This is a genomic window from Acinetobacter sp. (genome assembly GCF_050285345.1).
Lineage (GTDB): Bacteria > Pseudomonadota > Gammaproteobacteria > Pseudomonadales > Moraxellaceae > Acinetobacter.
In genome coordinates this window covers 1-45,006 of sequence record NZ_JBLZXR010000072.1, presented here as the reverse complement: position 1 = coordinate 45,006, position 45,006 = coordinate 1, and the positions used below count along the sequence as shown (strand labels likewise).

39 protein-coding genes and 2 pseudogenes are annotated in these 45,006 nt (G+C 39.6%); 15 read left to right on the top strand and 26 right to left on the bottom strand.

The window, feature by feature from the left end; translation table 11 throughout:
* Positions 1 to 50: 50 nt before the first annotated feature.
* Positions 51 to 458: pseudogene (locus ACN6OV_RS06850) on the top strand (IS66 family transposase); the annotation flags it as partial.
* Positions 459 to 510: 52 nt separating this feature from the next.
* Here ACN6OV_RS06850 and ACN6OV_RS06845 read toward each other — a convergent pair.
* From ACN6OV_RS06845 to ACN6OV_RS06835, 3 genes and pseudogenes are all read right to left on the bottom strand, one after another.
* Entirely contained in the window at positions 511 to 1,245 is a 735-nt protein-coding gene (locus ACN6OV_RS06845; protein WP_427951156.1) for a peptidase, read from the bottom strand.
* 159 nt (positions 1,246 to 1,404) lie between these two features.
* Positions 1,405 to 2,007 (bottom strand): alpha-E domain-containing protein, encoded by a 603-nt coding sequence (locus ACN6OV_RS06840; RefSeq protein WP_427951153.1) that lies wholly within the window; start codon positions 2,005 to 2,007, stop codon positions 1,405 to 1,407.
* 21 nt (positions 2,008 to 2,028) lie between these two features.
* Positions 2,029 to 3,462 (bottom strand): annotated as a pseudogene (locus tag ACN6OV_RS06835) (circularly permuted type 2 ATP-grasp protein); the annotation flags it as partial.
* A gap of 365 nt (positions 3,463 to 3,827) precedes the next feature.
* On the opposite strand from ACN6OV_RS06835, the gene ACN6OV_RS06830 reads away from it, so the two are divergent.
* Positions 3,828 to 4,823 carry a helix-turn-helix transcriptional regulator gene (locus tag ACN6OV_RS06830; protein WP_427951150.1) on the top strand — a complete coding sequence of 332 codons (996 nt, stop codon included), beginning with the start codon at positions 3,828 to 3,830 and terminating at the stop codon, positions 4,821 to 4,823.
* Between the two features lie 549 nt (positions 4,824 to 5,372).
* Entirely contained in the window at positions 5,373 to 7,043 is a 1,671-nt protein-coding gene (locus ACN6OV_RS06825) for an FMN-binding glutamate synthase family protein (RefSeq protein WP_427951147.1), read from the top strand.
* Between the two features lie 73 nt (positions 7,044 to 7,116).
* Here ACN6OV_RS06825 and ACN6OV_RS06820 read toward each other — a convergent pair whose 3' ends face one another.
* Genes ACN6OV_RS06820 through ACN6OV_RS06805 form a run of 4 tightly spaced genes read right to left on the bottom strand, consistent with a single transcriptional unit; the run spans position 7,117 to position 10,877 of the window.
* Positions 7,117 to 8,160, bottom strand: a complete 1,044-nt coding sequence (locus ACN6OV_RS06820; RefSeq protein ID WP_427951144.1) for an alpha/beta hydrolase — start codon at positions 8,158 to 8,160, stop codon at positions 7,117 to 7,119.
* Complete coding sequence (locus ACN6OV_RS06815; protein ID WP_427951142.1) at positions 8,160 to 9,287, bottom strand: YdcF family protein; 1,128 nt, start codon at positions 9,285 to 9,287, stop codon at positions 8,160 to 8,162. Before ACN6OV_RS06815 ends, ACN6OV_RS06820 begins: the two co-directional genes overlap by 1 nt.
* 30 nt (positions 9,288 to 9,317) lie before the next feature.
* Positions 9,318 to 10,352, bottom strand: coding sequence for a UDP-N-acetylmuramate dehydrogenase (gene murB / locus ACN6OV_RS06810; protein WP_427951139.1), 1,035 nt, complete (start codon positions 10,350 to 10,352; stop codon positions 9,318 to 9,320).
* Between the two features lie 9 nt (positions 10,353 to 10,361).
* On the bottom strand, positions 10,362 to 10,877 hold the full coding sequence (locus ACN6OV_RS06805) for a low molecular weight protein-tyrosine-phosphatase (RefSeq protein WP_427951137.1): 516 nt from the start codon (positions 10,875 to 10,877) through the stop codon (positions 10,362 to 10,364).
* Positions 10,878 to 10,994: 117 nt separating this feature from the next.
* Here ACN6OV_RS06805 and ACN6OV_RS06800 point away from each other — a divergent pair, with 117 nt between their 5' ends.
* Together ACN6OV_RS06800 and ACN6OV_RS06795 are read left to right on the top strand one after the other, a co-directional pair.
* The gene (locus ACN6OV_RS06800; RefSeq protein WP_427951135.1) at positions 10,995 to 12,155 is read left to right on the top strand and encodes an iron-containing alcohol dehydrogenase; all 1,161 of its coding nucleotides are present in this window, start codon (positions 10,995 to 10,997) and stop codon (positions 12,153 to 12,155) included.
* Positions 12,156 to 12,384: 229 nt separating this feature from the next.
* A complete protein-coding gene (locus tag ACN6OV_RS06795; protein ID WP_427951160.1) occupies positions 12,385 to 12,828 on the top strand; it encodes an acyl-CoA thioesterase in 444 nt (147 codons plus the stop codon).
* Positions 12,829 to 12,873: 45 nt separating this feature from the next.
* Here ACN6OV_RS06795 and dnaX read toward each other — a convergent pair whose 3' ends face one another.
* From dnaX to ACN6OV_RS06770, 5 genes are all read right to left on the bottom strand, one after another.
* On the bottom strand, positions 12,874 to 15,048 hold the full coding sequence (dnaX, locus tag ACN6OV_RS06790) for a DNA polymerase III subunit gamma/tau (RefSeq protein ID WP_427951132.1): 2,175 nt from the start codon (positions 15,046 to 15,048) through the stop codon (positions 12,874 to 12,876).
* A 134-nt stretch (positions 15,049 to 15,182) separates the two neighbouring features.
* Positions 15,183 to 15,632: a copper resistance protein NlpE N-terminal domain-containing protein gene (locus ACN6OV_RS06785; protein ID WP_427951129.1), complete on the bottom strand. Its 450-nt coding sequence runs from the start codon at positions 15,630 to 15,632 to the stop codon at positions 15,183 to 15,185.
* A 109-nt stretch (positions 15,633 to 15,741) separates the two neighbouring features.
* On the bottom strand, positions 15,742 to 17,001 hold the full coding sequence (locus ACN6OV_RS06780; RefSeq protein ID WP_427951126.1) for a serine hydrolase domain-containing protein: 1,260 nt from the start codon (positions 16,999 to 17,001) through the stop codon (positions 15,742 to 15,744).
* A gap of 88 nt (positions 17,002 to 17,089) precedes the next feature.
* Positions 17,090 to 17,944 carry a MaoC family dehydratase gene (locus ACN6OV_RS06775; protein WP_427951123.1) on the bottom strand — a complete coding sequence of 285 codons (855 nt, stop codon included), beginning with the start codon at positions 17,942 to 17,944 and terminating at the stop codon, positions 17,090 to 17,092.
* Positions 17,945 to 18,119: 175 nt separating this feature from the next.
* Positions 18,120 to 19,511, bottom strand: coding sequence for a 3-oxoacyl-ACP reductase (locus tag ACN6OV_RS06770; RefSeq protein ID WP_427951121.1), 1,392 nt, complete (start codon positions 19,509 to 19,511; stop codon positions 18,120 to 18,122).
* A 241-nt stretch (positions 19,512 to 19,752) separates the two neighbouring features.
* On the opposite strand from ACN6OV_RS06770, the gene ACN6OV_RS06765 reads away from it, so the two are divergent.
* Positions 19,753 to 21,273 carry an acetyl-CoA C-acetyltransferase gene (locus tag ACN6OV_RS06765; protein WP_427951118.1) on the top strand — a complete coding sequence of 507 codons (1,521 nt, stop codon included), beginning with the start codon at positions 19,753 to 19,755 and terminating at the stop codon, positions 21,271 to 21,273.
* A gap of 219 nt (positions 21,274 to 21,492) precedes the next feature.
* Here ACN6OV_RS06765 and aceI read toward each other — a convergent pair whose 3' ends face one another.
* Positions 21,493 to 21,918, bottom strand: coding sequence for a chlorhexidine efflux PACE transporter AceI (aceI, locus tag ACN6OV_RS06760; protein ID WP_427951115.1), 426 nt, complete (start codon positions 21,916 to 21,918; stop codon positions 21,493 to 21,495).
* Positions 21,919 to 22,038: 120 nt separating this feature from the next.
* On the opposite strand from aceI, the gene ACN6OV_RS06755 reads away from it, so the two are divergent.
* From ACN6OV_RS06755 to ACN6OV_RS06740, 4 genes are all read left to right on the top strand, one after another.
* The gene (locus ACN6OV_RS06755) at positions 22,039 to 22,929 is read left to right on the top strand and encodes a LysR family transcriptional regulator (RefSeq protein ID WP_427951112.1); all 891 of its coding nucleotides are present in this window, start codon (positions 22,039 to 22,041) and stop codon (positions 22,927 to 22,929) included.
* Positions 22,930 to 23,018: 89 nt separating this feature from the next.
* Complete coding sequence (gene tal, locus ACN6OV_RS06750; RefSeq protein WP_427951109.1) at positions 23,019 to 24,008, top strand: transaldolase; 990 nt, start codon at positions 23,019 to 23,021, stop codon at positions 24,006 to 24,008.
* A gap of 76 nt (positions 24,009 to 24,084) precedes the next feature.
* Positions 24,085 to 24,735, top strand: a complete 651-nt coding sequence (leuE, locus tag ACN6OV_RS06745; RefSeq protein WP_427951106.1) for a leucine efflux protein LeuE — start codon at positions 24,085 to 24,087, stop codon at positions 24,733 to 24,735.
* 145 nt (positions 24,736 to 24,880) lie between these two features.
* Entirely contained in the window at positions 24,881 to 26,056 is a 1,176-nt protein-coding gene (locus ACN6OV_RS06740) for a benzoate/H(+) symporter BenE family transporter (RefSeq protein ID WP_427951103.1), read from the top strand.
* Here ACN6OV_RS06740 and ACN6OV_RS06735 read toward each other — a convergent pair.
* The 3 genes from ACN6OV_RS06735 to ACN6OV_RS06725 all read right to left on the bottom strand — a co-directional run bounded on the left by ACN6OV_RS06735 (position 26,053) and on the right by ACN6OV_RS06725 (position 28,056).
* The gene (locus tag ACN6OV_RS06735) at positions 26,053 to 26,622 is read right to left on the bottom strand and encodes a TetR/AcrR family transcriptional regulator (RefSeq protein ID WP_427951100.1); all 570 of its coding nucleotides are present in this window, start codon (positions 26,620 to 26,622) and stop codon (positions 26,053 to 26,055) included. The two genes, ACN6OV_RS06740 and ACN6OV_RS06735, sit on opposite strands and share 4 nt — an antisense overlap.
* A complete protein-coding gene (locus ACN6OV_RS06730) occupies positions 26,623 to 26,955 on the bottom strand; it encodes an SMR family transporter (protein WP_427951158.1) in 333 nt (110 codons plus the stop codon).
* 105 nt (positions 26,956 to 27,060) lie between these two features.
* Positions 27,061 to 28,056: an alpha/beta hydrolase gene (locus ACN6OV_RS06725; RefSeq protein WP_427951097.1), complete on the bottom strand. Its 996-nt coding sequence runs from the start codon at positions 28,054 to 28,056 to the stop codon at positions 27,061 to 27,063.
* Between the two features lie 321 nt (positions 28,057 to 28,377).
* Between ACN6OV_RS06725 and ACN6OV_RS06720 the strand changes: the two genes are divergently transcribed.
* Together ACN6OV_RS06720 and ACN6OV_RS06715 are read left to right on the top strand one after the other, a co-directional pair.
* Positions 28,378 to 28,821, top strand: a complete 444-nt coding sequence (locus ACN6OV_RS06720) for a universal stress protein (RefSeq protein WP_427951094.1) — start codon at positions 28,378 to 28,380, stop codon at positions 28,819 to 28,821.
* A gap of 129 nt (positions 28,822 to 28,950) precedes the next feature.
* Positions 28,951 to 29,397: a universal stress protein gene (locus ACN6OV_RS06715; RefSeq protein WP_427951091.1), complete on the top strand. Its 447-nt coding sequence runs from the start codon at positions 28,951 to 28,953 to the stop codon at positions 29,395 to 29,397.
* Positions 29,398 to 29,606: 209 nt separating this feature from the next.
* Here ACN6OV_RS06715 and ACN6OV_RS06710 read toward each other — a convergent pair whose 3' ends face one another.
* From ACN6OV_RS06710 to ACN6OV_RS06700, 3 genes are all read right to left on the bottom strand, one after another.
* Entirely contained in the window at positions 29,607 to 29,819 is a 213-nt protein-coding gene (locus ACN6OV_RS06710; RefSeq protein WP_427951089.1) for a hypothetical protein, read from the bottom strand.
* Positions 29,820 to 30,115: 296 nt separating this feature from the next.
* The gene (gene pepN, locus ACN6OV_RS06705) at positions 30,116 to 32,725 is read right to left on the bottom strand and encodes an aminopeptidase N (RefSeq protein ID WP_427951087.1); all 2,610 of its coding nucleotides are present in this window, start codon (positions 32,723 to 32,725) and stop codon (positions 30,116 to 30,118) included.
* A 314-nt stretch (positions 32,726 to 33,039) separates the two neighbouring features.
* Positions 33,040 to 33,318 carry a hypothetical protein gene (locus ACN6OV_RS06700; RefSeq protein WP_427951085.1) on the bottom strand — a complete coding sequence of 93 codons (279 nt, stop codon included), beginning with the start codon at positions 33,316 to 33,318 and terminating at the stop codon, positions 33,040 to 33,042.
* Between the two features lie 394 nt (positions 33,319 to 33,712).
* On the opposite strand from ACN6OV_RS06700, the gene ACN6OV_RS06695 reads away from it, so the two are divergent.
* Together ACN6OV_RS06695 and thiM are read left to right on the top strand one after the other, a co-directional pair.
* Complete coding sequence (locus tag ACN6OV_RS06695; protein ID WP_427951082.1) at positions 33,713 to 34,870, top strand: hypothetical protein; 1,158 nt, start codon at positions 33,713 to 33,715, stop codon at positions 34,868 to 34,870.
* Between the two features lie 11 nt (positions 34,871 to 34,881).
* Complete coding sequence (gene thiM, locus ACN6OV_RS06690) at positions 34,882 to 35,751, top strand: hydroxyethylthiazole kinase (protein WP_427951079.1); 870 nt, start codon at positions 34,882 to 34,884, stop codon at positions 35,749 to 35,751.
* An 81-nt stretch (positions 35,752 to 35,832) separates the two neighbouring features.
* On the opposite strand, the gene ACN6OV_RS06685 is transcribed toward thiM, so the two are convergent.
* The 3 genes from ACN6OV_RS06685 to ACN6OV_RS06675 form a co-directional block, all read right to left on the bottom strand.
* The gene (locus ACN6OV_RS06685) at positions 35,833 to 36,387 is read right to left on the bottom strand and encodes a hypothetical protein (protein ID WP_427951076.1); all 555 of its coding nucleotides are present in this window, start codon (positions 36,385 to 36,387) and stop codon (positions 35,833 to 35,835) included.
* Positions 36,388 to 36,419: 32 nt separating this feature from the next.
* Positions 36,420 to 37,148 carry a hypothetical protein gene (locus tag ACN6OV_RS06680; RefSeq protein WP_427951074.1) on the bottom strand — a complete coding sequence of 243 codons (729 nt, stop codon included), beginning with the start codon at positions 37,146 to 37,148 and terminating at the stop codon, positions 36,420 to 36,422.
* Positions 37,149 to 37,547: 399 nt separating this feature from the next.
* A complete protein-coding gene (locus ACN6OV_RS06675) occupies positions 37,548 to 39,068 on the bottom strand; it encodes a TerC family protein (RefSeq protein ID WP_427951072.1) in 1,521 nt (506 codons plus the stop codon).
* A 609-nt stretch (positions 39,069 to 39,677) separates the two neighbouring features.
* Here ACN6OV_RS06675 and ACN6OV_RS06670 point away from each other — a divergent pair.
* A complete protein-coding gene (locus ACN6OV_RS06670) occupies positions 39,678 to 40,142 on the top strand; it encodes a MarR family winged helix-turn-helix transcriptional regulator (RefSeq protein ID WP_427951070.1) in 465 nt (154 codons plus the stop codon).
* 17 nt (positions 40,143 to 40,159) lie between these two features.
* On the opposite strand, the gene ACN6OV_RS06665 is transcribed toward ACN6OV_RS06670, so the two are convergent.
* The 4 genes from ACN6OV_RS06665 to ACN6OV_RS06650 form a co-directional block, all read right to left on the bottom strand.
* Positions 40,160 to 40,819 (bottom strand): SOS response-associated peptidase family protein, encoded by a 660-nt coding sequence (locus tag ACN6OV_RS06665; RefSeq protein WP_427951067.1) that lies wholly within the window; start codon positions 40,817 to 40,819, stop codon positions 40,160 to 40,162.
* Positions 40,820 to 40,974: 155 nt separating this feature from the next.
* Positions 40,975 to 42,417: an aldehyde dehydrogenase family protein gene (locus ACN6OV_RS06660; RefSeq protein ID WP_427951065.1), complete on the bottom strand. Its 1,443-nt coding sequence runs from the start codon at positions 42,415 to 42,417 to the stop codon at positions 40,975 to 40,977.
* 105 nt (positions 42,418 to 42,522) lie between these two features.
* Complete coding sequence (locus tag ACN6OV_RS06655) at positions 42,523 to 43,005, bottom strand: hypothetical protein (RefSeq protein WP_427951062.1); 483 nt, start codon at positions 43,003 to 43,005, stop codon at positions 42,523 to 42,525.
* Positions 43,006 to 43,095: 90 nt separating this feature from the next.
* Positions 43,096 to 45,006, bottom strand: a 1,911-nt coding sequence (locus ACN6OV_RS06650) for a malate synthase G (RefSeq protein WP_427951059.1), incomplete at its 5' end; no start/stop codon positions are given.

Sequence of the window (45,006 nt, the reverse complement as noted above, 5' to 3'; positions counted from 1 at the left end):
CCCCACTTGTTTTTAAGTGGGGACTAAATTAAGGCTTATAGGATGAATTCATAAGGTGTGTTCAGCGGACGCTTACCATGCAACAACTATATGAATGGCTCAACCAACATCATCTGACGGTGCCATCGAGTTCTGCCACCGCCAAGGCCATCAATTACACTCTGAAGCGTTGGCCAGCTTTAAGTCGCTATTTGGATGATGGCAATCTACCGATTTGTAACAATTGGATCGAAAATCAAATGCGACCTTGGGCCTTAGGACGCAAGAACTGGCTATTTGCAGGTTCGCTGCGCAGTGGTCAGCGAGCTGCAAACATCATGACCCTGATTCAGTCAGCAAAGCTGAATGGACTAGATCCGTATGCCTATTTAAGTGATGTGCTGAAAAGGTTGCCGACACATAAAATGACCCAAATAAAAGAATTACTGCCACACCGCTGGAAATCCGACCAAAATTAAAAAATAGCTATGGGGTTCAGCGGACGCTTACATTTAAACGATAGAATCTGAACTATTGAAAATAGTCATCCGTTGGTTTTGCCAATTCAATGAGGCCCTGACGCAAGGCTTCCGACCAGCCTTTACTGATCATAGTAAAGTATGGGTCTTCCTCATAAATGCGCTTACCATGTGGCGTAATCAAACTGTCTTTTTTATACACCAATGCATCCAGTGGCATGCCGACAGAAACATTGGAGCGAATGGTCGAATCAAAGGAAATTAAACTACAGCGCATGGCTTCATCGAGCGGCATATCATAGCGTAAGGTGCGATCTAAAATTGGTTTGCCATATTTACTTTCACCAATTTGAAAATATGGCGTATCTGAAGTGGCACTAATAAAATTACCTTGCGGATAAATATTATACAGCTGCATTTGACCGCCCTGAATCTGACCACCGACCAACAAACTACAATAATAATTACTTTGCTCTAAAGTGTCTGTAGTGACATCGGCAATGACTTTTTTTAAGGTATGGCCAACCAATTCAGCTACCTCAAACATGGTATTCACACTATATAAATTGGGTTCTTGCTTCAGTTCTAACTGATTTTGTAAATGTCCAATGACTGCTTGTGTTGTGGCTAAATTTCCTGATGTTTGAATGGCAATGAAACGCTCGTTCGGCACACCAAAAGTATATAATTTACGAAATACAGAAATATGATCGACCCCAGCATTGGTCCGTGTATCACTAATAAAGACCATGCCATCCTGTAAACGTAATGCACAACAATAGGTCATATATATCCCTCTTATTTTTTGAATATCCTAATATCTGAACAATTAAGCTCATTGATGAACATTGTTCAAAGGTATTATTTTGATCTGTTAAATACTATTACTATTACTATTCACTAAATTTACTCTAAATATAATGCGTTTAATGATCGATCATCAACCTCATATATTCACCTCAAACATATTTTGAATATGATCACTGAAATGATAAAAATTTTGGTTGTTCGGTGAATGTTTCAGTTCTAGCCATGCCTCTTCAAGATTATTCCACCCCAATTGAACCAAAGCTGCAACAATGTGCTCAATTTTAGGCAAGGTGTTCGACAAGTTCTGTTGCATACGTAACTGTTGGTCAAATTGCTCTAAGCATTGCCCTAAGCTAAAAAATAAAAATATATCATCAGACTCTGACTCTAAAACCTCTTCACATTCTGCAACCACATCACAAATATAACTCGGGTTTTCACAGGCATTACGAAGCAAGTGATTGAGCTCAGCATAACTTTTTGCTGAAAGTACGCCACGTAAATCTTGAACATTATAGCGCGCATACTGAAATTGACTGCTAAAAGACGTAGGTTGTTCTTCATTTAGGATCAGTTCATTTAAAGAGTCTGCATCAAACGCAGGTAAACAAAAGGCATGTGCATAAGCCAAGGCAGACTCTGTATCTTGAAACGGAAATAAACTGCACAGGTATTGTGTACGCGTTAAATAGCGCCCTAACCAAAATATATGTTCAGCATTACTCTTTAATAAAATCATCTGCTGCACCTTCAATGGAATTTATGAGCGTAGATCATCGACCACCCAAGTATCTTTAATGCCACCGCCCTGCGATGAATTCACTACCAGAGAACCAGCTTGCATTGCCACACGGGTTAATCCACCCGGTACAATTTCAGTGCGATAAGGTGAACTGAGCACAAATGGCCGCAAGTCAATATGACGTTCAGAAATGTTACTTTCATTAAGTGTTGGGCTCACGGACAAATCTAAAGTCGGCTGAGCAATATACAAATGCGGTGCCGCAGCGACTTTTGCTCTAAAAGCCTTCAGTTCTTGAGTCGATGCTTGTGGGCCAATCAGCATGCCATATCCGCCAGAACCCCGTGCTTCCTTCACCACCAACTGTTCCATGTTGCTCAGCACATAATCCAAATCGTGCTGTTCACGACATTGATAGGTCGGTACATTTTTCAGAATCGCTTTTTCACCCAAATAAAAATCAATCATTTGATCAACATAAGGATAAATTGATTTATCATCTGCAACCCCTGTACCCAGTGCATTGGCAATCACCACATTATGTTGCTTATAGGCCGACATCAGACCTGCAACGCCTAAAGTACTATCGGGTTTGAAACAAAGTGGATCTAAAAAAGCATCATCCACACGACGATAAATTACATCAACCTGTTGGCGACCTTTAATAGTTTTCACATAAACCTTATCGTTTTTCACATAAAGGTCACGTGATGTCACCAAGGGCACATCCATTTCCCTTGCCAAAAAGGCATGTTCATAATAGGCACTGTTAAAACGCCCTGGTGTCAGCACCACAATAAATGGATGATCCATATCGGCATTTTCAGCCAATATTTCACCTAATAATTGTGGGTAGTGTTCAATGCCCATTATGTGGTTTTGCTGACACAACTCAGGCAGTAATTTTTGACTAAGCTTACGGCTTTCCAACATATAAGACACGCCAGAAGGTGTTCTTAAATTGTCTTCCAGCACATAAAATTCGCCTTGACCATCACGGATAATATCAATGCCGCTGATCTGACTATAAATTTTACCCTTGAGATGATGCTTATACATCTGTGGCAAATAAGCTTCGTGGGTCAATATGTATGATTCAGGAATAATGCCTGAGTTTAAAATATCTTGTTGATGATAAATATCGTGTAAAAATAAATTCAATGCTTGCACACGTTGTGCACAGCCAAGCGACAAACTATCCCATTCTTTACGTGCAATGACACGCGGAATTAAATCATAGGGAATTGTGCGCTCGATACCCTCATCTTCGCCATACACGGTAAAGGTAATTCCTTCATACAGGAAATGTTGTTTTGCAGCCTGATTTAACTGTTTTAATTCTTCAAGTGTATGCAAAGAAAGCCATTGCTCAATGCGCTGACATGCTTCTCGACCTGCAGATTTGTTATCACGCATTTCATTAAAAAAATGTGCCGACAATTGTTCAAACATTGCATGTCCAGTTGCTACAGGCCGAGTGATTAATGATGTCGTGAGAGCTGGCTTAACATCGTAAATATCAAGCCTATTGAAAGTTGTATCTCGATTTTCTTTCAACATAGCAACTCCATTTTTTTTGTGATCTATTGTAAATAAACCAAGTAATAAACATGCCTCGCATATCCACTTACCCTTCTGTTTATTTATGCATCAAAATCATCATGCGGTACAGCATCTAACGACTCAAGTTGTTTCTAAATACTTTAGGCAATCCACTTGGATTTTTTATTTTCAAGACTTGCGAAACCCATCGAGATTCCATATTGTGTCCAACAGCATCATTTTATTCATTTCCAATACTGTTCAAGCTCAAGATTATGTCTTCACAAGAAAAAGAAACGTCAAATAGCCTCTATCGCCAGTGGCAAATTCTTTCACGACTGTCTACAGGCAAGTGGATGGGTACGCGTGAATTACAAGAAATCCTGAACCGCGAAGGGATTGATATTAGCCTGCGAACGATTCAGCGCGATTTAAACCAGATTTCATTACGTTTTCCAATTGAAAGTAGTAAAACCACACCTCAAGGTTGGCGTTGGCGCTCTGATGCACCAATTCAAAGTTTGCCGCACATGACCAGTTCTCAAGCAGTCACCTTTATGATGGTGGAAGAACATTTAAAGCATTTGCTACCGCCAAGTTTAATTGACGAAATGAACCCTTGGTTTGACCTTGCACGACGCAGTCTGTCCTCTCAAAATAATGTACGCCAATGGATTAACCGTGTCCGCATTGTTCCTGCAACACAGCCTTTAATTCCACCCGTAGTTGATAAAGCCTCACAGCAAGCCATTTATGAAGGTCTGCTACAGGACAAACAACTTGAATGTAGCTATCAAGGTCGTGGGCAACAAAGCGAAGAAAAAACCTATATTTTGAATCCTTTGGCTTTGGTTCAAAAAGGGGCAATTATTTACTTGGTCTGCACTCGCCATGACAAAACCGATATTCAAACTTTTGCCCTGCATCGTTTTAAAACCGCACATGTTTTAAATTCACGTGCCCTACATCCTGTTGATTTTGATATTGATGCCTATATTGACTCTGGCGCACTCGGTTTCCGTGTCGATTTCAACAAAGCCACAGAAATGGTCGCGCTGAAACTGACCATGTCCGAAGCTGATGCGATTTATTTTGAAGAAAGTCAGCTCAGTAAAGACCAAGTAATCCATAAAAGTGAATCAGGACTGGCGGAAGTCAGTGCCACAGTACCCTTTACCTCTCAATTGATCTGGTGGTTACGCAGTTTTGGTAAAAAGATCCAAAAAATTGAACCTGAAGAAGTCGCTATTGAAGTTCAACAACAAGATTAATAATACAGGCTCGCATGATTTAACTTTATGTGAGCTTTTAAATTGTGTCACTTATAAAATGCAGCACATACAAATATTCTCGGCATAAAAAAGTCCCAATATTTGGGACTGAATAATTGCTTAGAATATTTTTGTCATTTTAATCTGTTGGGTTGAAAGGAATTACAGCGCTGCTCTCTGCTGACTATGCTGCTGTAACACAAAGAATGTCTTATACTTCAATTGAATCAATGCTGACATAGGCAAGCAAGTTCAGCCGTATTATATCGAATGGATTTTTTGGTCATCATGTTTAACTCCTTGAATAGAATTAAAGTTACTTTAACGACCTATAAATCCTCTGAGAAATAATAAGAATTGATCTCTTTTGCATATTTTTGCTTTAAGAGAATTTCTGATTTTCTTTACCTACTAAGGTTTAAACCTTAACTTTGGCTCAATCATCCCGTATTTTTAACAAAACTACACCGAATCAACAAATTAAGGCTTGAGCATTATGCCTAAACTCGGCAAATTAATAGCATATGAACTGTATATGATTCTTAAAATATGCCAAGTCCAGCACAATCGATTCGCCATAAACTTCTTAATACCTTTTTCTCACGCCATTCCATTTGGTTTGCCTGTATTATTATTGCCTTATTAATTACCAATTTCCATATCGGTTATTCGCCTCAATATATTCAATATTTTGTCCCTGAAAAATTACTCAACAGTATTTGGGTCATTACTATTTTACTGAGCTTCGTCGGGCTATATGATGTTTTACAAACCAAACATTCGATTTTAAAAAATTATCCTATCATGGGGCACTTTCGGTTCTTATTTGAAGATTTCCGCCCGGAAATTCGTCAATATTTTATTGAAGCCGATCAAGATGCGCTGCCCTTTTCACGCATGCAACGCAGTTTGGTCTATCAACGCGCCAAAAATAAAAACGCCGATAAACCCTTTGGTTCCATTGTCGATGTCTACCAAAATGACTACCGATTTATCAATCACTCATTAACCCCATGCATACCTGCCATTCCTGAAACGTTCCGTATTAGCATTGGTAATGAACAATGTTCACAGCCGTATAGCGCAGCTATTATGAATATTTCGGCAATGAGTTTTGGTAGTTTAAGTGCCAATGCCATTCGTGCGTTGAATTTAGGTGCTAAGATGGGCAACTTTTACCATGATACAGGTGAAGGCAGTATAAGTCCTTATCACCTTGAAAATGGTGGCGATATTGTATGGGAACTGGGCAGTGGCTATTTTGGCTGTCGTACCATTGATGGAAAATTTGACCCTGTACGCTTTGCCGAACAAGCCAAACTCCCTCAAGTGAAAATGATTGAGATCAAACTCTCTCAAGGCGCTAAACCCGGTCACGGCGGTATTTTACCTAAAGATAAAATTTCTGAAGAAATTGCACAGATTCGTGGTGTAAGCCGCGAGCATGATTGTATTTCACCTTCGAGCCATCCCGCGTTTAGTACCCCGATTGAAATGATGCAATTTATTCAACAATTACGTGACCTATCAGAAGGTAAACCTGTCGGCTTTAAACTCTGTATCGGACAACCATGGCAATTCATGAGCATTGTCAAAGCGATGCTACATACTGGCATCCTCCCTGACTTTATTGTAGTCGATGGCTCAGAAGGCGGCACTGGCGCTGCCCCAATTGAATTAATTGACAATATGGGCACACCACTACGTGAAGGCCTCCTCTTTGTGCATAACACACTCGTCGGTGCTGGGCTGCGTTCAAAAATCAAAGTCGGCGCCAGTGGTAAGATTATCAGTGCCTTTGATATTGCCAGCACCATGGCCATTGGTGCGGATTGGGTCAATTCAGCACGTGGTTTTATGTTTGCCGTTGGTTGTATACAAGCGCAAAGCTGCCATACCAACCTTTGTCCTGTTGGCGTAGCCACGCAAGATAAAGACCGCCAAAAGGCCCTGCATGTGCCGACTAAAGCCGAGCGGGTCTTCAACTTCCATAAAAATACCATGCTTGGACTAGCTGAGTTAATTGCCTCTGCTGGCCTAAAACACCCTTCGGATATTCGTCCGCATCATTTAGCACAGCGGATCAATAATCGTGAAATAAAAAACTATGCACAACTACACTTTTGGTTAAAGGATGGTGAGTTGCTACATTGTGAAAATAAAGATGATGAAAATTTCTATTTCCGTATGTGGAATATGGCGCATCTGGAAAAATTCTAAGTCATTTTCTAGACCATAAAAAAGAGGCAATATCGCCTCTTTTTACTTATTTTTAAACTAAAATTGTTTAAATTTAATAATAGGATTTATTGCTATTTTGCGCATGTAAGAAGGCTGGAATAAGGCCTGTTAAAGCCGCACGAATATCTGCACGTTCATTAATTAACTGATGTGAACCTTCTTCCAACATTAACAACGTCTGTAATCGAAACTTGCGACGAATAAACTCAATGTTATAGCGCCAGTCGACGGTTTGATCTTGCGCACCTTGCGCCAACCACACAGGAATACGACAAGCGGGACGCGCTTCCATTTCCTGCATCCATTTCGACATCGCCAATATCCAATCCATTCCCATCATACGCGGCTGTAAAGGGTCTTTTAAACGGACAAAGCGCAAAAACTCAGGATTATGATTATTACGACGGAAATGTCGAGGAACTTCACGTTTAATGCGACGAATGATGCCGAGCCCTACAGAATTATGCCACCATGCAGATTTTGCCGGACGGATTAGCGGTGATAATAATAATACCCGCTCCACATAGGGATTTTCACGGCGCTCTGCGAAATCCAGCAAATGGTGTAACCAAATAGCCCCACCGGTACTCTGTCCAATCCCCAACCACGGCATAGGCAATTGTGTCGCATGTTTCACATAACGATACACCGCTTCAAGCACTTGCTGATAATGATCAAAATTTTGAATACTTGCAGGTGAACCATTACTTAAACCATGCCCTGGTAAATCATAAGTTAAAACACTAAAGCCTTGATCAAGCAATTCACGAATAATCGGCTGATAAATACCACTGTGTTCCAAATAGCCATGTAGTAAAAATACCGTGCCTTTGATCTGATCTATCTCAGATTTCAGTCGTGGTTGAAAAACTTGCACATGCAATTTAAACAAAGGCATTTCAATAAAGCCCTGCCAATGCTCACAATCTAATGCATCCAAGCCATATAAACGTCGATAAGATTCAATCTCGACAGTTGGCTCAAATTTGCGGTTTAAGTTTAAAGGTTCAAGTAACTGCGGTGTTAGTTCACGGCTTGGAACTGGGAGATCTAATTGCTTCAGAATCGAAGGATTTAAAAATGGAATATCAGTCATTATGGAACCTCTCGACAGTCACTCGAGCCAAACCATACATCGCGTAAAGTGGCCAATAATTCATAATTTGCACGGCGGCTATGGTCATAATTTTTCTCGCTTGGGCGCCATGTGGTTAAGATGGTTGGCATCGGAGCAACGACTGGAATCGTTTCGATCCCATTGAGCGCAAATAAACGACGTGTACGTGGCATGTGATATTGATCGGTAATTAAAATTACTGTGGGCGCCCCCCCTTTCTTTTGCAACAGCAAAGAACTAAAACGCGAATTTTCACAGGTATTCATACTGCGATCTTCAAGTAATTTTGCATCAACATCATAATTTTTCAGCCAAGCTTGCATATAGGGTGCTTCCACACCACTCAATACAATCGGCAATTTATGTTCACGCTCAACCTCTAAAGTTTTTTCAAGGCGCAGTCGGGTGTAATCATTAACGATAATATCTTTATCATTTTTATCTAATGTTAATCCGCCACCTAAAACGACAATGGCATAGGGTTCAGCTGTCGGCGGTTTTACCGGCTTATCTTGCATTTTCGCTAAGTCATGATAGATTTCATTATCGACGGGTTCAGCTTCAGACGCCGCTTGTTCAATTTCATGCGTTTGCAAAAATTCAATGTATTGCGTCATTAAACCTTTATTTTCAGCGCTATTGAGTTCCAATAAATCCTTCATTTTCTGTGCGGGATTTTCAGCTTGTGCTTCTGAAGCAGATATTTCTTGCGTATTTAATAGAGGAACTTGTGGCTGATCTTTCTGATCATTTTCTTTTTGATGTTCTTCTTCAATGAGTTGTTGTAATGCCTTATAACGCGCTTGAATCACGGTTAAATCTTGAGGCTCATCCGACTGAATCGCTTGCTCCATCAACTTTAAGTACGCCTGACGCGCAATCCACAGATCAGAGCCGGGTTCAAAACTATCGTCATCACTCAGCGCACCCATTTTCTGACTTTGTGCTGCCTGTTGGTTGACTTCAACTGGTACAAAATAGTTCAGACTTTTCACAACCAGTTTAGAATAAAAAGGCGTATAAATGAAAACCATAAAACAGCCCAAAAGCACAAACAGCACAGCGATAATTTGTACTAATCGGACCATCCAATGTGTTTTATCCATGTATTGACAACCTATTTCCTATCTTTTGCCTTAATCCTGATGTGAGCGTATTAAACCATTTTCATCAAATAATACAGGTTCAGGGTGTAATACAATATTAAATTTTTCAAAAACATCATGTTGTACTGCTTTGTAAGTTGCACGTACATCGTGTAAGGTCGCGTGTTCATAATTAACCAAAACCAAGGCTTGTTTATGGAACATTCCCACCATACCCAAGGTCTTGCCTTTCCAGCCCGCTTGGTCAATTAACCACCCTGCTGCAAGCTTAACTTCATTATACGGTTGTGGGTAATGCGGTAAATTGGGAAATTGCACGACAATTTGGTCAAAAACCTGCTGACTAATCACAGGATTCTTAAAAAAACTTCCCACATTTGGATATTGTTTAGGATCGGGTAACTTGGTTTGACGAATATGAATCACTTGCTGTTGTAGGTTTTCAGCGGTTAATTCATCTCCAACCGCATTTTTTAAATCACCATAATTCAGCTTTAACTCAGCCTGTCTCAACAATTTAAACGTGACATGGGTAATGACAAAACGTTCAGGCCGATCTTTGAAAATACTATGGCGATATGAAAAATCACAATCTACAGCTGCTATGCTGCAATGCACCTTATTTTCACGGTCATACACTTGCACCGAATCAATAAACTCACCAACTTCGACGCCATAAGCTCCAATATTTTGTACCGGTGAAGCACCGACCAGGCCTGGAATTAAAGCTAAATTTTGTAAACCAAACAGTTGATGTGCCGTGGACCACAACACAAAATCATGCCAAACTTGCCCTGCGCCGACACGAACAGTTTGCGTCATTTCATCTTCAGATAAATATTCAATTCCTTGAATATCCATATGAATTACTAAAGCGTGAATCTGTTCCGGTAACAACATGTTGCTACCACCTGAAAGAATCAGCACATTTAAGTTTTCATCTTGCGCAAACTGTAATGCGGCTTCTAAATCTTCGACTGAATGAATACGGACATAATGCGATGCAGTTGCATCAAGGCTTAATGTATTGAATGGCTTAAGCTGAACCTGAGTTTGAATTTGCATTCTTAAACCTTAATGTTTGGGATGTACTTGAACCTGACTTTTTAAATAATTCACCCATGCTTGACTGCTCGACTCGCACTGATCAAGCACATGTTCAAATCCAGCATCACCGCCATAATACGGATCGGGAACTTCTTGCTGTGGAAATTGATGATCATGCTGGCTCATTAATGAAATTTGTGCACGAAGTTGCCCAAACTCTTGTTGTGCTTTAGCCATGAGTTGTTGAATATTATCTAAATTTTCATAGTCCATTGCCAAAATTAAATCAAACTCTACAAAATCTTGTACAGTTAACTGACGTGCACGCAGCGCAGATAAATTATAGCCACGTAATTGGGCATGTTTTTGACTACGATGATCAGGTGCCTTACCCGGGTGATAATTGCTCGTCCCCGCTGAATCGACCTGAATATTGAGTTGAGCTGCATCACAAAAATGTCTCAGAACCACTTCTGCCGTCGGTGAACGACAAATATTTCCTAAACAAACACACAACACCTTATATGGCGTGCTGGATGACATAACAACCTCAAGACTACTTTAATTTCAAGCGTCTTATGTTAAGTTATTTACCAGATGAATCCTATATCAAGACTCAAGAATAATGTTTATTTGGATATAAAAAATAAGGATAAGCCAATGAGTAGTTTTCAGTTTCAAACCGTCAGCAATATTATTTCTGGCTTAGGCTCAATCACACAGCTCAAAGAGGTATTACAAGATTTTCGCCCTAAACGACTACTTTTAGTCACCGATCCCGGTATGCTGCAACAACAACTGCATCTACCTATACTCGAAATCTTAGAAAGCATGCAGCAAGACTATGTAATTTACTCCAGCATTCAGTCTGACCCTGCTGAACATATTGTGCTCGATGCTGTACAGTTTGCCAAAAATGAAAAAATTGACTTGGTTTTGGGTTTTGGTGGCGGCAGTTCCATGGACGTTGCCAAAATCATTGCCATCCTTGCCCACCCAGAGCAGACTCAACAACTACAAGACCTCTATGGTGTAGGAAATGCCAAACGTCCTCGCTTACCGTTAATCCTTGTACCGACCACTGCGGGTACGGGCTCGGAAGTGACACCCATTTCAATCGTGACCACAGGTGAAACCACAAAAACTGGTATTGTTTGTCCTGCTTTATATGCAGATGTCGCAATCCTTGATGCCACTTTTACTCGTAATTTACCTGCGCAAATTACTGCAGCTACCGGTATAGATGCCATGGTGCATGCCATAGAAGCCTACACCTCTAAAATTAAAAAGAATCCTTATGCGGACATGCTCGCTAAACAAGCGTTAAGGTTACTCAATAAAAATCTCAAATTGGTGTTGCAAAATGGTCATAATCTAGAAGCACGTCAACACATGCTGGTGGGTTCAATGCTAGCAGGGCAAGCTTTTGCCAATGCGCCAGTAGCCGCAGTGCATGCACTTGCCTATCCTTTAGGTGGACATTTCCATTTGTCTCATGGACATACCAATGCCTTGGTTTTGACAGAAGTATTAAAATTTAATGCACCACAAGCCAAACAACTGTATGCTGAATTAATGACTTGGCTCGACCCATATAGTACAGGCTCTACCGACGGACTATGTGATCTCTTTATTGACCACATGCAAAATCATTTGGATCGCAGTGGCTTGGTTTTAAAGCTTAATCAGCTCCAAGTCCCAGAGCAGATGATTGATCAGCTTGCCGAAGATGCTTTATTGCAAACTCGTCTATTACAAAACAATCCGCGTGAGCTGCATTTAGACGATGCAAAAAATATTTATACGGCAATCTATGCTTAATTGTAAGAAAAGTCCCCCCTCCTTTGGAATGAAAAGCATTGCTCTGCAAGGAGACGAGGGCTTAAAAAGCTTGATTGTGATTACTTAGACTTAAATGATTTGCATCGACATTTCAACATGATTCGATAAAAAGGTCGATCCTGAAATCGAAATTATTTTGGCACTTGATCTTTTAGTTGAAGCTCAGTAAAACTGGTTGAACTTTAATACGGATATCAACTTGTATAAAATGAAACCTGAATTAAAACAACGCCAAGACTATGCTTTTTTATTGCCAATACAAACCCGCTGGGCTGACAATGATATGTATGGCCATGTAAACAATATCACCTATTACAGCTATTTTGACACAGCTGCTAATGTCTTATTACTACAACATGCAGGTTTAAACCCACAAACCTCCCCCATAATTGGCCTAGTGGTCGATTCAGCTTGTAGTTTCTTGGCAGAATTGTCTTATCCAGAAGTGATTGAAGTCGGTGTTGGCATTTCAAAAATTGGGAATTCATCACTCCGCTATGACCTTGCCATTTTTAAACAAGGTCAAACGACTGCTGCGGCACAAGGTCATTTTGTCCATGTCTTTGTTGATCGCCAAACACGAAAAAGCACCTCGATACCCCAAGATATGCGAGATGCTTTAGCGCCATTTATGCTTCATGATGCATCTTAGTTCTTCAAAAATTTGAATCAAGCACCTATTTTCCAACTTAAAGATTTATTTAAGTTGGATATTTTGTAATTCGCCATCAAAGTTTTTGAGCAGATCTTTGACCACAGGTTCGGCATGTAATAATTCATTTGCCCGCGCAAACGCTTTTTCCTTACGTACATGTTGCAAGGCATAAGGTGTGGTCTGTTCAACATCCTCAAAGCGAATATTGAAACGGCAGCTCGGCCATTGTTCATGAATCGCTTGCTCAAGTACATGCTGTAACTGAGTCACTAAGGCTTCATATTGCTTTGGAACATGAAAAACTGACTCACCATTAATTACACCACTCATCACACCATGCTGTGCTAATTCTTGAACAGCCGGCGAAAGTTGGCTATTTCTAAACCAATACTCCCACTTCTCGACATTCCACTCACCTTCTAATTCTTGAGGTTGGAGTGTCAAAATATCTTGTGGCATCAGTGTTGAGGATGACGCATTCGATGAAACTTTAACTTCTTTTTGCGTTACAGGTGCGGCTAAATCAAAGTCATTTGTCGTTTGAGAGTTTTCAAAATCGCTTGCGTTATCCTGTACAACTTGTGCTAAATCTTGCTGTGACTCAGGTGAATGAACTGTCGATAATTCAGATTCATCGACAGTTAATGGTGCAATATCTTCAAAATTAATATCCGCCACATTCACTTCGATTTCAGTACTTGGTGTTGGATCTAAATCAAATAAACCATCTTCAGCTGCTGCATCCATCACAATTGTAGTGCTTGTAGCAATTTCAGAAGTTGCGCTTAGAGGAACATTTGAAATATTTAAAGACTGTTCCACTTCTACAACATTTTCTGGTGCTACTTCAACCTCATCAACTTCATCTAAAAAATCATCCGAAGATGGTTCATCTGCCACAGATTGATTGAGTGCTAAATCATCTTCTTCATCATAATGCGAGTCGTCAAAATCATCGAAATCTGCTGATGCCGTATTTACAGGATTTTCCTGTGTCTCTACAGGCGGTGTTATTGGCTGATTTTGTTCAGTTGCAACGGCTTGAACAGGCTGTTCTAACTGTGGTTCAACGTGTGGTAATTCTGCAACTATTTCTTCTTGCTGAACTGCAGACACCAACATTTCATTCGGCTGTAATGGACGGAATGCCAGTAAACGCAGCACACACATCTCAAAACCTTGCTCTTGCGTGACCGCCAGTTGTAAATCTGCACGACCTTTACATGCCACTTGATAATACAATTGTAAATCTTGTGCAGAAATTAACTGCGACAATTGCATAATTTTTTGATTAATCTCAGCGCTATATTTCAAAGCCAAGTCTGGCAAATATTGCAACAAAGCCAATTCATGCAAGGTTGAAATTAATTGGTCTAAAACCAGTGAAACGTCCAATGCCTGTTGACGAAATTGCATCAACAACGCGCTGACACGTTCACGTTGATTTTGATGAATTGCTAAAATCAAATCATAGATAATGGTACGGTCAATCAAGCCTAACATGTCTTTAACATCTTGGTGCTGAATTTCACCTTGACCATAAGCAATCGCTTGGTCCGTTAAAGACAGCGCATCACGCAAAGAACCTTGTGCAGATTCAGCAATTTGCCAAATCGCATCCTGATCGGCATGGATCTGTTCTTTATTTAGAATATTGGTGAGATGTTCGGTAATTTCATCCACAGCGAGGGGACGCAACGTAAACTGCAAGCAGCGCGAAATAACCGTAATCGGCAATTTTTGTGGATCAGTGGTTGCAAAGAGGAACTTCACATGCTCAGGTGGTTCTTCCAAAGTCTTTAATAAGGCATTGAACGAGTGCGTAGATAACATGTGCACTTCGTCAATCAGGTAGACTTTAAAACGCCCCTGTGTCGGCGCATAAGGAACGTTATCGAGTAACTCACGGGTATCTTCAACTTTGGTTCGTGATGCCGCATCGATCTCGATCAGGTCGATAAAACGTCCTTCATTGACCGCTTTACAGGTTGGACATACTTCACATGGTGTTGACGTTACACCTGTTTCACAGTTTAGGCATTTCGCCAAAATACGTGCAATGGTGGTTTTCCCCACCCCACGAGTTCCCGTAAACAAATACGCATGATGTAACCGACCACGTTCTAGGGCACTGGTGAGTGCGCGTGACACATGGTTTTGTCCCACGAGTTCAATAAAATTTCGTGGACGGTATTTTCGTGCAAGTACTTGATACATGTATGCTCCTTTTTACAGGTGTAAGCATACTGTTTTTTTGCTCAATAGTGAAATAAATGGCGGAGTTTGGACAATAAAAACCCGATCATTGAATATCAAACAGATCGGGTAAATTTAATATAAATTTCGAAAGCTTAAACGGCCTTATTTAAAATAAAATCACTTTGTATTTGATAGCGTTTCGCAGTTTGATCTACTCTGATTTCAAGCAGTTGTTGTTCTAAATCCACATACAGCAAATTACGGGTTTTAACATCCATCAATTCAAGTTGTTGTTGTGCATCATCTTTAAAATGGATGATACCTTTGAGAACTTCAACCTCATTATGAGCACTTAAACTTTCACGAGTTAAAGTATAGGTTTGATCTTCATGTAACGCTAAGGCCACAGCCATACCCGGACAATCATCATAACGAGATAAACATCCCATACACGGTGTCGTGCCTTTAAAATTTCCAATCCAGGCCGCTTGTTGTTTTTCAGCTGTGACGGCTATGTCAGCATTAACTCTAGATTGCTGAGATTCCTGACAACCCAATAAAGCCGAGGTTGCCACCAAAGGAATCAAAATCACTTTTTTCATAACACAGCAGCAATCAAAATTGAGGCATTAAAATAGCACAAATAAGCAATAGCACAAATAAGCCTCAAAATTGTGAACGATTACAATGATTCAATACTTACTCTATGGATCAAAACCAGCCTTTATGGCCTTTCAAAACTTTATCCGCACAGCGCAGGGTTTCTTGTGTTAGTCCCCATAAACGATAATCTCCAGTAATCGAACCTGTTGGGAAATTATGAGTATAAGCAAAGCTAAGTTGACGTTCTGGGTCACACCAAGCCCCTGAACCATTAAAACCCATATGACCAAAACCTGTACTCGACTTGCCTAAGGTCAAAATACGGTGATAGCCCAAGCGCCAATGCATCGGTAACGGCATAATACGATCACGTTGAGTAAATTGAACTGTACTTAAAGTCTTAAAAATATCTGGTTGAATCAGTGTTTCACCTTGCCACTGACCTTGATTTGCCAACATGGCATAAATTTTCGCAAGGCTATGGGCACTAAATACACCGCTTGCAGCAGGAATAACCGCTTGTAAACCTTCGTCGCTAAAAAATGAAAAATTACGCATACCTTTTGGAATCATGCCATCTTGGAAATCCTGAGGATTCTGTCCTGAAAATTCGAGTAATTTATCTAGCATTGACGGTTTATGCGCCATTTTCTTTTTCTTAGTTGTTTGAGTAGTGCTTTGATCTGCTTTTTTCTTTTTAGGAATTAATCTTGCGACATTCGTCAATTGATCTTGAGGTACACCAAAGTAGGCAAAATCTAAAGCCAAAGGTTCAACCAAATATTGTTGCATCAATTCTGCCAGTGATTTCCCTGTGGCTTTTTCTAGTACACCACCGACTTGCCAACCAAAGGTTAAGGGTTGATACGCGGCATCTGTTGCAGCTTCAAAACGTGGTTTTGCCTGTTCCAATACATGCAGCATATGCGGCCAATCGGCCATTTCAGAGGCTGTTTCAATATTATTTCGGATATCAAACAAACCACTTTGATGACTCAACATATGCCTTAAAGTAATGTGTGATTTTCCATTTTGTGCAAATTCAGGCCAATATGCTGCAACTGGTGTATCGTAATCTAAAAATCCTTCACTCACTAAAATATGTGCAAGCGTTGCAAGCACACCTTTGCCTGTGGAATAACATACTGACGGCGTATTGGCTTGCCATTGTTCAGTTTCGGACTTTTTCCCCGTCCAAATATCAACAACTTTTTTGCCCTGAAAATACACCACCAATGCTGCACCGCCCTGCTCTGTACGAGTATCCTGCATACGGCTAAATTGCTGCGCTAAATCTTGAAAACGAGGATCAACTTTACCTTGATAATTATTGGTTTGCGCAAATAGATAGTATTTAACCGCCTGCATTATTCATTCCTTTTAATCTGTGTATTTAAGTTTAAATTTTGAGCTTAAAACAAAAAAGCCTAAATCGATATCGATTTAGGCTTAAGTCTTAAAGTGCCTTCACACTTCCCGCGACATGCGGTTTTTTATTTTTGCTATTGCGTATTGCGAACTCGGTATCCTTACCTGTTTGAGCTGTTAAAAACTCAACTTTTGAAGGTAGGTACATGGGCAACTTAAACCAAACATCTGCTTCATAGGCTTCAGGCAACGTTAAGCTCGATAATGCTTTGGCTTTACTCCACATCCCATGTGCAATCGCTTGTTTAAAACCAAATGCTTTTGCAGTCACTGCATGAATATGGATTAAGTTAAAATCACCTGAAGTCATTGCATAACGACGACCGGTATTTTCAGAAATATCCCACTCTGCTTGAACCTGTAATTCCACTGGCTTTGCTTCAGCAGCTTTTGCAGCTACTTTTGCATCTGTTTTTTGGCGAGCCAAATAAGTGGTTAAAGATTCAACCACCACTTCATCACCCACTTTTGCAGTGGTAATAAAATCAAACTGTACGCCTTTATCATGCGGCTGTAATTCACCAAATTTGCATGACAAAGACAAGGTTTCATTAACACCAACTTTGCGATATTGCTTCACTTGGTTGCGAATATGCACTAAACCTAAAATCGCAAATGGAAATGCTTCAGTGGTCATCATGTGCATTTGCAAGCTTTGCGACAACACCGCTAAATAGATTGCAGGAATATAGCCATTATTTTTAAAGCCACAAACGTTGTTATAGGCTTTTAAATGTTTTTGATCGACCTTAAATGAATCCACCACATATTCAACTTGCGGCAGCACTTTTTCACCTTTGGGCTTTTTAAAAATCAAGCCTTGAATCACTTTTGGATAGGCTAAATAAGGTTTTGGAAGTTGACTAAAATGGCGAGTATTCATACTTAACCTTTGGAAATATTTTTTCAATTTATATTGAGAGCCCTTCTTTTGCGCCATATATGGCTCAGGGAGAAGGTTGGGATGAGAGTAAAGATTCATCCTGATATAAAATTAAATGATTTTACCTCTCCCTAGCCCTCTCCTAAAAGGAGAGGGAAAATTCAAGGTGAACTCATTAAGCCCCTAACAAGCTTTGACCACAAACACGAACCACATTACCGTTCAAACCTGTAGATGCCGTCGATGCAAACATGGCAATGGTTTCCGCAACATCTACAGGTAAACCGCCCTGACTCATTGAGTTCATACGACGACCCGCTTCACGGATCGCAAATGGAATCGCAGCGGTCATTTGAGTTTCAATAAAGCCCGGAGCAACCGCATTAATGGTTACACCATTTTTAAGTAGTGGTGCTGTGAATTTTACCACACCAATCACACCTGCTTTAGATGCCGCATAGTTGGTTTGACCTAAGTTACCGGCAATACCTGAGATAGAAGATACGCACACAATACGGCCATTTGCATTGAAGCCATCATTTTCAAGAAGATAATCATTTACACGCTCAATTGCAGACAGGTTAATATTAATGACCAAATCCCAAAGCTCTGGCTTCATATTTGCCAAAGTTTTGTCACGGGTAATTCCTGCGTTATGCACGATGATATCTAAACCACCTTGAGCTGCTGCCGCTGCTTTGATTTTTTCGCCGGCATCATTTGCGGTAATATCAATCGCCAGTGTTGAACCGCCAATCTCACCTGCTACACGGTCAAGATCGGCTTGCTGTTGTGGTACATCTAAGCAAATCACATGTGCACCATCGCGTGACAATACATGCGCAATCGCTTCACCAATACCACGGCTTGCACCGGTTACTACTGCGGTTTTACCTGCAAGTGGTTTGTTCCAATCGACATTGACCACGTCTGCTTTTGACACACAAATCACTTGACCTGAAACATAAGCTGAACGCGGAGAAATTACAAAACGTAAAGCAGATTCAAGGTTTGCTGCTGCACCTTCATCCACATATACCAATTGTGCAGCAATACCTTTTTTGAATTCTTTGCCTACAGATTTTACAAAGCCTTCAAGCGCACGTTGTGCAATGGCTTGTTTCACTGTTTTTGCAGTTTCTGGTGTGGTTCCAACCACAACCACACGACCTGAAGCCTGAATTTGACGTGCAATTGGATTAAAGAATGCATATAAGGCATGAAGCTGTTCTGAGTTTTGAATACCTGAAGCATCAAAAATGACCACTTTAAACTTAGATTCTCTATCGCCTTCGTTAAATGCACTGAGGTTTAAACCAACTTTTGCCGCCGCTTGTTGTAATTCTGCGTTGTTGCCAGCATAGCCATTGGCATGAATGTTGGCCAAAACCTGTGCAATAGAACCCGACAACGTTGAAGATGGCGCAGCACCGAACAATACCGCACCTTTGACCACAGGTGTTGTAGACTCAAAACGGTCAAGGGAAATTGGCGATGGTAAACCTAAATTTTTGATGACAAATTTACCAATAGGAGATTTTGCAAATGTTTGGTATTGATCAGTCATGTTTATTATCTCTCATACGGATTAATTTTTGATGGATCTGAAGATATCCCTTTAACTTCAAGATGATGTCAGATACTTATATTTCAATAGTTCCATCAGTTTCCATGGAATCATACTTGAGTTAAACCGCAGATGGCTTGACCTGAATGCTTTAGCGAATGTCATTTTAGTCAATTTACCCCTTTGGTGAATATGCTAATGTAGCCGTCAAGAAGATCATCAACATGCTTGGAAAAGCCTTATGAGCAAAACAACTCAAGAAAATCCAGCAGTCGAAAGTCCGACTACGGAAACTGTGTCAAATACATCAAAGCGTACGTCACGTACGACGAAAAGCACAGGCACAGCAACCCAGTCTACGAGCAATACCACTAAAACGACTCGTCCTCGTAGTGCATCAACTCGTAATAAAACTACCGTTTCAAACACTAAAACAGCTTCAAAATCAACAACTCAAACGTCTGTTCAACAGGATAAAATCATGAGTCAAAACACAGTTCGCCGCGTTGCAATTATTGGTGGTAATCGTATTCCTTTCGCTCGTTCAAATGGTGCTTATTTCACAGCATCAAATAGCGACATGTTCACGGCAGCGCTAAATGGTCTTGTTCAACGCTTTAACCTACAAGGCCAACGTTTAGGGGAAGTCGTTGCTGGTGCTGTGTTAAAACATAGCCGTGACTTTAACATGACTCGTGAGTGTGTATTAAATACAGAATTGGCTCCTGAAACACCTGCTTACGATATTCAGCAAGCATGTGGTACAGGCTTACAAGCTGCTTTCTTAGTGGCAAATAAAATTGCATTAGGTCAAATCGAAGTCGGCGTTGCAGGTGGTGTCGATACCACTTCTGATGCGCCAATCGCATTTGGTGATGGTTTACGTAAAGCTTTGCTTGAACTGAACATTGCGAAAACAGCCAAAGACCGTCTTAAAGCATTAACCAAAATCAATGTTAAAGACTTAATGGATGCACCGAAAAATGGTGAACCACGTACAGGTCTTTCAATGGGCGATCACCAAGCCATTACAGCACTGGAATGGGGTATTTCACGTGAAGCACAAGACGAACTCGCTGCGTCTTCTCACCAAAAAATGGCAGCTGCTTACGAAGAAGGTTTCTTCGATGACTTAATCACACCATTCTTAGGTTTAGAGCGTGATAACAACTTACGTGCAGATTCTACAGTTGAAAAACTTGCAAAACTTAAACCCGCTTTTGGTAAAGGCGATGCGCGTACCATGACTGCAGGTAACTCAACTCCACTGACCGATGGTGCATCATGTGTACTTTTAGCGTCTGAAGAATGGGCTAAAGCAAATGGTCACGAAGTGCTGGCATATTTAACCTTCCAAGAAACTGCTGCGGTTGATTTTGTCGATAAAAAAGAAGGCTTATTGATGGCTCCTGCTTATGCAGTACCACGTATGCTTGAACGTGCTGGCATTACGCTTCAAGACTTCGATTACTATGAAATTCATGAAGCGTTTGCATCTCAAGTATTGTCTACGCTAAAAGCTTGGGAAGATCCAAAATTCTGTAAAGAACGTTTAGGTTTAGAAGCACCACTTGGTTCAATCGACCGTGCAAAATTAAACGTTAAAGGCTCTTCACTTGCAGCAGGTCACCCATTTGCTGCAACCGGTGGTCGTATTATTGCCACTGCTGCGAAACTGATTAACCAAAAAGGTTCAGGTCGTGTACTCGTATCGATCTGTGCTGCTGGTGGTCAAGGTGTGACTGCAATTATTGAAAAATAATTTAGCACTGCCCCCATTAAAAAAAACCGCTCATTTGAACTTGAGCGGTTTTTTTATATCTTTATTTATCTCATTTAGCATCTAAGTCTATAAATTATTTAGAAACGATAGCCTACACCGAGATAAGTAATAAGAGGGTCGATATCAATTTTAGTGGTAGCATGAATTAATTGTTCGCCTTTAAGTGAAAAAGGCCAACTTGTTATTTCTTTTTGAAATTTAACGATATTCTGGCTGATAACCTAAATGTGCTTCGATATGGTCATAGCACCACTGGAAGATAAATGTATAAACTAAAATACAGGTCGTCATACTAAAATCAAGCAAAATCGCCTGCCAGATGGACATATTCATTGCATAAGCCACCATTGGGATGGTGACCAGCATTAAACCACCTTCAAATCCAATCGCATGTAAAACACGAACTTTAAAAGTTCTTTTTAACTTTCTTTTTGCTTCAATTTTTTCAAAATAATGATTGAAAATCATGTTCCAAATCACCGAAGTCACTGCCATAGCGATACCGAGTGTACCTGTGACTTCCATCGGAACTTCAAAAATAAAACTTAACGCGATAGCAATGATCACCAATAGGATAATTTCATAGCTCAGTGCATGAATAATCCTTCTCTTGGAAATCGTCATCTTATAAACACTCTAATATTTGAATAAATACTATTTTATTTTTATATTATTGATTAATCGAGTTAGATTCTTTCAATAAACTTGAAAGATCATAAATAGATAAGTTTTGGGCCGAATTCAATGAATATTAATCAAGAACAACTCATTATTTTTAAGACCGTGATCGAAACAGGTTCTTTTTCTGCGGCTGCACGTCAACTCGGCAAAGTTCCATCTGCGGTCAGTATGTCGATCGCCAATTTTGAAATCGATCTCAACTTAAAACTTTTTGACCGCATTGGCCGTGAACCTGTACCAACCGCACAAGCCCTGAATTTATTTGAAAAAACCGAACAGCTTCTGACTGAAATTAATCAATGGAAACAACATGCTGTCGCGCTGAGTCATGGCTTAGAATCTTCACTCAATATCGTCGTGGTTTCTGAGTTACTGCATACCCAATGGACTGACTATATTTCCCTCTTAGAAAACCAGTTTCCGACCTTACAAATTAATATATTTTCTGCGCCGCAAGAAGATGCACAAAAAATGCTGCTATTAGGGCAAGCCCAACTGGCTCTGATGTTTGAACGTGAACAACTGGAAGGTTATGAACAGTTTGTTGAATTAAAACGCGAAGCTTTAGTCCCTGTTGCTGCTTCAAATCATGCTTTGGCACAATTTCAGCAAGTCAGTTTTGAGCAAATTCTACAAAGCCGTCAGATTGTAGTAGCCAGTCGGGATAAAAGCATTAAACCTGAATTACTCTATTCCAAACAAAATTGGCGTACGGATAATCACCATTCAGCTTGTTCGATGATTATTCAAGGCTTAGGCTGGGGCGTGCTTCCACTCGAAATGTTCAATGAAAATCCACGACTAAAACAACAATTGAAAATTTTAAGCTTTCAAGATTTCACCCCTAAATTTGAGTATTTTGTCGATTTGGTTTGGAATCGTGAAAAAACACTGGGCTCTGCTGCTCATTTTTTGATTAATCATATTCGAAATTCACGAAAAACTACGATTTAAACGGCATTTTAGGGTGGTTTACGGTTGGGTTATAAATAGATTGTGTTATAAAAGTATGTACATCAAGAACATTAAGAACTAGATATCCAATGACTCAAAATGCATTAAACCAATTAAAAAGTCTGACTACGATTGTTGCCGACAGCAGTGACTTAACTGCAATTGAAACCTTTCGTCCATTAGATGCGACGACCAATCCATCGCTGATTACCGCAGCGGCCAATCAACCTCAAAATAAAGAACTGATTGAAAGTGCTTTTCATCAGGCAAAGCAGGAAGGCTATGCAGGCGATGAACTCATTGAGCGTACGATTGACATTTTAACCGTCAAATTTGGTGTAGAAATTTTAAAATTAATTGAAGGTCGTGTATCGACTGAAGTTGATGCTGCATTGTCTTATGACACGGAAGCAACCATTGCAAAAGCCAAAGAATTACTGGCTTTATATGCACAATATGGTGTGGAGCAAAATCGCATTCTGATCAAAATCGCCTCAACGTGGGAAGGAATTCAAGCGGCAAAAGCTTTAGAAGCGGAAGGGATTCATTGTAACCTCACCCTACTTTTTGGCTTACATCAAGCTCAAGCATGTGCTGAAGCCAAAGTTACCCTGATCTCTCCATTTGTTGGTCGTATTTTAGACTGGTTCAAAAAAGCAGAAAATGTAGACAGCTACCCAATTGATAAAGACCCGGGCGTACTTTCAGTCAAACAAATTTATCACTACTACAAACAGCACAATATTCAGACTGAAATTATGGGAGCAAGTTTCCGTAGTATCGATCAAGTGTTGGGGCTTGCTGGCTGCGATTTATTAACAGTGTCGCCAAACCTGCTTGTTGAACTTGAAAAAGATCAACGTACTGTTGAAGTGCAACTTTCACCAGAGCATGCACAGGCGCATTGTCACCATGAAATTCAGCCACTGAATAAACAAAGCTTTAAAGCCGCAGTGGAAAAAGACCTCATGTCCTTCCAACTGTTACAAGGTGGTATTGATGGTTTTATTAAAGCACGTGAACAATTAAATAGTTTACTACGCCAATCATTTGGCCTAGATGCAGAAATTAAAGCTTAAGTTAAAATTTTTCAGCTTAATCAGAAAGCCGATATTGCTATAATGCAGCATCGGCTTTTTTATACGAGACAGCTAAGTGTTTGGTATCACAGACTTAATAACCTTTATTATTGGTACAATTTTAATTGTGATTTTACCAGGCCCAAACTCTCTATATGTGATGTCGGTTGCCTCACGTTATGGCATTAAAGTCGGTTATCAAGGTGCTTTGGGGGTTTATACCGGCGACCTCATTTTAATTGTCTTAACCGCACTTGGTGCAGCATCTTTATTACATGCTTTTCCATGGCTGTTTATTTTACTTAAAATTGTGGGCGCACTTTATTTAAGTTATTTGGGGATCAAATTATTCAAAGCAGCGTACCAAACTTGGAAAGCAGTAGAAACACCTGAACAATTACAGACTGAACAAATCAGTATTGAAAAGTTAAAACCGTTTAAAACAGCACTAACCATTAGTATATTAAACCCGAAAGCAATTCTGTTTTACCTATCCTTCTTTGTTCAATTTGTAGATCCAGCTTATCCTTATCCTGCGATTACGTTCACCGCCTTGGCAATTGTGCTGCAAATAATCAGTATGAGTTATTTAACTCTCTTAATCTTTTCGGGCGCCAAACTTGCGACCTATTTCAGCCACCATTATAAATTTACCGCCTGCTGTGTAGCCTCAGTTGGACTGTTATTTTGTGGTTTTGGCCTAAAGCTTGCGACATCTACCTTGTAATTGAAAACTTAAATCTTGTTTTTTATATTCTCAACACGATAGACAGCACTGTATTCAAAAGTCACTTTTCCTGTTTAAGACTTGAGCGTATCATCGTGAAACGTCACATATTTTTCACCTCAAAATTTCAAGTTGCACAGGGATTATGCAAAAAATTCTACAAGATTTTTCAGTACCGGCAGCCTTCGCAGGCTTTATTACCTTCCTTGTCGGAATTAGTGTTTCAGCAGTCTTGGTTATTCAATCTGCACAAATGCTCGGTGCAAACACCGCAGAAATTACCTCATGGTTTTGGGCGCTCGGTTTAGGCATTGGCTTAAGTGGCCTGATTCTGTCTTGGAAATTTAAATATCCGGTTGCAACTTCATGGTCAACTGCTGGACTTGCTCTGATTTTGGCTACGGCCAATGGCTATAGTATGAATGCAGCAATCGGGGCTTTTTTTGTCTGTGGTTTAATGACTGCAATACTCGGATTTCTAGGTATTTTTGAAAAATTACTCAAACATATCCCACAGAGTTTAACCAGCGCCATGCTTGCCGGTGTCTTGCTCAAATTTGGGATTGAACTTTTTGTCAGTTTACAAAATGAATGGGCCTTTATTCTCAGTCTATTGGCTGCCTATGTGCTCACTAAACGCTTGTGGCCACGCTATAGTATTGTCTTGACGGTTATTGTCGGTATTGTCCTGTGCCCATTGCTGCTGAATTTTAGTATGCCTGCACTCAGTTTAGAGATTGCAAAACCCGTGTGGGTAAGGCCTGAGTTTTCTCTCTCCGCAATCCTTGGGCTAACATTACCTTTGTTTGTTATTAACATGGCATCACAATATCTACCTGGACTTGCAATGATTAAAAGTTATGGTTACCAACCGCATGTCAACCAACTGATAGGTTGGACCGGTACGGCACAAACCATTTTTTCTCCTTTTGGTTGTTTCAGTGTGAATATTGCTGCGATCAGTGCAGCAATCAGTTTAGATGACCAAGCCCATCCTGATGAAAAGAAACGTTATATCGCTGGTATCAGCTGTGGGCTGTTTTATATTCTAATGGGGATTTTTGCAGGTACGTTGGTCAGTTTTTTAATTTCTTTCCCTGCCGTATTTATTACTGCACTCGCCGGTATTGCTCTACTTGGTACTATCGGACACAACATTGTGATTGCCTTTCAAGAGGTCAGTGAACGTGATGCTGCTTTAATGACTTTCTTATTCAGTGCTTCAGGTGTGCAATTTTTGGGGATTGGTTCCGCATTTTGGGGCTTAGTTTTTGGCTTAGTAGTTCATATGATTTTTAAACTCAAATACAAATCAACTTAATCAGACTTCGCTCGATACGTTCGGGCGATCAATTCATTTTTAAGCTCTAAGGTTTCGGACGCATCTTCCACCTCAGTAAAGGCAGTTAACCAAATTCCATCTGCGGCATAGCGTAAGATGTTCAACTCCATATTTGCATCTGTTGCTGCATGTCGCTGCAAACGTGTATTCAACCACTCTATCCAATATTCATTAAAGGTTTTATCGGTCAGCATGGTCATCGAAATCGCAGACCATGAATGTTGCAAACCATGAATTTGTTTTTCTAAGGTAATTTCGATATATGCGCGGGTAAAACAGCCATAAGGTTGATCATCTTCTGAAATTAAACGATCAACCACTTCATCAAGCTGCTCTAACAGACAAATCACCATCGATTCCAACAGTTTCTGTTTATTTGGAAAATGGTGAAAAACACCGCCTTTCGTAACCCCAACTAGATCCGCAACTGCTTGAATAGACACCCCATTAACGCCTTTTTGTGCAGCCAAACGCATGGCATGCTGCAAAATACTTTGACGAATAAGCTGTGGTTCTTTCTTGCGCTGATGCGGATTTTCACTCATTTAATGTCCAGCTGAATTTGAAAATAAATTAACCACAACGACACCTGAAACAATCAAGGCAATCCCGAACATTGCAGGTACATCTAAACTTTGACGAAAGATAAAGTAGCCAATCAGTGCAGTTAAAACAATCCCTACCCCGGCCCAAATTGCATATGCAATCCCAAGTGGTATGACTTTAATCACCTGAGACAATAAATAAAATGCAACACAGAACAATACTGCCACGGCTAAGGACGGCATCAGTTTAGTAAAGCCTTCTGACTTAACCAAAAAGGTTGAACCAATTACTTCCGAAATAATGGCTAATGCGAGTAAGCCGTAGGCAAACATGACTGAATTCATTTCTAAAACCAAATAAACATACCAACCGGCAGGTATGCTATCGATTTATAAATTTTACTGCAAGAATTATTCGGTCAAATTTAAATAAGACTCTTAATTCGACTGCTGAGCAATAAAGTCCAAAGTCCGCTCAAAGGTCTGCTGACTGGCTTTTTTACTCATCATAAATTGATATTCATGTACCAAAAACTCTTTGGAGTCTGGATAAAATACTTCGGTCACAGGAATTTGTTGTGCTTTAAGCTGCTGTACAAATGGTACAGACTGAGATTGGGTTAAGAAATCTTTATTGCCCCCGCTGATAAACACTGGTGGATAATTTTCATTGATATTCGATGTCGTGGAGATACGGGTTAAAAATTCAGAATCATCTTTTTTATCTCCCGTATAGGCTTGTACCAAGTTATATACACCCCACTCGATCAGCCCGATTTCCTCAGGTGCAGTATTTACAAACGAGTTCAGATCATAAATACCACAATGTAAAATCAGGCCTTTGAGCTGACTCGCAGCCAATACAGGTTGAATATTGGACGCTTGAGCAAACTGAGGATTGGTCACCAATGCGGCATAATGGCTGGCCATATTGGCACCCGCAGAATCCCCTGCTAAATACAGTTGATTTTGATCAATACCATATTGCGTTGCATGTGCATTAAGAAATTTCAATGCTGCATCAATCTGATGTAATTGAGTCGGATAAATCGCTTCTGGAGCAAATTGGTATTCTATAGAAACCACATTATAACCTTCCGCTGCGAGACGTTTATAATAGCCACGCGCATGATCTTTAGAACCAGATACCCATCCACCACCATGAATCCAAACTACAGTCGGTCGAACTCCAAGTGCGGCAATGTGTTCAGGTTGATAAAGATCTAAGCTCAAATCTGGATTATGCAAATATTGAATATTTGACTGCACAATCACATTTTCAGGTGCATGCCGATCAATAAATTGCTTTTGTACTTGTGTGGAAAGGTTAAACGCCCCTGCAATCAATTTGGTACTGCCTTGGGTATTTTGACACCCCGATAAATTCATGACTGTGCAAATACTCAATGTCATCAACCATATTTTATGATGCATGATCACCATCCCACATATTGATAAAACCCCAAAATCGACCTGAACTTTGGTATGGAGTTTATCGCATTAATTTTCAAGATTAAATCACCGATTGAGCATAAATACTTGATAAATTTACAGCATTTTTGATCATCTCTACTGAACGACATAACCAAGTTTTTCACTCGGATTTTTCTTTCAACCAATCTCAACTTTTTTGTAAATATTTCTCTAATTTTATGAATTTACGCTACTTTTTATAATAATAAAATTGAACCAACGCGCACATTGTGGTATCAATAATCTATAGCATTTATAAGCAAAAATACTGGAGATTCTCCCATGTCATATCAACAAATTTTAGTCCCTGTAGATGGTTCAGAAATCTCATTTTCTGCTGTAAAAAAAGCAGCTTTACTTGCCAAAGGCTTTAATAGCCAACTTACTTTAATCAGCCTTGTCGCTGAAGACCCATTCACTGATGCAGACTTTTATTACTCTTCATCTATTATGAAAGAATACTTCGTGCAAGCGTATGCAAATGCACAACAAGCCTTAAAAGAAGCGTTAGCACTTACTGCTGAAGTAGGTGTAGAAGCACAAAGTAAAATTATTAAAGGCCAAGTTTCTGCGGAAGGTGTGGTCGAAGCTGCAAATGAAGTCAAAGCAGACCTTATTGTGATGGGTTCACATGGTCGTAAAGGCTTCAAGAAAATGCTATTGGGCAGCTTTGCACAAGACGTATTAAGCAATACTGAACTTCCTGTATTGGTTGTTAAAGCATAATTTTAAAGCCCACTTCGGTGGGCTTTTTTTGCCTTTAGATCCTCAATAATCAAGTAAAACAATAGCGTTTTACTTTTGATTCACTCCAGAATAATTGTCATTAGAACATGAAAAATCAAGGAAACTGATATGAGTCAGTATCAACAAATTTTAGTCGCTGTAGATGAATCACCAATTTCTTATTCAGCTGTAGAACACGCTTTAAGCTTGGCCAAAACTCAAAATGCACATGTGACCATCGTAAGTGTAGTTGCTGTTGACCCTTTTGTTGGTGTTGACTTCTATGCGATTGCACCTGCCATTACTGAATATTTCATGCAAGCTGAAAAAAGTGCGCAATTACGTTTAGAAGACATTAAACAGTCTTTTGTCCGTGATGAGATTAATGTAAGCACTCGCCTGATCCACGGTGTGTCACCGACTGAAGGTATTTTACGTGTAGCCGATGAAATTTCAGCCGACCTGATTATTATGGGTTCACATGGTCGTACAGGCCTGAAAAAAGCTATGCTCGGCAGTGTTGCGCAAAATATTTTGACTCAATGCCCGATTCCAGTATTAATTATTAAACAATAAAAAAGCCCTCTTCGGAGTAATGCTGATCAGTTAAGGAAAACCAGGTTATTTGTTAACCTGATTTTCCTTATGTTTGGATTTAAATTGAGTTAAATTTACGTCTTATTGACCTTGTTTTTAACTTTTAAATCCCTAACTGACTAGTATTACCTCTTCGGAGGGCCTTTTTTTGACAATCGCAATGTCAATTTAAAAAATAATTTCTAAACTTAAGACTTGCCAATAATTTGATTCAGCGTTTGTAAATATTGCTCAGCTTCACGGCTTGTGGCAAATTTCTTTTCAAATACACCGATATTTTGCGCACTGTTCGGCGTATATTCCACTGAAACCACAAAAGTTTGCTGTACGTCTTTATAAATCCGTATCGCAATAATATGATGAGAGCTAAGATAAAAACCATCATCAATTTTTACTAACATAACTTGCCTCTAAATACTCAAATTATTTGTTATGACACAAAAATATCTGTAAAAATCAAGATATATGAAATATCTTTTTATAAACATCTTAAAACATTGTACGCCAATTATGTGACTTATATAGCATTAATTGTTTATTTTAAGTTTGTAATCAAAAATTATTATTTAATTTTTATTCATTGTTTTAAATGCTTCTTTATGCAATTAAAGAATCTATATACTCAGTTCTGATATAGAAAAGCCTGCTGATATTTTCAGATCAGCAGGCTTTTTGCACTATTTTTCTAAAACGCTATTTAAACACTGAGCATACTATTTAAAGTTTCAGCCACGTTTTTAGATTTCACAATTGGTTTTAACGCTTCGAGTGCTGCTTTCACTTCGGTACGCTGTGGCTCTGCCAAAGTATACCAACGCGATAAAATTTGCAGTAAACGAGAACCAACAATTGGGTTTTTCTCATCAAGGAATTTTGCCAATTCCACAATGTGTTGAACACCAAAGCTCCATGTATTGACAGGGTTAGCATTTAAACCACCTGTCACGGCACGGATACGGTTTGGAACTTTCAAATCATAATCAGGGTGTTTGGTTAAAGCCTGAATAGTTTGAGCGCTTGCTTTTGGATGTGCTGCTTGCACCATGAACCATTGGTCCATCGAAAGTGCTTCATTTTTAAAGCGTGCATAGAAATCTTGCAATGCTGCTTGAGCTTGCGGTGCATCATTCCACACCAATACACGCAAAGCGCCAAGACGTTCTGACATGTTATTGGTCGATTGATACTGTTCATTTGCCAGTTCAAACACCGCTTCATCACCTTGACGTGCCATCATGCTCAGCATGATGTTTTTCAATGCACGAACCCCCATCGCTTGTGAAAACTCTTTTTGTACATCTGGATCTAATGACAAATAGGTGTCTTTACAGAAGCTACCAAGTTCACGTGCCAAGGTGCTGAGTAAGGCTTCGCGTTGTTCTTGAACTTGTACAGGATTGTAGTCACTGTCAATACGGCTGCCCAAATAGCCTTCTGTCGGTACATCAAATAAACGAGATGCCAAGAGTGGATCACGCTCCACCAATGCTGGCAAAGTATTTTTAATGGCTTGCACATAAATTGCGGCATTGTGACCATTCAATAAAATACGTTCAAGCAAAGTTTGAGTCGCTTGCCATTGGTTAAAACCATTGGTCTCATACTGCATCAGGAACGCAAGTTCTTCATCTGAATAGTTAAATTCAAGATTTACAGGCGCAGAGAAATTACGCAGTAAAGATACAACTGGTTTTGCAGTGACATCATTAAAGGTAATCGATGCTGTTTCTTGATCAAATAAATACACGCCATCTTTGATGCCATTTTCAACCAAAACAGCTGAATTCAACACCAATTGTTCACCACTTTGCGCATCAAACAGTGCTAAGGCCACAGGAATTGGCACAGCTTTTAAATTTGGATATTTCGGATGTGTTTTCAGGCTTTGTTTCAGACTTAAAGTATAAGTTTGTGCGGCTGCATTGTACTCGCCTTGTACTTCCAGTTTTGGTGTACCGGGTTGGTTGTACCAAATAAGGAATGCAGATAAATCAACACCTGAACCTGTAGTTAAAGCAGCAACCCAATCTTCAACCGTTACTGCCTGACCATCGTGGCGTTTAAAGTATTCATCTGTGCCTTGGCGGAATTTTTCTTTGCCAAGTAAAGTCGCCATCATACGGTTAATTTCCGCACCTTTTTCATACACGGTTGCGGTATAGAAGTTATTAATTTCAACAAAATGATCTGGACGCGGTGGATGCGACAACGGGCCTGAATCTTCAGGAAATTGATGTGCTTTTAGCACCGCAACATCATCAATGCGCTGTACCGCAGCCGATTGTAAATCTTCTGAGAACGATTGATCACGGAAAACCGTTAAACCTTCTTTAAGACACAATTGGAACCAATCACGGCAGGTAATACGGTTACCTGTCCAGTTATGGAAATATTCATGCGCAATCACTGACTGCACACGCATAATTGCAGCATCTGTGGTGTATTCTTCATCCGCCAAGACACACGACGTGTTAAAGATATTAAGACCTTTATTTTCCATTGCCCCCATGTTGAAAGCACTGGTTGCCACGATCATGTAATTATCTAGATCGTATGGGCGGCCATAGTGTTCTTCATCCCAACGCATGGAATGTTTTAATGCTTCCATCGCAATGTGGCATTTTGGAATATCTTTTTCTTCTGCATAAATTTCTAAAGCAACATCACGTCCTTCAGACGTCGTGTAATGGTCTTTAAGAACTGCCAAATCACCGATCACACAAGCAAATAGATACGATGGTTTTTTGGTTGGATCTTGCCAAACGGTATAGTGACGACCTTCACCCGCCTCACCTGCTTCCATCAAGTTACCGTTCGCAAGCAGTACAGGGAATTTTTTATCTGCTTCTACACGTGTCGTAAATACTGAAAGTACATCTGGGCGGTCTGGATAGAAGGTAATTTTGCGGAAACCTTCAGGCTCATTTTGAGTAACAAATAAGTCATCACCTGCAAGGTATAAACCTTCTAACTGAGTATTGGTTTCAGGATGAATCACGACTTGCGTTTCAATCAGCGCTTGCTCAGGTGCATTTGTAATTACCAATTGCTCTGCATTTAATTGATATTCTTCTGCAGATAGAATTTTTCCATTCAGCGAAATCGATTTAAGTTCTAGGTCACGTCCCAATAAAACCAAGTCACCTGTGGTTTGACGTTGCATCACCAATTTGGCATTCACTTGAGTATGATCATCAAAAACTTGAATATCTAAATCAATACTGTCAACGACAAATGAAGGTTTTTGATAATCTTTTAAATAGACAGTTTGGTCTGCTTCGACCACGGGATTTGCCGCAATGTTCATGGGTTGTCCTATTCCTTAGTTATGGCTTGATCAGCTGTATGGAACAAATTGTGAATGATTTTGATCATACGACAAGCTTTGCAAGCTGTCTTTGCATTTACAATGATTTATATATGGGCTCAACCCCTGTTGTTTTCAATCATGGATAGTAAATTATTTAAAAGCTGGCTCATAAATTCAGCATGTCCAAACAAGATAAATACCAAAGTTTACTTATTTACGCTTTTAGACCTAATGTTCACCGCTCATAAAAAAATAAGCACCTTAAAAAAGGTGCTGATAAAAACTCAATTGCTCAGGAATAAATTGCATGATTATTGATCTGCAAAAATTAAATCCAAGGCACTATCATAATCAGCTGCAAAATGAAAACGAAAACGTGAAACTGAATCTTTTAAAAATGTCTCAATGTCTGCTGTTGCACCTACAACATAGATGGTTGAAACATCATGTTGACTGGCTAATCCCAACAGTTCTGCGGTCTTTTCCAAAGTCTTATCATGCCCAATAATTAATGCACCAACCATGCCGCCATGATTTTTTTTATACAGTTGCATACGGGTAATGTTGCTGGTTTTAAGTGCATCAGACATGGTTTTTCCATTCCATCATTTATTTCAAAGGTGTGATTTAAATCTATACACTTATCCCTCTTTTTACATGTAAATTTTGACATGATAAATCGAGTTAAATAAGTCTTTAAATCCATTGTGTTATAGCATATTTACCATCAATTTTATCAAAAATAGTTTTTAAAAAGGCTGGACGCTGCAAAGATTGATCACAGAGTCATTGCCATGTTTATGAGCTGCGAGGAAGACGCATCTATTCTTTGCCCCGCAACCTATCAAGCCCCACATTCAACTCAAGAGCTACGTCACAGGTCGCTCTTTTTTATTGCGATTATTTTTTGCTAAAGAAATAGCAACCCCGTCCTGAATTAGAGATGTGTATAATCACAGAATGACTTAAGGAAACTGTTCAACCATGTTTAATATTTTACGCAAACAAATGGATGAAAGTACGCAATGCCCATTGTGTCATGCATCTATGTATTGGGTAGATGCCGAACAACTGGATGAGCAGGAATTTAACTTCTACGAATGCAGTCATTGTAAGCATCAGATTTATCCTGAGCAGCAATATAACTGCCATTGTGAAGCTTGCCAAAATGCACGTAAAAAGTTGCTTAAAGAAACCCGTCTGCAAGAGCAACGTAAGCAGAAAAACAAAACCATTGTAGAACGTGAACTGAATGAACTGAGTTTCTTACAAAAGCTATTTTTATTGGCTTTACTCGACAACCATGTTCAAGAACACAAGACTTATCAAGAATATATCGATTGGGATGCCATCAAATATTACAACATCAGTCCAAATTATCTGTTTCAGTTCTGGCTGAAAAAACATTTGGTGCATGAGCAAATCTTGGTGGTCAAAGATGATGCGACTCAAGCCGAACAGTACTACATCAATGTTCGGCTTGATGGTTATTCCGAACCGAGTTTATTCAGCATTACACAGCAGCTTCGGTATTGGTTTTATGAAAATTTTTCGATGGGTGTGCCCTTCAAATCCGCTGATGAAGTGAAAGAAAATTTATACTTAATCCTGTATCAAGAAATTGTGCAATTTATGCAATTTTATTGCAAAACTTGGGGCATTCAGATTGCAGGGAATAAAAGCTTTCAAGTGTTTTGCTTCCGCTTGCTCGACAGTCTGGCTGTGGGGCAAATCTATTACATGATCCAATCCGCACTGGAATATTTGCATCAGCAAAAAGCCTTACAAGCTCGCAATGAAAATTTCATCAATACCAATTTGCTGAAAAAAACTTTGCAACAGTATCGCGAACGCGCACTACAAGAAAAATGGGAAACCTTTACCTTACCTCGCCCGCCACAATTGCCATTGAGTAAAATGAGCGAAATTTTACTTTTTCAATTTTTAGGATTAGATGAAGGGATTTTTGTACAACCGATTCGCCATGCATGGAAAAAAATTGAGCCACGCTTAAATTTTTATTCGACCAAGCGTTGTATGTATTGTGGTTCGCAAGAACTCTCTGTCGATTATGATGCCGCAGATTATGTCAGCTTATTCTGTCGTAACTGCAAACATCAAGATCACTATTTCACCCGTTAAGGGAGAACAAAATGAATCAACCCGAAAATTTAAATTCTACAAGGGACAGTGAATTGACTGATTTAACCAATCCACTTTTAGAACGTGTCATTCATGCATGGGCTGAGTTAAAAGCCACACAACCTTTGGTTCACGTTATTACCAATGCGGTTGCAAGTAATTATGTGGCCAATATCTTATTGGCCGCAGGTGCGTCACCGGCGATGATTGATAACCCCTTTGAAGCAGAAAGTTTTGCCAGCATTGCCAGTGCAATTAACATCAATTTAGGCACACCAAATGCGGAACAAATGCAGGCCATGCAAGTTACCGCACAAACCGCACAACAATTGAATAAACCATGGGTCCTTGATCCTGTTGGCTATGGACCTGTTTTGTCTTGGCGCTCTGAAATGGTCGATACTTTATTGCAATATAAACCGACTGTGATTCGTGGCAATGCGTCAGAAATTAGTAGCCTTGCAGGAAATCAAGGTGAATCCCGTGGTGTGGACAGCACCTTAAACAGTGCTGAAATCTATTTACATGCCCTACCTTTACTTGAACATGCCGAATGTATCGCAATTTCTGGTGAGTCCGATTTTATCCTATCTAAAGAGATAAATGCCGTGATTCAAATTGAGGGTGGCTCTTATTTACAACCGAAAGTGACGGCTTCAGGCTGTGCTTTAGGTGCACTCACTGCTGCATATTGCGCTGTCAGTGAAACTGTGACGGTCGGTACTGTCGCTGCTCATTTACATTTTGCGATTGCGGGTTTAAAAGCTTATGAAATTGCTTCCAGTGTCGGCAGTTTTAATGTGGCATTTCTCGATGAAGTTTATAATTTAAACGAAGACGACTTTCATCAGTTTGCCAATCTACAGGTTTTAGCGCTCTAGAACGAGCCTTATTAAATAATAAAACCTGCCCGAGCTTAAAAATTTGAGCAGGTTATTTAGCACATAATTTTGATGAAATTCTTAATTATTTGTCGTAACGACCGGACTTGCAGAATCATGTGTCAAGTCATCTTCAAAAGAAGTTTCTGACTCCTCTCCCGTTGGATTACTGAGCAACATATCCAAGTCATAATCGCCGGCATAGACAATATTTTTAATTTTTGCGCAGCCTTCACCGCCCATTTCATAGCTCAATACTTTATTTTCATTGTCCACTTTTATTTCAGCTCGCACCGTATTGGTTTTATCATCAAAACTCAAACTTGGATTAAGCTTTTTAGCTAGATCTTGTTGGTCTGAAAAAATATCAAAATCAATATTGCAGACTGGCTGGGTTTTACGACATTCAATTTCATCCTTTATACGCGCTGCCATGACAGGCTCAAAATATTCAGTAACCTGCGCATCCGTTAAGCTATGCAATTTGAGATTTTGGCTATAAATTTGTTGGACTAATTTTTGTGGTGCAATACATTGATCTGTATCGGTTTGTGCTTTTTGCTCTGCGGGTTTGCAAGCAGCTAAAAAGAGTAAAGACACGAAACCAAGTGCTTGATAGACAAGTTTTAATTGCATACGACATCCAAAAATATCAATCAAATTAAACATTAAACTGCTCGACCCATCGCAATATTCATCGATGCTTCAAAGATCGTTGAAATATTCAATTTACAAATACACACCATGCCCATACCATCAATATAATCAGGTACATGCTGCATAAAAAATTGGATATGTGCGTCCGACTTATTGCGCAGTTGAATCAATTGCTCAGGTGTAACTTTGGGCAAATCACAGCTATGTACATAAACATCCGCTGTACGTTGCTGCACATCATGATGGCGAACCATCATGCTCTTTAAAATATCCATATATTCTTGTGGCATCTCCGCATCATGCCTTGGATAAAATTTAGCAGAGCGTGAAGTAAATAAGGTATAAATCTTGGGTTGTGTTACTGTCGTAACAAACCACATTGGAATTGCTGGAAAACGAATTTGCTGCTGCATCGCCACTTTGATTGCAGAATTTAATGTCAAGTTATAACTACGATATTCAGGCAACACCCCTGCGTGTGAGTTAAAGATCAAAATAGGTCGATAATGGTGAGTTAATTTCAGAATTCGAATGATGTTTTGACCAATTAACTTACCGCGATGAAAAAATTGCACGACCGGAATCGCAACTGCATCAGGATCATGCAAATATTCATATAATTGTTCAATCCGCGCACCGGGGAAAATATTCAAATCAAATTCCCAAAGCTCTTGAAAAAGTTCGTGTTTCTTTTCTGTTGAAAGTTTACTGAAATCGATTACATTTTCAGATATCTTCATACAATTACCCAAATCACCGATTCTGTTTTGAATGCACCACTAAAAATTGAATCATTTAAAAATAATCTTCACAATTTTCATGTTTTATTTATTGCAATCCATAATTTGAGAATATATACACCTCAATGTATCTATATTGTCAGATACTTTCTTGCCTTACATGGCTCGATACCTTATTAGACTTGCAAATGTGAGGCCTAAACGTTTCATTTATCCCTACTGGTATTTATAAACTAAGGGATAAGTGGTGTAAATATGGCATATTTTGCAAATGCAATTTCCTACATAAAAGGTGCTATAAATAGCTCAACTGAACAGTCATTTTTAATTTTTCAAAAAAATGGCAGCTTCTTAAAGCTGCCATTTTTAGATTTAGACCGTTAGCTTTGGTTTTAACCCTTAAGACTGATAGAAAATATCCACTGTCTTAATTCGGTTATCGTCCATCGCTGTGACTTTAAATTGAATACCATTAAATTCAATTTCAGTCCCTTCAGACACCATACCTTGAGTTTGATCTAGAATCAGGCCAGAAACACTAATATAACCATCTTCTTCTTCGATTAAATCCAACATTCCCAGTTCAAGTTCTAGCTGGTACAAATCCAGCATCCCTGAAGCTTTCCAATGTTGGTCATCGATTTTAATCAAATCAAGTTGTTCATCAGCATCTGGGAATTCACCCGCAATAGCTTCAAACACATCAAGAGGCGAAATCAAACCTTGTACAGTACCAAATTCATCAGTCACAAGAACCAAAGATCCTTTCGAAGTACGTAAGGTATTAATCGCATCAATCACTTTCATTTTTTGGAAAATAAAAATCGGACGATGACGTTTGATCAATAACTTTAAATCTTCTTCACTGTCTAAGACATCAATCAATTCTTTCGCACGGACAATACTGATAACTTTATCCAAGCTTCCGCGACATACAGGAAATAGACTATGTGGCACTGACAGAACTTGCTCACGAATCTGCTCAGGCGAATCATTTAAATCAACCCAAGAAATTTGATTACGCGGTGTCATAATTGATGCTACTGAACGTTCAGCAAGGGTGAGCACCCCACCGATCATATAACGTTCTTCGTCGGCAAATGCTTCTTGTACTTGATTATCAACTTGATCTGACTCTAACCGTCCACCCATCAGTTTTAAAATACTGTCCGCCGTACGATGACGTAATGGAATTTTAGCTTCATGTTTTTTCACATTACGCTGGGTAAACTGGTTAAATGCCTCGATTAAAATCGCAACACCAATACCTGAATAGATATAGCCTTTTGGAATATGGAAACCAAAACCTTCCGCAATCAAACTAATACCGATCAACAATAAGAAGCTTAAACACAGAATTACAACAGTTGGGTGGCGGTTTACGAAAGCAGTCAATGGTTTAGACGCAAGCAACATCACGGCCATTGCCACAATCATTGCAGCCATCATGACGTAAATATTGTCGACCATACCAATTGCAGTGATCACCGAATCTAAAGAGAATACAGCATCCAACACCACAATTTGTGCAACAACGGCAGTAAAACTTGCATAAACGACATTAGACGTTACTTTAACTTCAGGCTTACCTTCTATTTTTTCGTGTAGCTCTGTGACGGCTTTATAGACTAAGAATAATCCACCAAATAATAAAATAAGATCTCGACCGGAGAACGTCCAATCAAATACCGTAATCAACGGTTTTGTTAATGTGACTAACCAAGAGATTGCAAATAACAATCCTAAACGCATAAACAATGCAAGTGAAAGACCAAGGACACGTGCTTTATCACGTTGTTCTGGAGGGAGTTTTTCTGCCAAAATGGCAATAAAGACCAGGTTATCAATACCCAGTACAATTTCTAAAACAATAAGTGTAAGTAAACCAATCCAGATACCAGGATCTAATAAAAACTCCATTAGTTGGTACCCTCATTTTGAACTGTATCCTCTATTTTATGCAGATCTGCGCTCGGCGACGGATCCATAAATTTAACCTCTGTGACTTTTAATATTTTCATTATGCACAATCTTTGGAATTTGTATCGTTCTGCGCGATAATTTTTTTAAATTTTACAAAAAATAATCAAAAACTTGAACCGTCAATACGGCAAAGAAAGTGCTGTGAGAATGATGCTCTATAGGCTTCTCTTGCCTGTCTCTCACCCAATCTTGATTAACGAGATATTCAAAAAAAATTCTACAAACTGAATCATTTTAAGCAATGTTAGGCGTTATCCTTCGCTGGTAACCATCTATCATAATATTATGTGGCTTATCTTAAAAATTTCAGCATTTACACCTACCAGTAAAATAAAAAATCTCATTCTATTACAATATGCTATAAGTTTTAGCAAAGTTAAAATGAGCAAAAATCGACTTTATCCACATTTTTTATGAAGACCATCTAAAAATGAGACCTTTTTAACCTTCTATTTTTTTAATGTGCGCTCTTGCTATTACCCTCTATTTTTCAATAGAATGTTAAAGCATTAAATAAAACTACAAGAATATTTAGGGGATTACTTCATGACAAAAAAATATTCAAAATTTTTACCATCCACAGACAACTTTAGCTTGGAAAATTTTCCTTTCTACTGGGTCACTCAAGTTCATGCACAATATGTACTTAACGTGGATCATGCCTTGAAAAAATATGGTGTGGACAACTCTCGTCGTCGTATTTTACTGGCATTGAAATCTAAGCCACATGCGAGCGTTTCAGATCTTTCTGAAATGGTTGTATCTAAAATGTCGACGACAACTAAGATTGTTTATCGCTTAAAAGATGAAGGTTTAGTGGATACCTATTCATGTGAAGATGATGCACGTATTACACGTGTTGTATTGACTGAAAAAGGTAATCAAATGACCCAAAAGATCAATGATCTCACCAATATCGTACTTGAACAGTCTTTTGAAGGCCTGACGCCACTTCAAATCGAAAAGACCATGGAAAGCTTAAAACATATTTTCAAAAACTTAGCACGCTAAGTTTTAACTGTTTAATTTCAATCGAAAAAATTAAGTTGGGGACTAATTTTTTCGATTTTTATTTTAGGCGCATAAGAGCATTCAAATTCATCAACAGGAAACCCCTGTACAAAGGATTGAATATTGGGTGATTTCCAACTTAACCATTCATCCAGTCGCTCATGCGGGATAATAATGACCGAGCGTTTTACCGTGCCCGGCTCATGGAAATGTTTCATCATCTCATGCTGAATAGCGTCCATCGTAATCATGGTACTCGAACGTACAATCTGTTCACCTTGTCGGCAAATGTCATATAAAGCAGCAATATAAAAGGCCTCTCCATCTTTACGTCTTACGCCCCATCGCTGCGGCTTATTGTCGATATACATTGACTCATAAAACTCAGACACGGGTATCACACCAAACTTACATTTTGAGATCGCATTGATAAACGTCGGCTTTTGATACAAGGTTTCATTACGGGCATTATAAGTTTTCAGCGCAATTGATTTGTCTTCCGCCCATTTGGGTACCATGCCAAAACCCACTTTTCGCCACTCTAGCCCTTGCTCAGACTTAAAGAGCAGCGGAAAATCATGATTTGGATAGACTTCTTCAGGATATTCAAAACTAATCTCAGGCAAGTTTTGAGACTTTAATTGCGCTAAGGTAATCGGTTTGAAATTGGCACACATATTATAGATTGTGTTGTTACTCGTCCAAATAAGTCTGACATATTCTAATCAAGACTTAAAGAGACCTCTTCATTCACTTAATTTCTGCATCATCAAAAGCAAAACAGAACACATTGACCCTATTTTGCTTTTTTATTTAGAATAACTTTTCAGATCTAAGCAGGGAAAGTTTGCCAATGAGTACGGGTAAACTCCTCAAATATCCACTCACCATTAAAACGACCAAGCCCTGAATTGCGTTCACCACCAAAGGGTGCATTGGCCTGATCCGCCACACTAATGCCATTAATATGCGTCATACCTATATCGAGTTTGGCAGCAAACTCTCCGCCGCGCGCTAAATTTGAGGTACATACCGCACTCGATAAACCAAATCGGGTTGAATTCGCCAATTCAAGTGCATGCGCTTCATCTCGCGCTTTTAAAATCGGCAAGATTGGCCCAAAGCTTTCTTCTAAAGCAATATCAGCGTACGCATCCACATGCGTGAAAATATGCGGGGCAACCAACTGCCCTTCTATGCCGCCTGCATAAGCTAAAATCGCATCTTGCTGAATAGCATTTTGAATAATGGTTTTTAATTTATCGACTTGCGCCTTGTTGATAATAGGTCCTATAAGGGTTTCAGGATTATTCGGATCACCCACAACAATAGTTTTTACCCGCTTTACCAATTTTTCGACATAGGCATCATACAAAGTCTCATCCACAATCACACGATTGGTGCTCATGCAGATTTGCCCTTGATGTAAAAAACGCCCCATTACAGTGAGCTCAACCGCTAAATCTAAATCTGCATCATCCAAAATCACCAATGGTGCATTGCCGCCTAGCTCTAAGGCTAAACGTTTCAGTCTCAAACTGCCTAATGCTTTCACTCCAACTTGTTGACCTACTTCAGTCGAGCCGGTAAATGAAATCATTTTCGGAACAGGATGCTCGACAAAATAATCCCCAATCTCACTGCTGCTTCCCGCAACGACATTCAGTACGCTATGCGGCAAGCCTGCTTCTTCAAATAATTTGGCTAAAAGCGTTCCACCCGTCACAGGTGTATCACTCGCAGGTTTCAGCACGACACTATTTGCACAGGCAATGGCAGTGACCACTGAACGCATGGATAAATGAAACGGGAAGTTCCATGGACTAATGACAGCAATAACGCCTAAAGGTTTACGTAGCACAAAACTTTTACGGGAAGGATCTTTGCTCTCCAATTGAATCGTCCGCATTTTCTCAGGGAAAGTTAATGACTCTTGGATAATGCCTAATGCCGCATCAACTTCAATATTTGCCTTTAACCGTGTACTACCCGACTCATCAATCAGCCATTGAATAATTTCTTCACGGCGCTGCTGAATAACCACTATCAGCTTATTGATCACACCAAGACGCACATCAATAGATTTAATTGCATCGTGTTTAAATGCAAGTTCAGCAGCACTATACGCACTATCTACATCAACACTGCTCGCAGCTTGTAATGCAAAAATTAATTCTTGGTTATAAGGGTTAATATTCTGAATATGACGCGTTGAAGTCCCTGTACGCCACTGACCACCAATATATTGCAAATCTAATGCTGTATAAGCCGTCATAGGATGATCCTGTTTTTATGATTTCCTCCAATGTAAAGGCTTCAGCCATGAAAAGCTATGAGAAAAAAAATGGGATGAAACTTTCTCTAACGAAATAATGTAGTTTTATTGACGTTGTGACTGATTGATTCGTTGGATCGCTTTGAATATTCGCCAGTAAATATAGGTACTGATCACAACTTCAAAGATCAAATCTTTTGCAATCGTAAATTGTTTTAAAGCCATTTCATCCAATGCAGAAGTCACAAAAGGTAAAATTGCTTCCATGATGATGCCAATAATTAAGAATATAACAATACTTTGAATCGTAACGGGTAAATATAAGGCAATAAAGCGCTTTAAAAAGTCACGTCCATGCTCGCCACCATTGGCCTTGAAAATGGCATTGAGCCAACTAATAAGTAATCCCACTTGTAAAACAAAGGATGCCCATGCTTCTGTGGGTGAGGATTCTGGCGTTAAGGTTAAAGTCAAATAGCTCAAAAAGATCAGGATTGAACTGGCGATATAATAATTTTTAAAACAGGATTCAGTGACTTTATTTTCTTTTAAATCATCAATTAACTTATTTACATTCCAAAAGTGCATCAAATGCTTCCTATTCTTTTACTGACCCACAACGTATGTGCGTATCTCTGACAAAAAAAGCCTCCGAAGAGGCTTTTTTAGATTTACAGATTAGTCACCTGTATAACCTTTTAATTTTAAACGCGCTGCGTGAAGTAGCGGCTCTGTATAACCCGATGGTTGTTCGCCACCTTTGAAGACTAAGTCATACGCTGCTTGGTATGCATAACCGTCAAAGTTTGGTGCCATTGGCGTGTACAGTGGATCATTAGCATTTTGCTCATCCACGATTTTCGCCATGCGCTTGAATACTTCTTCTACTTGCTCTTTCGTTACGATACCGTGACGTAACCAGTTTGCAACGTGTTGTGAAGAAATACGTAGTGTTGCACGGTCTTCCATTAAACCAACGTTGTTGATATCTGGAACTTTAGAACAACCTACACCTAGGTCTACCCAACGAACCACATAACCCAAGATGCCTTGAAGGTTGTTTTCAAGTTCTTTGGTTTTTTCTTCTGCAGACCAGTTTGTATCTGTTGCTAAAGGTGGAGTTAACAAGTCGTCTAATGATAACGGCTGAGTGTTCAACAATTCTTTTTGACGCTCAGACACGTTGCATTGGTGGTAATGAATCGCGTGAATGACTGCGCCAGATGGAGACGGAACCCATGCACAGCTTGCGCCAGCTTCAGGATGCTCAATCTTGGTTTTGTACATATCAAGCAACATATCTGGTTTTGGCCACATGCCTTTACCAATTTGTGCTTTACCACGTAAGCCAGTTTGTAGACCGATCATCACGTTACGGTTTTCGTATGCTGGGAACCAGATTTGTGATTTCACTTCACCTTTACGAACGAATGGACCCGCTTCCATGAATGTATGGATTTCATCACCAGTACGGTCCATGAAGCCCGTGTTAATGAAGATTGTGCGGTCTTTCGCTTGCGCGATACAGTTTTTCAAGTTCACAGAAGTACGACGTTCTTCATCCATGATCCCGATTTTTAAAGTCTTCGCAGGCAAGCCAAGCGCTTGTTCAGCACGTTCGAATAATTCAACTGCAAATGCAACTTCTTCTGGACCGTGCATTTTTGGCTTCACGATGTACATAGAACCTTTACGCGAGTTCTTAATCGTGTTTTCGCCTTTAATGTCAGCAAAAGTCAATAACGGTGTGATTAACGCATCCATGATACCTTCGTAGATTTCAGCACCATCTACAAGGATCGCAGGGTTAGTCATCAAGTGACCTACGTTACGAAGCAGCATCAATGAACGACCATGAAGTTTCGTTTCACCGCCAATCAAGTTCTTATGCGTACGGTCTTGGTTCAATGTACGCGTAACCGTTTTGCCGTTTTTCTCGATTGATTCAGACAAAGTACCGCGCATCAAGCCTAACCAGTTACGGTAGCCTTCAACTTTCTCTTCAGCATCTACAGCTGCAATAGAATCTTCTAAATCCTGAATGGTTGTTACCGCAGACTCAAGAACTAAGTCTTTTACGCCAGCAGCGTCAGTTTTACCAATTGGGCTAGTGGCATCAATTTCGATAACAACGTGCAAGCCATTGTTTAAAAGTACGATTTCAGTCGGCGCAGCTTCTTCACCATTGAAACCGACAAATTGAGCTTCTTTTGCTAAAGTGGTTTTAGAACCATCTTTTAGGCTCACAACTAATTTTTTGCCTTCAACTGCATATTGAGTTGCATCTGCGTGTGAACCATTTGCCAGTGGGAAAGTTTCATTTAAGAAATTTTTAGCAAATGCAATTACTTTATCGCCGCGCACTGGGTTGTAGCCCTTACCTTTTTCCGCGCCACCTTCTTCTGGGATTACGTCGAAACCGTAAAGTGCATCATATAATGAACCCCAACGCGCATTCGCAGCATTTAAGCAGTAACGTGCATTACGCACAGGAACCACCAACTGAGCACCTGCCAATAATGCGATTTCTTCATCTACATTTTCTGTGCTGATTTGGAAATCTTCTACTTCTGGTAATAAGTAGCCAAT

Coding starts and splice junctions, on each gene's coding strand:
- thiM (WP_427951079.1), top strand. CDS start 34,882: ATGAATCAACCCGAAAATTTAAATTCTACAAGGGACAGTGAATTGACT.
- ACN6OV_RS06740 (WP_427951103.1), top strand. CDS start 24,881: ATGCAAAAAATTCTACAAGATTTTTCAGTACCGGCAGCCTTCGCAGGC.
- ACN6OV_RS06715 (WP_427951091.1), top strand. CDS start 28,951: ATGAGTCAGTATCAACAAATTTTAGTCGCTGTAGATGAATCACCAATT.
- ACN6OV_RS06665 (WP_427951067.1), bottom strand. CDS start 40,819: ATGTGTGCCAATTTCAAACCGATTACCTTAGCGCAATTAAAGTCTCAA.
- ACN6OV_RS06840 (WP_427951153.1), bottom strand. CDS start 2,007: ATGATTTTATTAAAGAGTAATGCTGAACATATATTTTGGTTAGGGCGC.
- ACN6OV_RS06685 (WP_427951076.1), bottom strand. CDS start 36,387: ATGCAATTAAAACTTGTCTATCAAGCACTTGGTTTCGTGTCTTTACTC.
- ACN6OV_RS06775 (WP_427951123.1), bottom strand. CDS start 17,944: ATGAATACTCGCCATTTTAGTCAACTTCCAAAACCTTATTTAGCCTAT.
- ACN6OV_RS06670 (WP_427951070.1), top strand. CDS start 39,678: ATGACAAAAAAATATTCAAAATTTTTACCATCCACAGACAACTTTAGC.
- ACN6OV_RS06820 (WP_427951144.1), bottom strand. CDS start 8,160: ATGACTGATATTCCATTTTTAAATCCTTCGATTCTGAAGCAATTAGAT.
- ACN6OV_RS06710 (WP_427951089.1), bottom strand. CDS start 29,819: ATGTTAGTAAAAATTGATGATGGTTTTTATCTTAGCTCTCATCATATT.
- ACN6OV_RS06780 (WP_427951126.1), bottom strand. CDS start 17,001: ATGCAGGCGGTTAAATACTATCTATTTGCGCAAACCAATAATTATCAA.
- tal (WP_427951109.1), top strand. CDS start 23,019: ATGACTCAAAATGCATTAAACCAATTAAAAAGTCTGACTACGATTGTT.
- ACN6OV_RS06765 (WP_427951118.1), top strand. CDS start 19,753: ATGAGCAAAACAACTCAAGAAAATCCAGCAGTCGAAAGTCCGACTACG.
- ACN6OV_RS06805 (WP_427951137.1), bottom strand. CDS start 10,877: ATGTCATCCAGCACGCCATATAAGGTGTTGTGTGTTTGTTTAGGAAAT.
- ACN6OV_RS06845 (WP_427951156.1), bottom strand. CDS start 1,245: ATGACCTATTGTTGTGCATTACGTTTACAGGATGGCATGGTCTTTATT.
- pepN (WP_427951087.1), bottom strand. CDS start 32,725: ATGAACATTGCGGCAAATCCCGTGGTCGAAGCAGACCAAACTGTCTAT.
- ACN6OV_RS06815 (WP_427951142.1), bottom strand. CDS start 9,287: ATGGATAAAACACATTGGATGGTCCGATTAGTACAAATTATCGCTGTG.
- ACN6OV_RS06825 (WP_427951147.1), top strand. CDS start 5,373: ATGCCAAGTCCAGCACAATCGATTCGCCATAAACTTCTTAATACCTTT.
- ACN6OV_RS06720 (WP_427951094.1), top strand. CDS start 28,378: ATGTCATATCAACAAATTTTAGTCCCTGTAGATGGTTCAGAAATCTCA.
- aceI (WP_427951115.1), bottom strand. CDS start 21,918: ATGACGATTTCCAAGAGAAGGATTATTCATGCACTGAGCTATGAAATT.
- ACN6OV_RS06770 (WP_427951121.1), bottom strand. CDS start 19,511: ATGACTGATCAATACCAAACATTTGCAAAATCTCCTATTGGTAAATTT.
- dnaX (WP_427951132.1), bottom strand. CDS start 15,048: ATGTATCAAGTACTTGCACGAAAATACCGTCCACGAAATTTTATTGAA.
- ACN6OV_RS06660 (WP_427951065.1), bottom strand. CDS start 42,417: ATGACGGCTTATACAGCATTAGATTTGCAATATATTGGTGGTCAGTGG.
- ACN6OV_RS06700 (WP_427951085.1), bottom strand. CDS start 33,318: ATGTCTGATGCACTTAAAACCAGCAACATTACCCGTATGCAACTGTAT.
- ACN6OV_RS06795 (WP_427951160.1), top strand. CDS start 12,385: ATGAAACCTGAATTAAAACAACGCCAAGACTATGCTTTTTTATTGCCA.
- ACN6OV_RS06800 (WP_427951135.1), top strand. CDS start 10,995: ATGAGTAGTTTTCAGTTTCAAACCGTCAGCAATATTATTTCTGGCTTA.
- ACN6OV_RS06675 (WP_427951072.1), bottom strand. CDS start 39,068: ATGGAGTTTTTATTAGATCCTGGTATCTGGATTGGTTTACTTACACTT.
- ACN6OV_RS06830 (WP_427951150.1), top strand. CDS start 3,828: ATGTCTTCACAAGAAAAAGAAACGTCAAATAGCCTCTATCGCCAGTGG.
- ACN6OV_RS06655 (WP_427951062.1), bottom strand. CDS start 43,005: ATGCACTTTTGGAATGTAAATAAGTTAATTGATGATTTAAAAGAAAAT.
- ACN6OV_RS06785 (WP_427951129.1), bottom strand. CDS start 15,632: ATGAAAAAAGTGATTTTGATTCCTTTGGTGGCAACCTCGGCTTTATTG.
- ACN6OV_RS06730 (WP_427951158.1), bottom strand. CDS start 26,955: ATGTTTGCCTACGGCTTACTCGCATTAGCCATTATTTCGGAAGTAATT.
- ACN6OV_RS06680 (WP_427951074.1), bottom strand. CDS start 37,148: ATGAAGATATCTGAAAATGTAATCGATTTCAGTAAACTTTCAACAGAA.
- ACN6OV_RS06755 (WP_427951112.1), top strand. CDS start 22,039: ATGAATATTAATCAAGAACAACTCATTATTTTTAAGACCGTGATCGAA.
- ACN6OV_RS06725 (WP_427951097.1), bottom strand. CDS start 28,056: ATGCATCATAAAATATGGTTGATGACATTGAGTATTTGCACAGTCATG.
- ACN6OV_RS06695 (WP_427951082.1), top strand. CDS start 33,713: ATGTTTAATATTTTACGCAAACAAATGGATGAAAGTACGCAATGCCCA.
- ACN6OV_RS06735 (WP_427951100.1), bottom strand. CDS start 26,622: ATGAGTGAAAATCCGCATCAGCGCAAGAAAGAACCACAGCTTATTCGT.
- murB (WP_427951139.1), bottom strand. CDS start 10,352: ATGCAAATTCAAACTCAGGTTCAGCTTAAGCCATTCAATACATTAAGC.